This is a genomic window from Collinsella aerofaciens, assembly GCF_019131995.1.
In the GTDB taxonomy this organism is placed as follows: Bacteria; Actinomycetota; Coriobacteriia; order Coriobacteriales; family Coriobacteriaceae; genus Collinsella; species Collinsella aerofaciens_S.
The window spans coordinates 1-54,329 of record NZ_JAHONA010000012.1; the positions used below are offsets into that span (position 1 = coordinate 1).

The 54,329-nt window shown below is 61.1% G+C and carries 49 protein-coding genes and 1 tRNA gene; 20 read left to right on the forward strand and 30 right to left on the reverse strand.

Going from position 1 to position 54,329, the window contains the following annotated elements; all coding sequences use genetic code 11:
- The coding region (locus tag KSY82_RS05355) for a PTS sugar transporter subunit IIA domain-containing protein (protein WP_217750471.1) at positions 1-2,730 on the reverse strand (2,730 nt) is incomplete at its 3' end.
- A gap of 114 nt (positions 2,731-2,844) precedes the next feature.
- On the opposite strand from KSY82_RS05355, the gene KSY82_RS05360 reads away from it, so the two are divergent.
- Positions 2,845-3,132 carry a hypothetical protein gene (locus KSY82_RS05360; protein WP_217752370.1) on the forward strand — a complete coding sequence of 96 codons (288 nt, stop codon included), beginning with the start codon at positions 2,845-2,847 and terminating at the stop codon, positions 3,130-3,132.
- Positions 3,133-3,278: 146 nt separating this feature from the next.
- Here the strand turns inward: KSY82_RS05360 and KSY82_RS05365 are convergent, their stop codons facing one another.
- From KSY82_RS05365 to KSY82_RS05385, 5 genes are read right to left on the reverse strand one after another with little or no spacing between them, the layout of a single operon-like run.
- Positions 3,279-4,715, reverse strand: coding sequence for a family 43 glycosylhydrolase (locus tag KSY82_RS05365; protein ID WP_118080243.1), 1,437 nt, complete (start codon positions 4,713-4,715; stop codon positions 3,279-3,281).
- Between the two features lie 29 nt (positions 4,716-4,744).
- Positions 4,745-5,149: a PTS sugar transporter subunit IIA gene (locus KSY82_RS05370; protein ID WP_217750473.1), complete on the reverse strand. Its 405-nt coding sequence runs from the start codon at positions 5,147-5,149 to the stop codon at positions 4,745-4,747.
- 33 nt (positions 5,150-5,182) lie between these two features.
- Positions 5,183-6,043 carry a PTS system mannose/fructose/sorbose family transporter subunit IID gene (locus KSY82_RS05375; protein ID WP_118080239.1) on the reverse strand — a complete coding sequence of 287 codons (861 nt, stop codon included), beginning with the start codon at positions 6,041-6,043 and terminating at the stop codon, positions 5,183-5,185.
- Positions 6,036-6,809, reverse strand: coding sequence for a PTS mannose/fructose/sorbose/N-acetylgalactosamine transporter subunit IIC (locus KSY82_RS05380; protein ID WP_118080237.1), 774 nt, complete (start codon positions 6,807-6,809; stop codon positions 6,036-6,038). The genes KSY82_RS05375 and KSY82_RS05380 overlap by 8 nt, the downstream gene beginning before the upstream one ends.
- A 15-nt stretch (positions 6,810-6,824) precedes the next feature.
- On the reverse strand, positions 6,825-7,313 hold the full coding sequence (locus KSY82_RS05385; protein WP_118080235.1) for a PTS sugar transporter subunit IIB: 489 nt from the start codon (positions 7,311-7,313) through the stop codon (positions 6,825-6,827).
- Positions 7,314-7,860: 547 nt separating this feature from the next.
- Between KSY82_RS05385 and KSY82_RS05390 the strand changes: the two genes are divergently transcribed.
- The 3 genes from KSY82_RS05390 (at position 7,861) to KSY82_RS05395 (ending at position 9,835) form a co-directional block, all read left to right on the forward strand.
- The gene (locus KSY82_RS05390) at positions 7,861-8,223 is read left to right on the forward strand and encodes a hypothetical protein (protein WP_217750474.1); all 363 of its coding nucleotides are present in this window, start codon (positions 7,861-7,863) and stop codon (positions 8,221-8,223) included.
- Between the two features lie 176 nt (positions 8,224-8,399).
- A complete protein-coding gene (locus KSY82_RS10540; RefSeq protein ID WP_368042035.1) occupies positions 8,400-8,660 on the forward strand; it encodes an iron-containing alcohol dehydrogenase in 261 nt (86 codons plus the stop codon).
- The gene (locus tag KSY82_RS05395) at positions 8,654-9,835 is read left to right on the forward strand and encodes an iron-containing alcohol dehydrogenase (protein WP_438265357.1); all 1,182 of its coding nucleotides are present in this window, start codon (positions 8,654-8,656) and stop codon (positions 9,833-9,835) included. The genes KSY82_RS10540 and KSY82_RS05395 overlap by 7 nt, the downstream gene beginning before the upstream one ends.
- Here the strand turns inward: KSY82_RS05395 and KSY82_RS05400 are convergent.
- The 7 genes from KSY82_RS05400 to KSY82_RS05430 form a co-directional block, all read right to left on the reverse strand.
- Positions 9,794-9,869, reverse strand: a tRNA-Arg gene (locus KSY82_RS05400). The two genes, KSY82_RS05395 and KSY82_RS05400, sit on opposite strands and share 42 nt — an antisense overlap.
- Positions 9,870-10,098: 229 nt before the next feature.
- Positions 10,099-10,497, reverse strand: a complete 399-nt coding sequence (locus tag KSY82_RS05405; RefSeq protein ID WP_217750475.1) for a DUF956 family protein — start codon at positions 10,495-10,497, stop codon at positions 10,099-10,101.
- Positions 10,498-10,617: 120 nt separating this feature from the next.
- Positions 10,618-11,538: a PTS system mannose/fructose/sorbose family transporter subunit IID gene (locus KSY82_RS05410; RefSeq protein ID WP_217750476.1), complete on the reverse strand. Its 921-nt coding sequence runs from the start codon at positions 11,536-11,538 to the stop codon at positions 10,618-10,620.
- 16 nt (positions 11,539-11,554) lie between these two features.
- Complete coding sequence (locus KSY82_RS05415) at positions 11,555-12,373, reverse strand: PTS mannose/fructose/sorbose transporter subunit IIC (RefSeq protein WP_055285302.1); 819 nt, start codon at positions 12,371-12,373, stop codon at positions 11,555-11,557.
- 18 nt (positions 12,374-12,391) lie between these two features.
- Positions 12,392-13,381: a PTS sugar transporter subunit IIB gene (locus tag KSY82_RS05420; RefSeq protein WP_217750477.1), complete on the reverse strand. Its 990-nt coding sequence runs from the start codon at positions 13,379-13,381 to the stop codon at positions 12,392-12,394.
- A gap of 405 nt (positions 13,382-13,786) precedes the next feature.
- Positions 13,787-14,215: a hydrogenase maturation nickel metallochaperone HypA/HybF gene (locus KSY82_RS05425; RefSeq protein ID WP_217750478.1), complete on the reverse strand. Its 429-nt coding sequence runs from the start codon at positions 14,213-14,215 to the stop codon at positions 13,787-13,789.
- A gap of 194 nt (positions 14,216-14,409) precedes the next feature.
- Positions 14,410-17,187 (reverse strand): FAD-dependent oxidoreductase, encoded by a 2,778-nt coding sequence (locus KSY82_RS05430; RefSeq protein WP_217750479.1) that lies wholly within the window; start codon positions 17,185-17,187, stop codon positions 14,410-14,412.
- 188 nt (positions 17,188-17,375) lie between these two features.
- On the opposite strand from KSY82_RS05430, the gene KSY82_RS05435 reads away from it, so the two are divergent.
- The 3 genes from KSY82_RS05435 (at position 17,376) to KSY82_RS05445 (ending at position 20,869) form a co-directional block, all read left to right on the forward strand.
- Complete coding sequence (locus KSY82_RS05435) at positions 17,376-18,038, forward strand: TetR/AcrR family transcriptional regulator (protein WP_217750480.1); 663 nt, start codon at positions 17,376-17,378, stop codon at positions 18,036-18,038.
- Between the two features lie 63 nt (positions 18,039-18,101).
- Complete coding sequence (locus KSY82_RS05440; RefSeq protein ID WP_195233828.1) at positions 18,102-19,109, forward strand: DUF5692 family protein; 1,008 nt, start codon at positions 18,102-18,104, stop codon at positions 19,107-19,109.
- Between the two features lie 257 nt (positions 19,110-19,366).
- The gene (locus KSY82_RS05445) at positions 19,367-20,869 is read left to right on the forward strand and encodes a hypothetical protein (RefSeq protein WP_217750481.1); all 1,503 of its coding nucleotides are present in this window, start codon (positions 19,367-19,369) and stop codon (positions 20,867-20,869) included.
- A 73-nt stretch (positions 20,870-20,942) separates the two neighbouring features.
- Here KSY82_RS05445 and KSY82_RS05450 read toward each other — a convergent pair whose 3' ends face one another.
- The 4 genes from KSY82_RS05450 to KSY82_RS05465 form a co-directional block, all read right to left on the reverse strand.
- On the reverse strand, positions 20,943-22,295 hold the full coding sequence (locus tag KSY82_RS05450; protein ID WP_217750482.1) for an ATP-binding protein: 1,353 nt from the start codon (positions 22,293-22,295) through the stop codon (positions 20,943-20,945).
- 245 nt (positions 22,296-22,540) lie between these two features.
- Positions 22,541-22,735, reverse strand: a complete 195-nt coding sequence (locus KSY82_RS05455) for a hypothetical protein (protein ID WP_254881735.1) — start codon at positions 22,733-22,735, stop codon at positions 22,541-22,543.
- Positions 22,736-22,868: 133 nt separating this feature from the next.
- A complete protein-coding gene (clpB, locus tag KSY82_RS05460) occupies positions 22,869-25,496 on the reverse strand; it encodes an ATP-dependent chaperone ClpB (RefSeq protein WP_217750484.1) in 2,628 nt (875 codons plus the stop codon).
- 447 nt (positions 25,497-25,943) lie between these two features.
- Positions 25,944-26,615, reverse strand: coding sequence for a hypothetical protein (locus KSY82_RS05465; RefSeq protein WP_217750485.1), 672 nt, complete (start codon positions 26,613-26,615; stop codon positions 25,944-25,946).
- 234 nt (positions 26,616-26,849) lie between these two features.
- On the opposite strand from KSY82_RS05465, the gene KSY82_RS05470 reads away from it, so the two are divergent.
- Positions 26,850-27,518, forward strand: a complete 669-nt coding sequence (locus KSY82_RS05470; protein WP_195544654.1) for a hypothetical protein — start codon at positions 26,850-26,852, stop codon at positions 27,516-27,518.
- Between the two features lie 375 nt (positions 27,519-27,893).
- Here KSY82_RS05470 and KSY82_RS05475 read toward each other — a convergent pair whose 3' ends face one another.
- The 6 genes from KSY82_RS05475 to dnaK all read right to left on the reverse strand — a co-directional run bounded on the left by KSY82_RS05475 (position 27,894) and on the right by dnaK (position 35,876).
- The gene (locus tag KSY82_RS05475; protein WP_195502996.1) at positions 27,894-28,583 is read right to left on the reverse strand and encodes a hypothetical protein; all 690 of its coding nucleotides are present in this window, start codon (positions 28,581-28,583) and stop codon (positions 27,894-27,896) included.
- Between the two features lie 249 nt (positions 28,584-28,832).
- Positions 28,833-31,133 carry a hydratase gene (locus tag KSY82_RS05480; protein ID WP_217750486.1) on the reverse strand — a complete coding sequence of 767 codons (2,301 nt, stop codon included), beginning with the start codon at positions 31,131-31,133 and terminating at the stop codon, positions 28,833-28,835.
- A gap of 442 nt (positions 31,134-31,575) precedes the next feature.
- Positions 31,576-31,992: a heat shock protein transcriptional repressor HspR gene (locus KSY82_RS05485; RefSeq protein ID WP_006235210.1), complete on the reverse strand. Its 417-nt coding sequence runs from the start codon at positions 31,990-31,992 to the stop codon at positions 31,576-31,578.
- A gap of 73 nt (positions 31,993-32,065) precedes the next feature.
- Positions 32,066-33,031: a DnaJ C-terminal domain-containing protein gene (locus KSY82_RS05490; RefSeq protein WP_217750487.1), complete on the reverse strand. Its 966-nt coding sequence runs from the start codon at positions 33,029-33,031 to the stop codon at positions 32,066-32,068.
- Positions 33,032-33,138: 107 nt separating this feature from the next.
- Positions 33,139-33,981, reverse strand: coding sequence for a nucleotide exchange factor GrpE (locus KSY82_RS05495; RefSeq protein WP_217750488.1), 843 nt, complete (start codon positions 33,979-33,981; stop codon positions 33,139-33,141).
- A 2-nt stretch (positions 33,982-33,983) separates the two neighbouring features.
- Positions 33,984-35,876, reverse strand: a complete 1,893-nt coding sequence (gene dnaK, locus KSY82_RS05500) for a molecular chaperone DnaK (protein ID WP_055310046.1) — start codon at positions 35,874-35,876, stop codon at positions 33,984-33,986.
- 443 nt (positions 35,877-36,319) lie between these two features.
- On the opposite strand from dnaK, the gene KSY82_RS05505 reads away from it, so the two are divergent.
- A complete protein-coding gene (locus KSY82_RS05505) occupies positions 36,320-36,571 on the forward strand; it encodes a ferredoxin family protein (protein WP_158564522.1) in 252 nt (83 codons plus the stop codon).
- A gap of 89 nt (positions 36,572-36,660) precedes the next feature.
- Here KSY82_RS05505 and KSY82_RS05510 read toward each other — a convergent pair whose 3' ends face one another.
- The 4 genes from KSY82_RS05510 to nadA are packed head-to-tail and all read right to left on the reverse strand — an operon-like array spanning position 36,661 to position 40,528.
- Entirely contained in the window at positions 36,661-37,206 is a 546-nt protein-coding gene (locus KSY82_RS05510; protein ID WP_217750489.1) for a transcription repressor NadR, read from the reverse strand.
- Positions 37,206-38,066 (reverse strand): carboxylating nicotinate-nucleotide diphosphorylase, encoded by an 861-nt coding sequence (nadC, locus tag KSY82_RS05515; protein WP_217750490.1) that lies wholly within the window; start codon positions 38,064-38,066, stop codon positions 37,206-37,208. The genes KSY82_RS05510 and nadC overlap by 1 nt, the downstream gene beginning before the upstream one ends.
- 3 nt (positions 38,067-38,069) lie before the next feature.
- Entirely contained in the window at positions 38,070-39,446 is a 1,377-nt protein-coding gene (locus KSY82_RS05520; protein ID WP_368042036.1) for an L-aspartate oxidase, read from the reverse strand.
- Positions 39,447-39,502: 56 nt separating this feature from the next.
- A complete protein-coding gene (nadA, locus tag KSY82_RS05525; protein ID WP_217750491.1) occupies positions 39,503-40,528 on the reverse strand; it encodes a quinolinate synthase NadA in 1,026 nt (341 codons plus the stop codon).
- A gap of 292 nt (positions 40,529-40,820) precedes the next feature.
- On the opposite strand from nadA, the gene KSY82_RS05530 reads away from it, so the two are divergent.
- Entirely contained in the window at positions 40,821-41,543 is a 723-nt protein-coding gene (locus KSY82_RS05530; RefSeq protein ID WP_217750492.1) for a LytR/AlgR family response regulator transcription factor, read from the forward strand.
- Positions 41,543-42,820, forward strand: a complete 1,278-nt coding sequence (locus tag KSY82_RS05535; protein WP_217750493.1) for a sensor histidine kinase — start codon at positions 41,543-41,545, stop codon at positions 42,818-42,820. Before KSY82_RS05530 ends, KSY82_RS05535 begins: the two co-directional genes overlap by 1 nt.
- A gap of 18 nt (positions 42,821-42,838) precedes the next feature.
- On the opposite strand, the gene KSY82_RS05540 is transcribed toward KSY82_RS05535, so the two are convergent.
- A complete protein-coding gene (locus KSY82_RS05540) occupies positions 42,839-43,414 on the reverse strand; it encodes a hypothetical protein (protein WP_161115202.1) in 576 nt (191 codons plus the stop codon).
- Between the two features lie 136 nt (positions 43,415-43,550).
- Between KSY82_RS05540 and trxA the strand changes: the two genes are divergently transcribed.
- From trxA to KSY82_RS05580, 8 genes are all read left to right on the forward strand, one after another.
- Complete coding sequence (trxA, locus tag KSY82_RS05545; RefSeq protein WP_217750494.1) at positions 43,551-43,871, forward strand: thioredoxin; 321 nt, start codon at positions 43,551-43,553, stop codon at positions 43,869-43,871.
- A gap of 221 nt (positions 43,872-44,092) precedes the next feature.
- Entirely contained in the window at positions 44,093-44,341 is a 249-nt protein-coding gene (locus KSY82_RS05550) for a hypothetical protein (RefSeq protein WP_006235225.1), read from the forward strand.
- A gap of 1 nt (position 44,342) precedes the next feature.
- Positions 44,343-44,855 carry a nickel-responsive transcriptional regulator NikR gene (gene nikR, locus KSY82_RS05555; RefSeq protein ID WP_217750495.1) on the forward strand — a complete coding sequence of 171 codons (513 nt, stop codon included), beginning with the start codon at positions 44,343-44,345 and terminating at the stop codon, positions 44,853-44,855.
- A 117-nt stretch (positions 44,856-44,972) separates the two neighbouring features.
- Positions 44,973-47,444, forward strand: coding sequence for a carbamoyltransferase HypF (gene hypF, locus KSY82_RS05560; protein ID WP_217750496.1), 2,472 nt, complete (start codon positions 44,973-44,975; stop codon positions 47,442-47,444).
- Positions 47,445-47,578: 134 nt separating this feature from the next.
- On the forward strand, positions 47,579-47,839 hold the full coding sequence (locus tag KSY82_RS05565) for a HypC/HybG/HupF family hydrogenase formation chaperone (protein WP_217750497.1): 261 nt from the start codon (positions 47,579-47,581) through the stop codon (positions 47,837-47,839).
- The gene (gene hypD, locus KSY82_RS05570) at positions 47,839-48,951 is read left to right on the forward strand and encodes a hydrogenase formation protein HypD (protein WP_368042037.1); all 1,113 of its coding nucleotides are present in this window, start codon (positions 47,839-47,841) and stop codon (positions 48,949-48,951) included. Before KSY82_RS05565 ends, hypD begins: the two co-directional genes overlap by 1 nt.
- An 84-nt stretch (positions 48,952-49,035) precedes the next feature.
- Complete coding sequence (hypE, locus tag KSY82_RS05575) at positions 49,036-50,070, forward strand: hydrogenase expression/formation protein HypE (RefSeq protein WP_217750498.1); 1,035 nt, start codon at positions 49,036-49,038, stop codon at positions 50,068-50,070.
- A gap of 105 nt (positions 50,071-50,175) precedes the next feature.
- Positions 50,176-50,844: an HAD family hydrolase gene (locus KSY82_RS05580; RefSeq protein WP_217750499.1), complete on the forward strand. Its 669-nt coding sequence runs from the start codon at positions 50,176-50,178 to the stop codon at positions 50,842-50,844.
- Between the two features lie 490 nt (positions 50,845-51,334).
- On the opposite strand, the gene KSY82_RS05585 is transcribed toward KSY82_RS05580, so the two are convergent.
- Both KSY82_RS05585 and KSY82_RS05590 read right to left on the reverse strand, forming a co-directional pair.
- Positions 51,335-51,892, reverse strand: coding sequence for a hypothetical protein (locus tag KSY82_RS05585; protein WP_217750500.1), 558 nt, complete (start codon positions 51,890-51,892; stop codon positions 51,335-51,337).
- Positions 51,893-52,128: 236 nt separating this feature from the next.
- Complete coding sequence (locus tag KSY82_RS05590) at positions 52,129-52,665, reverse strand: PTS sugar transporter subunit IIA (RefSeq protein ID WP_217750501.1); 537 nt, start codon at positions 52,663-52,665, stop codon at positions 52,129-52,131.
- A 326-nt stretch (positions 52,666-52,991) separates the two neighbouring features.
- On the opposite strand from KSY82_RS05590, the gene KSY82_RS05595 reads away from it, so the two are divergent.
- On the forward strand, positions 52,992-53,846 hold the full coding sequence (locus tag KSY82_RS05595) for a MurR/RpiR family transcriptional regulator (protein WP_217750502.1): 855 nt from the start codon (positions 52,992-52,994) through the stop codon (positions 53,844-53,846).
- Positions 53,847-54,329: the final 483 nt, after the last annotated feature.

Genomic DNA, 54,329 nt, shown 5'->3' on the forward strand with positions numbered 1-54,329 from the left:
CCCATCGTTCGGCGTGGCCTGCCTGCGCGGGGCATGCCGGGAATTGATGTAGTCGTATGCGTAGGCGATCTCCGTGACGGGGACCTCCACGTGGTAATGGGCGGAAATGTCAGAGAAGCTCGTGCGGAATGCCTCGACGAAATCGTTGTGTTCATTGGCGAAGCGCTGCTCGTCTGCGTAGTTCTCGATGGGGCTTCTGGTCACGAGGCGCTCCACGAGACAACACAGGTGCACGTAGAGCCCCATGCTCACACGAGCGCCAATCACGTCTCCGGTGAGCTGCTGGAGCCGCTCTGCGGCACTCTCGATTTCGCCGAAGAGCTTGTTGGGGTTAAGGATTGTGATGGACTCGACCACGTTCCTGAGGGTCATGTTCTTGACGAGATTCTGGTGGAACGTGCGCAAGCTGTCAGCGTCGAGCAAGCGTGCGAAGGCGCGGTCTATCTGGGCCGTTCCTTCGCCGGCGATGAGTTCCTCGAGCGAAATGAACGGGACTCCGTCGGCGTGCGGATTGTCCGTGCCGATGACCGAGCGCACGTTGTACTGGGAGAAGGCGGCATCCTCAGATCCGTTATTGGCGAGCTGCCGCCAGTCAACGGCGACAAGCCGCGCGGGGGACTCGCCAGGCAGGCTCTGCGCCACGAGATCGCGGATCCGCGCAGCTGCGTCAAGTCCGCCTTCGGAGCAGAAGACAATCGCGTCCGGTCGGGCGTTGCGCGCCACGATGTGATAATTACAGGTGCAAGCTGCCGCAGCATCGTCGAGAACCTCTCGCACGGAGCGACCCGCGATAAGTCCGGCGCCAACCTCCACCGCAAGGCCGGTAGAGGCGTTGTTGATGATGCCGAGCGTCATGCCGGAGGTGGATTCCAGACTCTTATAAATATCCTGGAGCGATCCCATGTCCACGAGGATGACGACCTCGTCTGCGTAGGAGAAGCGGTCGATGATTTGCTGAAGAGGAACAGCGACGTCCGTAACCTTCTGGTCGTAGGGCATGTCGATGGCCTCGAAGACCCTCGTGTCAAGAATCCGATTGGCGGCGTCGGCGATGCTCGTGGCGGTCGAGTAGCCATGACTGAGGACGATACCGACGCTCCGACGACGCTTAGACGGGTCGAGTGCGAGTGCCGCATGCGCAAGGACGAGCAGACACGTGAGATCGTCGAGTGCGATGCCGAGCGTGGCCTTGAGTTCATCAGCGATGCAGGCGCAGACAGTAACGGCAAAGCGGTTGCGCTGGGCCACGACGCCGCGCATGCCGGAAAGCTCGCTTGCATGGGAGCTCTTCCAACGCGAGAGGCTTGCGGGCGGCCACAGCTGGAGGCAGATGCCCTGGGCGATTAGATGCGAGCTCTTTCGGGACAAATCGATCGAGTAGAGTTCGTTCACGGAAGTGACGACGCTGTCGGCGATCTGCTCGTATGCGTCGGACTTCGAGCGGCCCGGGTTTTGCCCGAACGCCAGGTAGTCCTCGAGGTCGCGGGCTCGCTCCACCAGCTGAGCGCTGCACGCGCCCCCATCAAGCGTGCCTTCGCGATAGCTCTCGTATGGCTCCAGCATGGCGTCGAGTACATGCCGTGCGCGGTCGTCCGCCTGGCTTTGGATGCTCCGGGTGGTGTCGATGAGCTGCATGTCGTTCTCGCTGCGCTCGAGTGCGGAGCCGGCAAGGATTGCGGAGGGAAGCTGGTAGGTGCGAATCTCCAGGCTGTCACCCTTCGTGTCTAGATAGGCCTCGGCGCAACAGTTGGTGATGCAGTCGCGCAGGCCGCGTACGTTCTCCTCGAAGTTGGTGCCGGCGAGGGCTCGGAAGGCTCCGCGACTTATGAGGATGTCGCGTCCTATGCGTCGGCCCTCCTCCTTGAGGAAGTGGAGAGTCAGTTCCTCACGCTCCTCCTGGGTGCGCTCGCGCAGAGACGGCACCTGGGCGGACATGGGGATGCGACGCGTGAGGCTGCGGCACTCGGTACTGTCTGCCTCGTTTGAGGTGGCAAAGATAAGGCGCACAGCAGGGGCTGGCACAATGGCGCCCGCCTGTGCGGAGGCCCACTCCAAGAGCGCGTCCTGGGCAGCGGGTGAGAGGGCGTCGACGTCCTTGAGATAAACGATGCCGCCGCTCGCCCGATCTGCAGGCCCGCCATCTGCGCACAGGTCGTGAGTGAGCGCGCGGGCATCGTCTGCGTAATGCGAGCAGTCGATGCTCACAAGCTTGGCTTCCTGCTGCAGGACGCCGACGTTCTTGCCGTATTCGAGGGCAAGTTCGGCGAGTAGACCCTTGCCGGTTCCCGAGGCGCCACAGAGCAGGATGGGCAGGCCAGCTGGCGGGTACTTGAGCGCGGCGCAGAGCTGGCTGATGCAGGGCGCAAGGCTCAGCTCGTGACCGATTGCGCGGTCGAAGTCGAGTCGCTCGCCGTTTCCGAGCGTGGCGAAGAGCTGCTCGACCGAAGGGTAGGTGCTACGCTCAATGCGAGACTGGAAGAAGCGTTCGAGGGAGCGGCGGTGGAAGTAGCACACCGGTCGTGCCCCTGCTTTCACCACGAGGCCAGCGCGCACGAGCTCGTTGAGATACTGACTTGCCAGGCTGCGCGAGATGGCGAGCGAGTCGGTTATAGATGCCGTGGTGAAGTGGTCGAGACGGTTCTGGATGCGCCCGCCCCGCGTGCTGCCAAGCTCGCGCGTGATGCGATCGAGGTAGGCAAGCAGGTCTTTCTGTGTCTCGGGGATGTTCATGCGGCTGGTCCTCCTTTCGTCCCACACCTTACGGGCGGGGTGGTGCTCGGGACGGGTTGGCGCCCGCGTTTTGTCACGGGCACGTGAACTTCGGCACTCCATGATACATCTGTAGTGACATATGGCGACTTTTCGACACCTGCGCTCGACACAGCGAGCGGCAACAGCGCTGTCCGCCGAGCGCCTCACGGGCGTATCCCAACCGTAGGAGTGCGCTTTGCCACCTTTGACTGCCTCCCTGTCGGCAAGCGGCTCGCCGTTCGCTCCGTCTCTGACCACATCGCTCGAATCGACTCTGCCGCCGGCGCTGTGGTGGCCGTCGTGCCCGCAAAGGTCATCAAGCAGGCCGACGAGGTCACCGCGGGCAAGGTCTCCCTCGTCGACGCACTCAGGAATCTGTAGGCGAGGCCCCTAAGGCCGCCTCGCTGTCGGCAGCCCGGGGCCATGTGCCATCAGGGCACAGGACGAGTCCGGTCGCCGGAATGCGGCCGGACCCGTTGTTCGCGTGTTTTGCTGGGGGAGTCGCTGTGGCGACGAGGTTCACTGGCTTACTTTTCCTGTTCGCGCAGCCCCTTCGCCAAGGCTATGTTGGACAGTTTGAGTTCGCCATTCGTTACCGTAACAGCAAGCGAGTGGCCGAACTTCTCGCAGACGCGTGTCGTGAGTGCGGTACCGTCGAGGTAGAGGACGAGGATGTTGTCGTCAACGATGAGCTGCAGGTGGTAAGAACGCCCGGACTCGAGCCAGACTGGCCTCCAAAGCCCCTTATCCATTACGCGGAACCACTTGTAACAGGGGCTCTTGTCGAACGAGAGCCGATTCGCGTCGAGGTCGAAGCGGTATTCGTACGACTCGTCGGTCTCGAGATTCTTGTAGGCTCGAATTGAGAAGTCGCAAGCGTCCCTGAACGTCACGTCTGCCTCGAAGCAGAAGATCTCGCCTGCGTTTTCGGTGATTACGCACTCCGTTCGTTCGTGGTCTCCGCGAAGCTCGATATCCGGGACGGCATCAGGGCACTCGAACGCATCCTTTATGCTTTGGGGAGGGCGAACGCCGAGGGTGCCATTGGGGCGCTGGTACACCTCATGGGGCATAAACGAGCCACCCCAAAGCCAGTTGGCCCGGTCATCGTCGTTCTCGCGCGTGGGGACCCAGCCGGACAGAATCCTGCGCGATCCGTCGAAGGCGGTCCGTCCGGCGTAATACGCCCTCCCGTCGAAGGCGTCATCTCTCGGCTTCTCCCACGGACCGTAGAGATCGCGGCTCATGCGGTAGACGATCTTGTTCTCGTCGCTGTACTCAGAGTAGACCAGGTACCACCAATCGCCAATTTTAAAAATGTCTGGCATTTCGAACATGGTGTAGAGGCCGGGGGCCCAGAAGTCACCCTTGAACTGCCAGTGCTCGAGGTCCTTCGACGTAAAGTGAACGAGCCTGCCAGTTTGGAGGGTTTTGGAGGGGTCGTCTCCCTTACGCGTGCCCAGTACGAGGAGGTATTCCTTCCGGTCGTCATCCCATATTACGAAAGGGTCGCGCCAGTTGCGCCCATCGTATCCTGGCTGAGGCGTGAGCTCTACTGCAACGCCCGTCTTTTTCCACGTCGCATAATCATCCGAGCAGGCCTTCGCCTGCATGAGCACCTGGGACGTTTTGCCTTCTCGCAGGTAGTTGCGGTTGAACCCGGTATAGAAAGCGCGTACCTCCCCTTTTGCCTCGTAAACGGTTCCGGCGTAGATGAACTGGTCTTGGTCGTCTTCTCCGCCGTGGGGGATCGCCGTTCCGTGTTCCTGGTACGTCACGAAGTCCTGGGTGGTCGCGAGCGACCACCCAAAGGGCTGTCCTTCGGCAAGCGGAGCGGGGTCGCGCGTGTCACGCTGGTGGTATAGATAGAACGTGCCGTCCTTGCCGAAGGGCATGACGTCTCCCACCCACACGTCCTTCGGTTGGTAGAACAGGTGCTGGTTATTGGTCGGGACTTTGCGCATGTCTCGTCCTCCTTACTGTCGCGTCTTTCCTATTCGTCTTCTTCGTCAACGTCCGAAGTAAGATCTCCGAGGTAGACGAGCTGCTCTTTGGCTTGGGTGACGACATGCCTCACCACATCGGGAGTAAGCTGTCCGGCGTGGAGCGAGAGCTCGAGGGCCACGGGAAGGTTTACGCCGGTCACTATGAACGCGCCTCGCGGAGCCGAGCAGGCTACGAGCTGGTTTACGCTGCCCTGAAGGATGTCGGTGAGAACGAGGGTCTCGTCATCTTCGGCGATGCCCTCGAATGCGCTGGCGAGCTTCTCCTCGAGCGGGGTTTCGTCTGTAAACGCGCAGACAACCCTGATGTCGTGCCCCGGTCCTATGATGGCCTTGAGCGTGTCTCCGAGTCCGGCTGCCAGGCCGTAGTGCGATGCAATGATGATGTGCCTCATAATGCGTCCTTTGTGGGTTGGTCTAGCCCTAGGCTAGGCAGCAAGAATGCCGAAAGCCGCGCACACCCACGAGATGATGAGGATGCCGAGGACAATCTTGTTGATGCTGACCTTGCGCTTGACGAGGGCGTAGACGATGGCTGTGGCTATTACGGGCAGCATGCCGACCATGATTTGGTCGAGGATGCCCGTCTGGACGTCGAGCGTGACGTCACCCATGGTGAACGTGAGACCACACGAGACCTTGATGACGGTGGGGATGAGCGCACCGACGACCATCATGCCAAGTGCCGACGTCGACTCGGTGAAAACGGACATCTTCTCGGCAAGGGTCGTGAAGAGCTTGTCGCCGAACTTATAGCCTATGCGCCAGTCAAAGAGCTTCCATACGAAGATGGCGATGGCGACGGCGAGCCAGAGAAGCACGCCGACGGGGTTTCCCGCCTGTCCCATGTAGGCGGCGATGGAGCCGAAGATGGTGGGAATGAGGATGGCGAAGATCGTATCGCCGACTCCTGAGAGGGAGCCCATGAGGCCAATCTTAAGGTCTTGGACCGCGTCGATGGCGTCATTGTGCCCCTTGTCCTCCAAGGCTAGGCCGGCGCCGAGGAGCAGGCCGCTTACCTGGGGAGTCGCATTGTAATAGCGATAGGTGCTCAGAAGTGACCTGCGGTAGCCCTCCTCGTCTCCTGCATAGATCTTGCGCAGGGCGGGTTCGGTTGCGAACATGACCGCCGGGGCACACTGGGACTCATAGTTATAGATGGACGCGCCGAGCATCCAGCGGCGGCCGCAACGGTCGAGATCGGAAACGGTGAGGACTGGCTGGTACGTTCCGTCTGCCAGGCGGGTTGGCGCTTCGTTTGCCTTGGTGGCGTTAACTTCGTTACTCATCTTCCAGACCTCCAGCGTCGAGGGCGTTTACGGACGGATTGCTGTGCGACTTGTAGTACTCGATGGCCGCGGCGGCACCGAGCAGGGCAATGGGGAGAATGCTTATCTGCAGGTAGGCGGCCAGAACGAAGCCAACGATGGCGTAGGCGATGAATTTCTTCATTGGCATGAAGGACAGAAGCATCGCAAGGCCGACGACGGGGAGGATACCGGCGGCGATGGAGAGGCCGGTCGTGAACCAGGAGGGCATGACGGAGAGGAAAGCGTTGACGGCATCGGCGCCAAAGAGCAGTACGGCAAACGTGGGGATGGCCGCCGTAAGGCCATAGAAGACCGGACCGAGGAAAAGTACGCTCTTCATCTGCGAGTACTTGCCCTCTTCGGCAAAGCGCTGCGAGGTACGCCCGAGGAAGCCGTTTGCCGTCTTGGCGATGACGTCGAGCTGAAGGCCGAGCATGCCGACTGCGATTCCGGCGGCAACGCCGACGCTCGCCTCCTGACCCGAGGTGATGGCAACGACGGCGCCAATGATGGCGGCAGTGGGATAGTCGGGGACGGAGGCTCCTCCCATGGCCGCCACGCCCAGGCTCATGAGTTGGACGATGGCGCCGACGGCGAGGCCGGTTACGGGGTCGCCGAGCGCAAGTCCGACGAACCATGCTGGCGTGACGGACATGTTCGTGAGAATTTGTCCCGCGTTCTTCTCGGCTCCGTAGATGAAGGCAATGAGTGTAACGACGGCTATCTGGATGATGGATGGTGTCATAAGTTCACTCCCTTGCTAAAGCGTGATGATGCTGGAGAGCTCTACGGGCTTGTCGGCCGGCACATAGCGAACGGTGATGTCGCAGCCGGTGCCAGCAATCGCTCGATATGCGGGCAGCTCGTCTTTGGTGACGTAGGCGCGACTGCTCACCTGGACGGCGTCTGACCCCTCTTCGGGAAAGACTGTGCCTCCGACCACGAGTGTGGGAACAACCTGGCCCGTCTGTATGACGTCGAGGATGGTCTGGGGGTCTCGCGCCACGATGAAGACCGTGTGGTCGTCGTACTTGCCCGCCCGATAGTTCGTGAGAGCCGTCTCCTTGTTGATAATGGAGAGGGCGACTCCCGAGGGCTTTGCCATCCGCATGGCGGCCTTCTTGGTCGGGTCGTTGGCGACGATGTCATCGATGACCATGAGACGCTGCGGACGGAACTCGGGTACCCACTGGGTTGCCACTATGCCGTGTAGCAGGCGGTTGTCGATGCGTGCTGCGATGATGCTCATGTGATGTTGGCTTCCTTCCTTTGCTTGCGTGACGCGTTTCGGCATGGCCTGTGCCGAAGCGCGTCATTCGTCCTGCCGGGCCGCGGACCCATCGTTCGGCGTGGCCTGCCTGCGCGGGGCATGCCGGGAATTGATGTAGTCGTATGCGTAGGCGATCTCCGCGACGGGGACCTCCACGTGGTAATGGGCGGAAATGTCAGAGAAGCTCGTGCGGAATGCGATCGAGGTAGGCTCTGTGTCTCGGGGATGTTCATGCGGCTGGTCCTCCTTTCGCCACACACCTTACGGGCGGGGTGGTGCGCGGAACGGGTTGGCGCCAGTGTTTCGTCACGGGCGCGTGCGCTTCGGCACTCCATGCTACATCTGAGTGGCATATGGCGACTTCTCGACACTCGCGCTCGACACAGCGAGCGGAAATGGCGCTGCCTGCCGAGCGCCTCGCGGGCGCATCCCGACCGCAGAAGTGAGCGCGAAGGCTCGTCGAAGTGCTGGGTGGGGGACCGGCGGTCTGGATACGCGGTTTCGTTCGGCGAAGGCGGCGAGGCGAATGGCATGGCGAACGTACGGGTTTGACGTGAACGGGTTGCCCGTGGCGGCGTGGTATCGGGAGGAGACGGTCGAGCAGGTGCTCGCGCCGCTGCTCGCCCGTCTCGCGCGCTCGCATCAGGAGAAGGGGTCGCAGGCCCATCTCGGCAACCCGGTGCGCATACGCTATTGCGACCGGGACGGCCACGTGTCGCGAACGGATATCGTCCGCCAGGTGGACGTCGCGCCGCGAAATGCAGACTCGCCTCAATCGTCGGTAAGGGGTGCCGCGGGCGATACGATGGAATCCACGGACCGCACCGCGCCGCCGAGATTGCGACGCGAACGCAGGCGATGCGCCCGAAAAACTCCTCCGCGCATGTAGGGCGAAACGCCAGATTGGAGCTCCATGAACGATTTCTCCTTCTACTCCCCCACCCGCTTTGTCTTTGGGCGAAAAGCGACCGACAAGGTTGGGGGACTCTGTCCGCCTCCGGCTACCGCTGAGCGCTCATTGTCTACGGCAGGGGTTCCGCAGTTCGCTGCGGAACGCTCGTCCGCGTGAGGGCATCGCTCGATGCCGCGGGCGTGGAGCACATCGGGCTTGGAGGGGTGCGTCCAAACCCCGAAATAGGCTTGGCACGAGAAGGCGTCATGCTCGCACGGGCAAACGACGCCGACATCATCCTGCCCGTGGGCGGCGGCTCCGTCATGGACTGCGCGAAGGCCATCGCACTGGGGCGGTATACGACGGCGACGTATGGGACTTCTTCCGCAAGCGCGCCGTTCCCGCCGACCGCATCGACGTCGCCTGCGTGGTGACCATCCCCGCATCCGGTTCCGAGGCCTCTAACTCCTGCGTTATCAGCAACGACGAGGAGCACCTCAAATGCAGCATTAACACGGACCTCAACCGCCCGGCCATCGCCTTCCTCGACCCGGAGCTGACCTTCAGCCTGCCCGCCTGCCAGACCGCCGCGGGAGTGACCGACATGATCGCCCATATCATGGAGCGACTCTTCTCCGGCGAGCCCGCCGTGGGCGTAACCGACAACATCGCCTGCGGGCTAGTGCGCGCCGCGAGGGAGGCGGCGCCCAAGGTGATGGAGAACCCCGATGACTACGACGCCCGCGCCGAGATCATGTGGGTGGGTACGCTCGCCCGTAACGCCCTGCGCGACGGCGATTGGACCTGCCGCGGCCTTGAGCACGAGCTATCCGCACTGGACACCAAGATCACGCACGGCGCCGGCCTCGCCGTCATCTTCCCCGCCTGGATGCGCTACGTATGGCGAGAGCACCCTGAGCGCTTCCTGGAGTTCAGCGCCCAGGCCCTTGGCATCGAACCCATCGATTCGGACGCGGACGAGCTCGATGTGGAGGTAACCCCCGAGCAGGCAATCGAGTACGCGGTCGAACCGACCATCGACGAGCTGCAGGATTTCTTCGTCTCGCTGGGAATGCCGCGCGCTATCGGAGTTCGGAGTCACCGAGGACGATATCGAAAAGATGATTCCGGGCCTCAAGATCAACCGCGGAGAGCTCTTCGGCAGCTTCAGGAAGCTCACGCTGGACAACGCGAGAAAGATTTACCGCAGCGCACTCTAGGAAACAGATGCCAGTCCCCCACGGGCGAGCAGCACGGCGGCCCCCGCAAACCAGAAACGGCGCCGCTCCCGCGACGCCGTCATATTCCCTGGTGCCCCCGGGCGGATTCGAAAACTCCCCCGCGGGGAAATTGGTGGCGCGGGTGTCGACGGCCCGCATCCGCCGGCGGCCCCCGCAAACCAGAAACGGCGCCGCTCCCGCGACGCCGTCATATTCCCTGGTGCCCCCGGGCGGATTCGAAAACTCCCCCGCGGGGAAATTGGTGGCGCGGGTGTCGACGGCCCGCATCCGCCGGCGGCCCCCGCAAACCAGAAACGGCGCCGCTCCCGCGACGCCGTCATATTCCCTGGTGCCCCCGGGCGGATTCGAACCGTCGACACCCGCTTTAGGAGAGCGGTGCTCTATCCCCTGAGCTACGGAGGCATGTTGTACTAGTGTAGCAGATTTACCCCTTTGCCATGTAGCGCATGGCCACTCATCGAGAAGGCTCTATAGCGAATAGTTTCCGAGGGCAATCCTCAATATCGGAAAGAATAACCCGGAATAACGCGAAATAATGGGACAAGCTTTCCCAACTGGCCCTCAAAAGGAAAATGCATCCCGGAATGAGAACAAATTCCGGGATGCATTTTCCGCCATCTATCGCCAACGATTAGCTGTCTCTGTGGAAAAGGCTCTTGATGGCAGCGGGGATGCTCTTGGCGCCCTTGGCCGTCACATCGATAAAGTCGGGCGAACGCACAAGCTTATCCTCGTCGACGTACTTGCGGACAGCACGAAGCGTCTCTTTGTCGTCGCGCGTCGAAAACGTAAAGTGACCGTTGTCCTTGGTGAAGATGGCAAAACGCGTAATCTTCTTGGTGCCGCGCAAAACCTCGGCGGCAATATAGTCGACCTCGTCCCACGGGATTTGAATATAATCCTCGGGATTGCGCTCGTTATAGTACTCGAACGCCTTATTGCCCACCATCACGTTACCGTGGCTGGTAAGCCCCATCAGGCAGGTTGCCGGCGTTGCCAGATCGACCGTGCTGTTCTGAGATTGCGCCATGCGCGCCTCGCCCTCCAAATAAAACAATCGGACCGCATCCAGTGTACCCACCGGGTGCGGTCCGTTTCAATGGCTCAAAAGCCCTTGCCTAGCAATTCTCGGTCTTAAGCCGAAACGTGCTTACATGAAGCCGCAGACGCGACCGATGATGCCGATGGCGAAGAGAGCCAGGATGATGACGATCGGGCTGACCTTCTTCTTGAGGAGCTTGCAGACCAGCAGGGTCAGGCACACGGCGGCAAGGCCGGGGATGAGCTGATCGAGGTTGGCCTGAAGCGTGGTGACCTTCACCTGATCAAGGGCGTTAGCACCGATGGAGTTATACATCGTCAGTGCTTCCTTGACACCCTCAGAACCGGAGGGCAGGTTAGCCCAGTCGATAAAGGCGCCAGCAGACTGCGTGACCTTGGAGACGACCGGGGTGAAGGAGATGGACACCCAGCGCTCGACCAGGGCGCCGATGATGAACATACCCAGGATGGATGCACCCTCGGTGACCTTGCCCATCAGACCGCCGGAGAGGTCCTTGGCGATGGAGGAGCCGACCTTGTAGCCAAACTCCTGCGTGTACCACAGGAAGGCGTAACGAATGATGTTCCACGCGAAGAAGAACAGCAGCGGACCGGCGATGCTGCCGGACAGGGCCAGGGAAGCGCCCAGAGCGCCCAGAATCGGGCGAAGGGTGAACCAGAAGGCGGGGTCGCCGACGCCGGCGAGCGGGCCCATCATACCGACCTTGACGCCCTGAATGGCGACGTCGTCAATCGGAGCACCGTTGGCGCGTTCCTCCTCGAGAGCGAGGGTAACGCCAATGACGGGGGCGGAAACATAGGGGTGGGTGTTATAGAACTCCAGGTGGCGCTTAAGAGCGACAATCTGGTCATCCTTGCTGGTGTAGAGCTTCTTGATCGCAGGGATCATTGCGAAGCACCAGCCGCCGTTCTGCATACGCTCGTAGTTCCACGAGCCCTGAAGGAACTGATGACGGAAGCAAACCTTCTTGCGGTCAGCCTTGGTGAGCTGAATCTTGTTCTCTGCCATATGTATCACTCCCCTCCTACTCGTAATCGTTCAGAATGTCGCCGAGCGGGTCGCCGGAGCCACCGCCCATGCCGCCACCCTGCTTGGCCAGATCCTTAAGGCCAAGGTAGATGAGGGCAAGGGAGATGCCGATGAGGCCAAGGGCGATCAGCGTGAGCTGAGGGATGGCAGCAAGGACAAAGCCGAGGATGAAGAACGGCCAGGTCTCCTTGGTGGCCATCATGTTGATGACCATGGCGTAACCGACGGAAGCGACCATGCCGCCGCCGACAGCCATGCCGCCGGACAGCCAGTCGGGCATAGCGTTAAGCGCGTTGGTAACAGCCTCGGCCGGGATGATGCACAGAAGTACTGCCGGGATGGCGATACGAAGGCCCTGCATGAGGATGGCAGCGTACTGCCAGCGCTCGATGCCGGAGAAGTCGCCCTTCTCGGCGCAACCGTCCATGGCGTGAGCGATAGCGGTAGCCAGGGTACGGCAGATCATGGTCAGGAACAGACCAGCGACCGACAGCGGGACGGCGACGGCGATGGCGGCGGTAACGGCCTTGGCCGAATCGGTGGCGCCGCCGTTGAGGGCGAGCACCATGATGATCGAAGAAGCGACCGAAGCCAGAGCGGCATCAGGCGCGACGGCGGCGCCAACGTTAGCCCAGCCAAGGGCCATCATCTGGAGCGAACCGCCCAGGAGGATGCCCTCCTGAAGGTGACCGGTTACGAGACCGATAAGCGTGCATGCCACGAGCGGCTGATGGAACTGGAACTCATCCAGAATGCCTTCCATACCGGCAAGCAACGCGACAATCGCAACAAGCAGAATAGTGATTGCAGACATGTATCGGACCCTCCTTTACTATGCTTGAGCGGCCAGTTCGGCCTTAGCTTTCTTCAACATGGCGTCGAGATCCTCGGAGGAATCCGAAGGAACCTTGCGAACCTCGAACTTGACGCCCTTGGCCTTGAGAGCCTCGAGAGTCTTAACGTCGTCATCGCCCATAGCGACGGCGTTGGTGACGACGACCTTGCCCTTGGAGTGAGCCATGGAACCGATGTTGACTTCCTTGATGTCGACGCCGGCCTCGATGGCCTTGAGCAGATCCTGCGGGTTCTCGAAGAGCAGCATGGCCTTGGTGTCACCAAAGCGCGTGTCCTTGACGACCTCGGCCATCTTCTTGATGGGAACGACGTTGGCATGGACTCCCGGAGGGGCAGCCTGCTCGATCATGGTCTTGCGGAGCTCGTCGTGAGCAACGCCGTCGGAAACCACGATGATGCGGTTGGGGTTGATCTGCTTGGTCCACGTGGTGACCACCTGACCATGCAGCAGACGGGTGTCGATACGGACGTGGGCAATCTTGATGCGCCCGTCGCCGATGACCGTTCCCGGAGGGATGGCGCCTGCAGGAGCAGCAGCGGCCGCAGCCGGCTTCTTCTCCTCGGGCTCCAGAGACTCGGGCTTGACGCGCACGCCAGCCTTAGCCTCAGTCACGAGATGTTTTGCGATCGCATGTGCAGTGTTCTTTGCGTCAAAGCGCTGCGAATATGCCTCGATGAGCATAGGCAGGTTGACACCGGTGACGATAGCCCAGGAATCGTGGCCCTCGATGAGCCCGCTGATCTGGTTGAACGGCGTGCCGCCCCACAGATCAACGAGGAAGAGCACCTGCTCCTGGTCCTCGAAGGAAGCGACTGCTTCCTCGACCTTGGCACGGAAATCGTCGGGGCCCATGCTCGGCTCGAGCGAGACCACGGCAACAGACGGTTGATCGCCAAAGACCATCGAGCCCGTCTGCTTGATTCCAGCAGCCAAGTCCCCGTGGCTAGCAAGAACAATACTTACCATCACATAACCTCCTTTTTGTCTACGTAATTCCTACACGACATGAAAGGAGTATACCTGTTTGCTTTGTGGAATTATAGCTAAAACTGCAAAAGGTTGGATTATTTGTTTAAACGTCAAGGTTTGTTACAAGTTGATTACGTTACTGCTTTTTGACTCATTACACGACAAGGCGTCGCTCATCAAGCCATGCCTTTTACAGATACAAGCAGGCTGTTCATTAATATCGATTTTAGGCAAGCGCGAATGCGCTTGTACTGCCGCCATTTTGTTTAAACAGACATGGCTTGACTATTAGCGTGACTTATGCACTAGCGCAAGTAGTCATTGGGGACGTTCTTAAACGACTAGTCGTTGGGGACGTCCTTGATTGACTGGTCATGTAAGAGCGTCCTCAACGACTAGGGGCTAGACGATGTGGAGAGGGTTGGCGGCGTCGACGGCGTCGGGGGCGTCGGAGGGGTCATCGGGAACAGTGTCTGCCGGGTCCTCGTCGGGGGTCTCGATCTGTTTGATCATGACCTCTTGGCCCTGCAGCAAATAGGTCTCGCCGCTACCGCAATGGGGACAGGTCTTGCCGTGCTCGACTGTCGAATAGTCGCGGCCGCACGTCTCGCAATGTGTCACGGCCTCAACGGGCTCCACGATAAGCTCTGCACCCTCGGTGATGGGCTTTTTATCTGCCGCCCAGCGCCAAGCGTCGAGTAGCAAGTCGGGAACGACGCCCGAGACCTCGCCCAGCAGCAGCGTGACGCTCGAAACGCGACGCACGCCATTGGCGCGCGCCACGTTCTCGACATCGCGAATGATGTGATAGACGATCCCCAGCTCGTGCACTTTTAATTCCTTCCGCCGTTCTAACGAACGGCGGTCGGCTTGACGCTGCGCGAGTCCCAGACGGGCGATCTGCCTTTCAATCGTCGGGCATGGGCAAAAGCCCTATGCCCTCCTCTTTCAAGGCACCTCGCCACGCCTGGGACCCGCTCGCTGTCCAACCGCCCTCTGCGCCGTTCACTTACTTGTTAGGTCTCTTACTTCTTCCCAAATTTGATCTTAATTGCACGCTTCAATGCGTACTTGCCCAGGCTTGGGAGCTTTTGCTCGTATTTGACCATCGTGGAGCACTCGGGGCGATCGCGATCAAGATGGATGGCGTCAAACGCGCACTTGGTGGTGCACAGGCCGCAGCCGATGCACTTGTTAGGGTCGACGATCGAGGCGCCGCAGCCCAGGCAGCGGGCGGTCTCGGCGCGCACCTGCTCCTCGGTAAAGGTCTCAACATACTCGCTAAACGGCGCAGCCTTCTCGCGTTCGCGGTCCACATGCGCAACCTCGCGGCTCGCGTTGTCGTAGCTCTCGAGCACAACGTCGTTGCGGTCGAGCGCGGTGTAGCGGCGCTGGTTGCGGCCGATGGTGAGCGTGGAGCCCGGCTGCACGAAGCGATGGATGGACACGGCGGCCTCGTGACCGGCGGCGATGGCATCGATGGCAAAGCTCGGACCGGTATAGACGTCGCCGCCCACAAAGATGTCTGGCTCGGCGGTCTGATAGGTCTGGGGATCGGCAAGGGCACCCTGGCCGCGGCCAAGCTCCACCTTGGAGCCAGCCAGCAGGTCGCCCCACACAATGGACTGGCCAATCGACATGACTACGCGGTCGGCATCGACACGACGCAGGTCGTTCTCGTCGTACTCGGGCGCAAAACGGCCCTCGTCGTCAAAGACACGCGTGCAGCGCTTGAAGGTGATACCGCACACACGACCGGCCTCGTCCAGGTGAATCTCCTTGGGGCCCCAGCCGCAGCTGATGTGAGCGCCGTCCTCAACGGCCTCGCGACGCTCCTCCTCGCTGGCGGGCATCTGGGCCTCGCTCTCCAAGCAGAACATCTCAACGTACTCGGAACCCAGACGGCAGGCGTTGCGCGCGACATCGATAGCCACGTTGCCACCGCCCACCACGATGGTGCGGCCGGGCAGCGCGTCAATCTTGCCACTGTTGACCTCGCGCAAAAAGTCGACGGCCACGGTCACGTCCTCGGCATCCTCACCCGGAATACCGGCAAGGCGGCCACCCTGGCAGCCGATGGCCACATAAAAGGCCTTAAAGCCCTGCGCGCGCAGCTCGTCGAGCGTCACATCGCGACCGACCTCCACGCCATAGCGGAACTCGGCGCCCATCAGGCGAATGATCTCGACCTCGGCCTCGATAACGTCCTTTTGCAGCTTAAAGCTGGGGATGCCGTAGGTGAGCATGCCACCCGGGCGCTCGTTCTTTTCGAACACGACGGGCTTGTAGCCCTTCTCGGCCAGATAGAAGGCGCAGGACAGACCGGCCGGGCCGGCACCGATGATGGCGATCTTCTGATCGAAGCCGCCGGCACGCGTCGGCGTCACCACGGGCGGGACATAGCGGGTCGCGGCATCAAGATCGCGCTGGGCGATAAACTTCTTGACCTCGTCGATAGCCACGGCGGCGTCCACACGGCCGCGGGTGCAGGCATCCTCGCAGCGGCGGTTGCACACGCGGCCGCAGATAGCGGGCAGCGGGTTCTCGCGCTTGATGAGCGCCAGCGCCTCGTCATAGCGCCCCTGTGCCGCAAGCTTCAGATAGCCCTGAACGGCAACGTGCGCGGGGCAAGCCGTCTTGCAGGGCGCGGTGCCGGACTCGTGCGTCTCGATACGGTTATCGTTGCGGTAGTTGGGCGACCACTTGGTGTGGTCCCACTTGGTGGCATCGGGCAGCTCCTGGCGCGGATACTCGGGCACCTGTCCGCCGGCCTTTTTGCTGCAGAGCTTCTGGCCGAGCTTGGCGGCACCGGCGGGGCACACCTCAACGCAGCGACCGCAGGCAACGCACTTGTCCTTCTCGACCTTGGCGACATAGGCCGAGCGCGACAGGTTGGGCGTGTTGAACAGCTGAGAGGTGCGCAGGGCATAGCACACGTTGACGTTGCAGTTGCAGATGGCGAAGATCTTGTTCTCGCCGTCGATATTGGTGATCTGGTGCACAAAGCCGTTGTCCTCGGCCTGGCGCAGGATGTCGTAGACCTCGTCGCGCGTTACATAATGGCCGCGGTCGGTCTCAACCACATAGTCGGCCATATCGCCCACGGCAATGCACCAGTCGGCGGGGTCGTCGGCGCAGCCCTCGCCCATCACGCGACGGCTCGCGCGGCAGCTGCAGGTGCTGGCGGCATATTTGCCATCGTATTTGTCGAGCCAATGCTCGATATGCTCGATCGGCACCGAGGTGCTCGAAGCATCGATAGCCTTCTCGACCGGAATGACGTGCATGCCGATACCGGCGCCTCCGGGCGGCACCATCGGCGTGGCCTTGGACAGTGGTCCCTTGGACGCCTGCTCAAAGAACTTGGCATAGACCGGGTGCTCCTCGAGCTGGCTCACGCGCATGTTGAGGAACTCGGCGGAACCCGGCACCAGCATGGGCAGCACCCACTGCTTGGCGCGCTCGGGGTTTTCCCAGTTGTACTCGAGCAGACCCGTGTAGCTCATGTCGTCGAGCATCTTCTCGATATCGGCTTCGGGCATGCTGGTGAGCTTGACCATCTCGGGCAGCGTATAGGGACGGCGCATCTTCATCTTGCAGAGCACTTCGGCCTGCTCGTCGGTTGCGGCCTCGGCAAACGACCAGTACTCGTAGCCCAGCAGCTCATCGCGATGCAGCAGACGGTTGGTGCAGTGCTCGCACAGCTTGACGATGGCCTCACGCGGATGCTCCGGCAGCGGCGGCACAAACTCCGCGCCGATATCGGGCTCGGTGTAGCTAATTCCCGGTCCGTTGAGAATCATGGTTGTCCCTTCTCTTGCCACAGCCCGGCGAGACCGCGGCGCCCCTCTTTTTTGCAGGCCGGGCATGCCCCATGCCGTTCACCCGCCATTGTTGACATTGTGTCAAAAATAGTATTGACGAACCGTCAACAATATTCAAGACTGTTAGGCGAACGGTCAGGCAAAAGAGGATGAAAGGCGGCAAAAACATGGGCAACAACACAGCAGATACCTCTGTGGTCGATGCCGTCCCCGCATCCGATAGCGCGGCAAAGCGCCTGACGGGCGACGAGCGCCGTCGCGAGATCCTCGATGCCGTACGCACCGTAAGCTCCGAGCTGGGCGTGTCCCACCTATCGGTATCGGCCGTGACCAAGCGAGCCGGCTGCACGCGTTCATTGTTCTACCACTACTTCGCCGACATGGACGCCGCCGTCACCGCCGTCATGGACGAGGCAATCGACGGTTTTATCTCCGAGCTCGAGCAGTGGAATGCCAACCGCACCGTCGGCGATATCGAGGGCGCGCTCGACACCGTCGCCCCGCTCTTTAAGCGCCTGGTCGCCAGCGGCCACGAGCTGCCGAGCACGCTCACCTCGAGCAGCGGCGCGCTCTACGGCGGCTTTTTGCACAACGTGGTCCAGCGCGTGGCGCAGTATATCTGCGACACCACCGTGGTGGATTTTGTCGCCCATCATGAGCTACGCATCGACCATGTCTACGAGACGTTCTACACCCTCATCATGGGGTTGTTGATGTATATCCGCACGCACCCCGATGTGCCCGACGAGACGGTCAAGGAAATCATCGCCTCGACGCTCCACATCGAGGGCTATACCGCCAAGTATCCGGAGCGCAAGCCCCAGAACTGACGACATTTGGCCAAACTGCCCGCGATCAGAAGAGGGGCCGCGGGCGTGTGAAAGGAGAGCAGCATGCTGTTCGATGTTTGGGGTAGCGATACCCTTATCCACTGGGCCGGCTGGGCCATGGTCTTTATTGGCCTGATCGTGCTCAACGAGGTCGGCCGCCGCACCAAGCTGGGCGCGGCCATCATCTTTGGCGTGGCTCCGCTGGCCATGACCATCTACTGCGTCGCCATCGCCGTCGGCGTTTCGCAGGGCGCCGAGTGGGCGCTCACCAACCCCACCCATGTGTACCAGAACAGCTGGTTCCACTACGCCAAGGTATACGCGGCGCTTGCCGGTTGCTGGGGCTTCATCGCCATTAAGTATCAGTGGGGCAAGATCGGCAAGGCGCACTGGTTCCGCGCATGGCCGTTTGTGATCGTCGCCATCAACATCATGATCGCCGTCGTGTCCGACTTCGAGAGCGCCTATCACTTCTTTGTCCTGGGCCAGTCCACTTGGGTCACCTCCGAGGGCGCCACGCAGCTCGCCGGTTGGAATAACGTGTTCAACGGCATCGCCGGAATCATCAACATCTTCTGCATGACCGGTTGGTGGAGCGTCTACGCCTCCGAGGACAAGACCGACATGCTGTGGCCCGACATGACCTGGGTCTACATCATCGCCTACGACATCTGGAACTTCTGCTACACCTACAACTGCCTGCCCACCCACTCCTGGTTCTGCGGCTTTGCGCTGCTGCTGGCGCCCACCGTCGCCGCCTTTATCTGGAACAAGGGCGGCTGGATCCAGAACCGCGCCTTTACGCTTGCTATTTGGTGCATGTTTGCCCAGGTGTTCCCCTACTTCCAGGAGGAGTCCATCTTTGTGACCCACTCCACACTCGACCCCGGCGCCGCCACCGCGGTCTCCATCGCCGCGCTGATCACCAACGTCGCCGCGATCATCTACATCGCCTACCGCGCCAAGAAGCTCGGCCGCAATCCCTACAAGCAGGATGTCTTTGAGGGCACCAGCGATTGGGAGAAGGCTACCGCTCGCCGCGCCAAGGTTGATTACGCTCACGCCGAGTAACATGCCCGGCGCGCATGCCGCTTGAATGTGAAGTCGCCCGGCCGATTCCGCGCAATGCAACGTATTGCATGCCCCCGGAAAGCGATTCGCCCGCTTTCCGGGGCTTTTTGTTGTTGCGCGCATTCACGCGCATATTCCATTCGCGCACACATTCAAAACCTCTCGCACAGATAAAATCAGATTTCCAACCGCCTGACAGCCCTATGTGACCCCAATTTTGGGTACATTGTTGTCCCGATATTGAGCTTGGGGGATATATGAATGATGAGACGATGGGCCAAGAGGATGCGGCCCAAGATGCAGAAGCATGCGCCGAGGCCCTGGAGAGCCTAGACCAGATCGCGCTGGCCGAGATTGCGTTTGACGATTCGAGCGTTGATGTGCAGGATGAGCCGGAAATCGAGGCGCAGCCCGATGATCAGGATGCAAAAGACGATGGCGCCGCGCCCACCGAAGACGAGGCGAGGCACGAGGAATCCGAATGCGAGGCCGACGACCAGCCCAAATCCGACACGAGCGAGGAAACCATCTTGCTCGACAGCTTGCCGGCCGAAGATTCGCTGACCCGCGAGCTCCCTGGCTTAGGCTCCGCGCCTGCCGTGGACGAGACCATCGCCATGGGCGATATTCCCCTGCCGTCCGTTCCCTCGGCACGCGAGGCCGAGGTTCGTCATCGCAAGATGTCGCCCAAGCGCCGCAATCTGATGGTCGCTGGCGTTGTGGCCGTCGCGCTCGTCGCCGGCGGCGCAGGCTATGCTGCCTGGAACGGATATCAGCAAGAGCAGGCTGCCGCTGTCGCCGCCAGTGCACACACGATGATGTCGGTGCAGATTGGCGTGCATGCCACGGGCCTCGACTGCTCAACTGGTTCCAAGATTCCCGTACAGGTGAGCGGGCAGGATTCCGACGGTTCTTCTGTGAGCGAAACGCTCTATGTTGACGAGCACGGCCGTGGCATCAAACTGCTACCCGGCGATTACACGCTCTCCATTGCCGCCTCCCCCATCGCGTCCGACGGCACCGTCTATACCGTGCCGACCACCAAGGCGCAGGTCACGATCAAGAGCGACGGACAGGATCTGAGTGCCCAGGCCACCTTTAAGCTCAAGGTGCCTTCGGCCGACACGGTGACTGACGACCAGATCGATGCCGCCGCCAAGTACGCCGAGGAGGGCGGGGTGAGCTCCGCCGCAGTCGCAAAGGTACTCCAGCAGGCGGCAACCGCGCGCCGTGACGCCGCCGTCAACGCCGTGAGCTCCCGCAAGGCGCAGGCCGCGCGCGATGCCGATGCTCGGCATAAGGCGACGGATCTGTATCAGCTCGATATCCCCGTCGAGTGGTACGGCAAAGTCGCGACTTGGCAAAACGGCAGCACGCTGTGCATCTATCTGGCCGGCGACAGCAATACGCCGATCGTGACGATCGTCGCAGTGCGCGACGGCGAAAGCTTTACGCCCGATGAGGGTGATACGGTTTTGGGTGCGGCAAACCTTGGCAACGGCTACACGGTCTACGCCAGCGGCCCCGTCTATCCGTATGTGGTGCCCCAGACCATCAACGGGCGCATGCAAGACCCCGTGTCGACCTACCCCATGGACACGGCCATTGAGCTTGTCGAGCTGACGACCGGCAACCGCTACACCTATAGTCAGATCAAGAACGACCTGGTTGGCAAACACGGCAACGCAGACGCCGCGACCAAACTCGAGACCGACTACCTCGCGCAGATCCTGCTGCCGAGCATCAAAGCCCAGGACTAGCCTGGCGCAGCAAGGTGCTCCCCAACTGTGATGAAGGAGCCAGGAGGTCCTGACCCCACAGGTCCATAGATGATTAGGCAAGGAGCCACTTCCATGCGGGCATAACGTGTACCACACCGTGCTCGCATGGAATATCGGTCTGTTCATCCATGGTAACGATTGCCGACTCGCCAAGATCGAACTGGGCCATCGAGGCATCAAGCGCGGCAATTTCGCGCTCGCGCGTTTTCTCACTTGCCATATCCGCACTCACCTGAATCAGGCTATAAGCCCGCATGAGAAGCGCGTCCCCAGCCACAAAGTCCACCTCATGGCTTTTGCTCTTCTCTTTGATTAGCAGGCGGCAGACCGAGCCGGTCCTCACCGCGGGAGTCCTTCTTCTTAGCGCATTGAACACTGCGGTCTCGAGCCTCTGGCCCTGGTCCAATGCCGATGCGGGAGAGAATGCTCCAAACATCGCAGGGTCGACAGCGTAGACCTTAGACGCAGACCGCATGTTATTTGCCAGTGAACGCGTGAACTCCGGCACAGAAAATAACAGGTAGGCGTCCTCATAATACTCAAGTAAGTCACTGAGCGAATTACGACTGACGGGTATCTGTCTGCTCTTGAACTCGTTGTACACTTTGTTCACTGACAGCTCTCGTCCCGAAGATGCCATACACCGCGTCAAGAACAGCGATGCCAGGCGAGGGTTCTTGACGTCGTAACGTTCAACGACGTCCATGGCGACCGTTCGCGAAGCATATTCCTGTAGCAGCTGAATCGCGTCTGCAGGCGTCTGCTCAAGTGTCGCAATGAATCCCCCTCGTTCAAGATACCCGATCAGATGATGCCGAAGCAGCGCTGCATCGCTCGGGGAAAAGGTCGCATCTGGCTCGGGAACGCTCCCCGTCTTATATCGAACGTATTCCGAAAAACTCAACGGAAAAAGCTCTCGCACAAGAGAACGACCCCTGAACTCGCTCTTAAGTTCTGAGGACAGCATCTTGGAAGAAGATCCCGTCACATAGACGGTCGCTTTCTCCGTATCGACTACACGCCGCAGAAACGCACCCCATTCGGGAATTTCCTGGATCTCGTCAAAGAAAATGTAAGCGCCCTCGGTTCGAGCAGCAGGATACAGCGCATAGAACGTGTCGATCACGTCCGCCAGCAGCGATGGCTCATACGGGCGCAAGCGCTCATCCTCAAAATTGAAGTAAAGCATCCGGTCAAGCTCGACGCCCCGGCTCTGAAGCCGCCGCATCTCCTGATACAGGCGATACGTCTTTCCACAACGGCGGGCCCCCACAATCACATTTACGATGTTGTCGCGCTTTGGCTCCTGTGGGTTTCCTAGATCAAGGTCTCGCTCAAAGACCTGCGGAACCCCCTGCTGTTCAAAGTCCTTTATTTTCTGGGCGATCAAGTCGTTGAATGCCATGATTCTCCAATCTTGCTCTCTATCTAATCAAGATTATACTGCCTCTTGATTAGCAAGAGAGCAAGATTGCGTGTAACTTGATTAGTAGATAATCAAGTTTTTCTGCTGCAAAGCATCAAGGCCCAGAGCTAGTCGCCCGCGACACCCAGGACAGTCTTTTGGGACGGGGCTCTTTTAGCTACTTTGAGGATGGGCAGGCAAGACGGCAAAAGTAGTTAAAAAAGCCCCGTCCTAAATTAGCTACTTTAGCGCCAGGGATCGGCTTCGAACATCGGCTCGCGCTCGGGGCGGCGATCGCTGTAGGGATCGTAGCCGTCGTCGTCCTCGTTCTCGGCACGAATGAAAGGGTCGCGCGGCTTGGGTGCCGGCTTAGGCGCAGGCTTGGGTGCGGCGGGCGCAACATCGGTCGTCGGCACGTTCGTCTCGTTCTCGTTTTTCATCTGCATATCTCCTTGCCATGTGCTCATGTTCAACATCATCGATTGTCGCACGAAAAAGGGCGGCGGACCCGATTGGATCCACCGCCCTTGGCGTTTAGAGACGACTGGCAGATTTTAAGGCATTGCCCAAAATCTACTCGGCGTCGGGAACCTCGTAGGTGGCCGCCGGCGTGTTATCGCACACGACGGTAAAGCCGCCGTCCTTGTCGACATCGACCGTCACCTGATCGCCCTCGCGCACCGTGCCGTCGATGATGGCCGCTGCGATGGCATCGACAACCTCACGCTGCACCAGACGCTTGAGCGGACGGGCACCAAAGACCGGGTCCAAGCCGCCCACGGCGAGCAGCTGCTTGGCCGCCGGGGTGATGGCAAGCGTCATGCGTTCCTTGGCCAGACGCGCGCGGACGTCGGCGAGCTGAATGTCGACGATCTTCTCGATCTGCGCCATGCCAAGCGGATGGAACACCACGATATCATCGATACGGTTGAGGAACTCGGGGCGGAAGGTCTGAGCCATGGCCGCGTCGACCTGATGGCGCATCTCCTCCTCGTCCTTGCCGGAAAGCTCAGCGATAGCCTTGGAGCCCACGTTAGACGTCATGATGATGATCGTGTTCTTGAAGGACACCTGACGACCCTGGCCATCGGTCAGACGGCCGTCGTCGAGCACCTGCAACAGCACGTTGAAGACATCAGGATGAGCCTTCTCCATCTCGTCGAGCAAGATTACGGAGTACGGGCGACGGCGCACGGCCTCGGTGAGCTGGCCGCCCTCGTCGTAGCCCACGTATCCCGGGGGCGCACCGATCAGACGCTGGACGCTGAACTTCTCCATGTATTCGGACATGTCGATACGCACGAGCGCGCGCTCGTCATCGAACAGGCACTCGGCCAGCGCCTTGGCGAGCTCGGTCTTGCCTACACCGGTGGGGCCCAGGAAGAAGAAGCTGCCGATGGGCTTGTCCGGATCGGAGAGACCCGCACGGCTGCGGCGCACGGCCGCGGCAACGGCGGAGACGGCCTCATCCTGACCGATGACGCGCTTATGCAGCTCGCCCTCCAGGCCCTTCAACTTGTCGAGCTCGCCCTGCATCATCTTGGACACGGGCACGCCGGTCCAGGCGCTCACGACCTCGGCGATCTCGTCGGAGGTCACCTGCTCGTTGAGGCCCTCGCCGTCCTGCTGCTTTTGTGCCTCGAGCGCGGCCTCGGAATCCTGAATCTGCTGCTGCAGGCCCGGAATCACGGAGTAGCGCAGCTCGGACGCACGACCCAAATCGCCGTTGCGCGTCGCGCGCTCCTCCTCGCTCTTGGCCTCGTCAAGCTGGCTCTTAAGCTCCTGCACGTGGTCAATGGCGTTCTTCTGGTTGAGCCAGCCGGCCTTTTGCACGTTGAGTTTTTCCTGGACCTCGGCAATCTCCTGGCGCAGGGCCTCCAGACGCTCCTTGGAGGCGTCATCGGTCTCTTTCATGAGCGCCTGTTCCTCGATCTGCAGCTGAGTGAGCTGACGCGTGGTGGCGTCGATCTCGACCGGCATGCTGTCGAGTTCCATGCGCAGGCGGCTTGCCGCCTCATCGACCAAATCGATGGCCTTGTCGGGCAGGAAGCGGTCGGCGATGTAGCGATCGGAGAGGTCGGCAGCTGCCACGAGCGCGCTATCGGTGATATGCACACCGTGGAAGATCTCGTACTTCTCCTTGAGGCCACGCAGGATCGAAATGGTGTCCTCGACGGTAGGCTCGGAGACCATCACGGTCTGGAAACGACGGGCGAGCGCCGCGTCCTTCTCGATGTACTTGCGGTATTCGTCGAGCGTGGTCGCGCCAATCGCGTGCAGGTCGCCACGGGCGAGCGCCGGCTTGAGGATGTTGCCGGCGTCCATGGAGCCCTCGGTGGCACCCGCGCCCACGATGGTGTGGAGCTCATCGATGAACAGGATGACCTTGCCTTCGGACTTCTGTACCTCCTTGAGCACAGCCTTCAAGCGGTCCTCGAACTCGCCGCGGTACTTAGCGCCGGCGACCAGCGCGCTCATGTCGAGCTCGATAAGGTCGCGGTCGCGCAGGGTACTCGGCACGTCGCCGGCCACGATACGCTGGGCGATGCCCTCGACGATGGCCGTCTTGCCGACACCCGGCTCGCCGATGAGCACGGGGTTGTTCTTGGTGCGGCGGGACAGGACCTGAATGGTGCGACGGATCTCGTCGGTACGGCCAATGACCGGGTCGAGCTTGCCGGCGCGGGCAAGGTCGCAGATATTGCGGCCGTACTGTTCCAGCGCCTCAAACTGGGTCTTGTCCTCGGCGGACGTCACGCGGTCATCGCCACGCAGCTCCTCGTAGACCTGCTCGATACGCTCCTTGGTGACGCCGGCGTCGCGCAGCACGCGGCCCGCCTCGCCCTTGTCCTCGGCAAGCGCCATCAGCAGATGCTCGGTCACCACAAAGCTGTCGCCCATCTTGGTGGCCTTCTTCTCGGCCTTTTCGATGACGCGGACGAGCTCGTTGGACAGGCCCATCTGCTGACCCTCGCCCGAAACCTTGGGCGCGCGGTCGATGGCATCTTGTGTGGAGCGTGCGAGCTGGGCCGGGTCGGCACCGATACGCTCGATGATCACGGAGATATTGCGCTCGCCGGCACCGAGCAGGGCAGACAGCAGGTGAATCGGCTCCACCGCGCCGGCCTGTGCATCGGCAGCCGTGCTCATGGCGGTCTGCAGCGCCTCGCGCGACGTCATAGCTAGTTTATCGATTCTCATGGAATCACCTCTCTTGGGGCGGCCGCCCTACGGGGCGGCTTCACGTTGTTCGAGAAGTATTGTTGCCAGCTTTGCACGATCTTATACACAAATCTAAGTCTCTATATATAAGATTTTCTGAGTGATTGATGGATAGGGTACTGAGATGTCAGCCCGCCGCCGCCCAGGCGCACCACCATCTCGATCTGTAACATCTAGCAGCCATTTTTGATCCTAGATGTTACAGATCGAGATGAAATGCTCAGCGGCGCCCGTTTATCTAAATCTGTAACAACTACTCGGCAAATAGGGCCCTATCTGTTACAGATTGAGACAAACAGAAGACGCCCGAATCGAAAATCTAAATCTGTAACACCAGGCCCACTTTTAGCGGCCAAGATGTTACAGATCGAGACAAACCGAGAACTACTACAAAGGGGACGGGTACCTTTGTAGTGGTTGCAGTCTCTATTTACTTACCGAACCCGTGCTTCCCGATTCGCCGCTCCAGGGCATCTCATCCTCGAATAGCCATGTACGAGCAGACCCACTATCGCGTGCAGTCTGCGGGTCGGGCAAGCAGGTCTGTTCATAGGCATCTTGGATACACTGACCCATAAAATCGTTGAGCTCGGCCTGGTCGCCCTCCATGACATAGGCTGCATCGCCGGCCATGATGTAAATACCCGGACCCTCATTGCCCTCGTAACCCGGATCGTACGAGACATCACATAACTTTGCGCCGTTTGCAGTGTCCAGCTCGATGGAAGAGTGACATCCGCCAACCATGTCGTTCGCTTTTGCCCGATAGGACGCATATCCGTACCAACGCTTAAATGTTTTGCCCTTGAGTAGCTCGGACGCCCTATCGATCAGGCTTGTATCCGTGGTATAGCGCATGGCCCCAAGCTGAATACTCGGATAATTGCTAATACCCAGCACAGCCGGCTGCTCATCAAAATCAACAGTAATGGTCTCGGGTTTTTCGTCGCCGGTCAGAAGTTCGACTGATTGAGTCACAGGCTTAACCACCGGCTCCGTCACCGCAGCAGGCAGAAATGCCATACCGACAACGCCCACACCAACCACGGCGATCGCAAGCGCCAGAGCAATCAATCCAATACGGGCAGAGCGACTCACAGCAAAACACCTCGCAATGCAGATCTGCGTCATTTGCCCTAATGATACCGTCAGCTAACACTATCACCAAAAGAAGCCGCTCGCTCCCCACCACCACAAAGGAGACAGGCACCTTTGTGGTGGGTTTCGACGCTAACGGTCGACCATCTCACGCCATGAGATTAAACTTAATTTGTTATCTGAATTTATCTATTTCTATCTATCCTCAACAGCTTTTTGTTTCGGGGAGATCATATGAAGCCGTCTCATTCCACCGGTCGCAACGTCATCGCCATTCTCGCCGTACCCATCGTGATGCTCTTCCTTATCGTCATCACGCCCTTTTCTCTCGGTATCGCCTCGCCCTTCGATTTGTGCGGGATGGTCGACGCCGGCTCGCGTGCCACCTCGCTCTCCTTTATCTGCCGCGGCGTGTTTTACGAAGATAGAATTCCCACCGGATTTTGGCAGTCAAAGTTGCCACTGCTCGGTCAGATCGACGGATGCTCCCCCCATTTCTGCCTTGAACCTCAGGCGCTAAACTATCTGATCGACGACCAGCCACTCGACTCCATCACCCTCGCCTACGACTACGCACCAAACACCGATGAGCGCCACATGAACCAAGTCCTCGACAAGATGCTTGGACAGTGCGGGCTCACCGAGGAGGACGGTCGAACCATCTATAGCAACCAGAAATTAAAGCGAACAGAACTCCGCCGTGTCGGAAAAATCGAAGGGCGAAGTGGGGCCGCCTACTGGCAGGCCTGGGCAACACGCGACAAGAGCGAATTCGGACACAGCACCTATATGGTCACCGTCTACACCAAAGACGGAATTAAGGACAATGTTGACGATTTCGCGTCGTCCAAACTCGGCATCCCCAAAACAACCAAACCCGCCACCCCAGATGAAATCCTGTAGAGACATTCATTAAAATGCTGCCCAGCGATCACAATAACATCGAGCCCGCCCCCCACCACCACAAAGGGGACAGGCACCTTTGTGGTGATTTTCGACTCCGGCGCTCATCTGTCTCGATCTGTAACATCTAGCGGCCGTTTTTGACCCCAGATGTTACAGATTGAGATGAAATGATCGGCAGCGCCCGTTTGTCTAAATCTGTAACAACTACTCGGCAAATAAGGGTCCACCTGTTACAGATCGAGATAAACAGAAGACACCCGAATCGATAATCTAAATCTGCAACACCAAGCCCACTTTTAACGGCCCAGATGTTACAGATCGAGACAGACTGAAAACCACCGCAAAGGGGCACCTTTGTGGTGGTCGCGTTCTCTACTCTTTTGCCGAGCCCGTGCTTCCCGATTCGGCGGTCCAGGGCATCTCATCCTCGAATAGCCATGTACGAGCAGATCCACCATCGCGTGCAGTCTGCGGGTCGGGCAGGCAGGTCTGGTCGTACGCGTCCATCACGCAACGATCCAAAAAATCGATCACCTGCTGCTGGTCGCCTTCAAGAATGTAGGTCACGCCGCCATCTTGGATATAGACGCCGTCCCCACCTCCGGCTTTTGCGTATTCCGGATTGTAGTTAACGGTGCGCATCAGTTTGCCATCAGATGAATACAACTTCAGCGTTGTATAGTAGCCACCGTTCACAGAACCACGTCGGCGCTCATAGGCATCCCAACCGTCCCAGCGTTTGAACGAACGCCCGTTTAGCAAGTCCAGCGCCTGTCGGGACAACTTCTCGTCCTTGGTATAGCGAGACGAGCCAAGTTCAATCATGGGGTAGTTGCTTATGCTTAGAATGCCCGGCGTTTCCTCGATATCGAGCGTTATCTCATCGGGCTTTGTAACGTCCGAAATCATTTGCCCGGGCATCGATGCAACAAGGGACGCCATCTCAACCGTCTGCTCAACCCCACTCGGCCCATAGAAGATAAGCGAGCCAAATAGGACCACGCCCGCAGCAGCGACGACGCAAGCCACCAACAGCAACAAAACAGAAGTGCAACGCTTCATCTTCAACTCCACAAACGAGAGTGTTTTGAGCTCACTTTAAAGCGCCAACTTCATACTGTCAATTCTAGATAGCATATGAACAAAGGCGCACTCCCCCATAGAGGAGAGTTGCAACCTCGATTTTAGCGCCCTCAAGACCCAACGAGCAGCACTTAACAAGTAGCCCCGGTTATACCTTTCTCTGACGCGACCCTCGCGAAGCGCGTGAGCGGCAGGGAAAGGTATAACCGGGGCGGACAAGTATGTGCGTTACTCGGCAGCGGCCTTGAACTTGTTGTAGTTGATCAGGCAGCCGGACTTGACGATGGCGCGCTCCTCGGCCGTCATATCGGCGATGTAGAGCTCAATCTGCTCGACCACACCGTCGGCGCGCACCACGTAGGCGGCGATGTCCTTCAGGTCGCCGTCGAGCGCGGCGCGGATACCCGGCACAAAGACGTAGTCGCCCACCTCAAAGTTGGGCTCGGCCTCCATCTGGAAGGGCACCATGCCCCAGTTCATCACGTTGGAGCGATAGCGCTTGGTGGCGTACTCGTGGACGATGTTGGCCAGGCCGCCGATCACGCGCTGGCAGCTCGCGGCCTGCTCGCGGGCAGAACCGTCACCGGGCTTCTTGGCATAGAGCATGGAGCCGTACTCAGTCGCCTTGGCATCGGCCGCGACGCCCGCACCGGCCAGTGCCTCAAACACGCTGGCAAGCTCAGCATCGAGTGCCGCCAGGTCACCCGCGGACTCGCCGGCCACGCGACGCTTCTCCACCGCGTCGACCTCCTTGGAGCGACCCACGTAGGCCGGATCGCGGCGGCTGAGCGTAAACTCGGCCAGACCCAGCGGGTTGGAGCGGAAGGAGCTCGTCTCGCCCGAAGGAATGAGCTCGTCGGTTGTGGTGACCGGATCCATGATCTTGGAGCACACCTTGAGCAGGATGTCGTCGCCGAGAGGCTCCATCGCGGGCCACGGCTTGATGTTGGGACCCTCGACCAGCTCGTCGGCCGGCTCAGCCTTGCCAAAGCCCCAGTACACGCGCTTTTTGTACGGCGCGTCGTCAAAGGTGTACTCGCAGGCCTCATCCCAAGTCTCCTTGGGCAGATCGGTCGCCGGCGTCAGGATGCCGCCGTTGGCAGCCGTCGCCGCAATGGAGCGGGCGTCCATCAGGGCCACGGCGCTCAGCTGGCCATTACCCGGCTTGGAACCCTCGCGGTTGGGGAAGTTGCGCGTGGTGTGGCGTATGGACAGGCCGTTGTTGGCAGGCGTGTCGCCGGCGCCGAAGCACGGGCCGCAGAACGCCGTGCGCACAATCGCGCCGGCCTCCATAAGGTCGTAGATATAGCCGCGGCGTGTAAGCTCGAGTGCCACGGGCTGGCTCGTGGGGTAGACCGACAGCGAGAACTCGCCGCAGCCGGTGTTGGCGCCCTTGAGCACGCGGGCAGCCTGGACCACGGAGTCGTAGTTGCCGCCCGAGCAGCCGGCGATAACGCCCTGCTGCACGTGCAGCTTGCCGTCGACGATCTTGTCGAGCAGGGTAAAGTGCGTCTTGCCCTCGCCAATCTTGGCGGCCTCAAACTCCACCTCATGCAGGATGTCCTCGAGGTTCTCGTTGAGCTCGTCAATCTCAAAGCCGTTGGAAGGATGGAACGGCAGCGCGATCATGGGCTTGATGCTCGACAGATCGACCTCGACGCAGCCGTCGTAGTAGGCAACATCGGCGGGCTTGAGCTCGCGGTAGTCGTCGCCGCGGCCGTGCATGGTCAAAAACGCGTGCGTGTCCTCGTCGGTGGCCCAAATGCTCGACAGGCAGGTGGTCTCGGTGGTCATAACGTCGACGCCGCTGCGGTAGTCGGTCGTCATGCTCGCGATGCCGGGGCCCACGAACTCCATTACCTTGTTCTTGACGTAGCCCTTGGCAAAGACGGCGCGGATGATGGCGAGCGCTACGTCGTGCGGGCCGACGCCGGGACGTGGGGCACCCGTGAGGTAGATGGCTACAACGCCGGGATAGGCAACGTCGTAGGTGTCGCGCAGCAGTTGCTTCGCCAGCTCGCCGCCGCCCTCGCCCACGGCCATGGTGCCCAGGGCGCCATAGCGGGTGTGCGAGTCGGAACCCAGGATCATCTTGCCGCAACCGGCGAAGTTCTCACGCATAAAGGAGTGGATGACGGCGATGTGCGGCGGGACGAAGATGCCGCCGTACTTCTTAGCAGCCGAGAGACCAAAGACGTGGTCGTCCTCGTTGATGGTGCCGCCCACGGCGCACAGCGAGTTATGGCAGTTGGTGAGCACGTAGGGCAGCGGGAACTGCTCCATGCCCGAGGCGCGCGCCGTCTGGATGATGCCGACAAAGGTGATGTCGTGGCTCGCCATGGCGTCGAAGCGAATCTTGAGCGCCTCGGGGTCGCCGGACGTGTTGTGTGCCTGAAGGATCGAATACGCGATGGTGCCACGCTTGGCATCCTCGGGCGCCTGCGTAATACCGCGCTCGGCAGCCTCGGCCGCAGGCACAACTTCGCTGCCGCCGCGCAGGTAGATGCCGTCCTCGTACAGCTTGACCATACTGTCTCCCACTCTGCCCAAAAGATTTGGGCGCATAGCATACATTCGTTCAATATCGTGCCATAGAACAGTTGCGAGTGGGTTGCGAATCTACACGTTCACTTTATCTCAGTAAAGTAAAGGATAAGCCCCCCTTGCATCACTCTCTTGACAAGGAGTGTCCCAAAGTGCCGGCACAAAAGGAACGTCCCCAAGTGCCAAGTGCCGCAAGAGTGTCCCCCTTGACCACTCATTTAAGAACGTCCCCAATGACTACCGCATCCGGAGCAAGGCAACGCCGCAGGTAGAGGACGGACAGCGAGCGACGTCCAGGGCGAACAAGTTGGCATGAAAAAGGCGAGGCATTGACCTTCTGGTCATGCCTCGCCTTTTGAATGACAAATTGTCGCCCTGGGCGGCGCGCAGCGTCGGCCGGTTACGGCGTTTGGTAAAACGCCGTAACCTAGAGATCCCCGCCGGCGCCCAAAAGTTTGCGCATGACTTGCTCGGGGTTGACTGAGCCGTCGCGCGGGGCCAGGGCGGTGATCTTCTTCTGCATCTTGTATTCGTGCAGCTCGTCCTCGAGCTGACGCACGCGGGCACGGAGCTTTTCGTTCTCGCGCTCGCGCTCTTCGGCACGCTCCTTCATATCGAGGATACGCACCACGCCGGCAAGGTTGATACCCTCGTCGGTAAGCTGGTTGATGAGTTCCAGGCGCTCGATATCGGCACGCGAGTACAGACGCGTGTTGCCTCCCGAGCGCTGGGGGTTCACCAAGCCCTTGGACTCGTAGACGCGCAGGGTCTGCGGGTGCATACCGGTCAGCTCGGCCGCCACGCTAATCATGTACAGCGGTTTGTTCCTATTGTCCTCGGCCATACTACCCGGCCCCCTTTACGTCTCGTCCTCATCCATCATAAGCCCGCGGCCGCCCGCGGGCCATGCGACCAAACTAGTACGTCGCCTTGTAACGGTTGACCTTCTCGCGATAGTCGCGCGTGTCGGTCTCGCGCAGCTTGGTCATGGCATCGCGCTCGTCATCGGACAGGTTCGTGGGGACCTGCACCTTAATCTCGACGAGCAGCGCGCCTGTGCGGCCACGGTGCTTAACGTCGGGCGCCCCCATTTCCTTAAAGCGGAACTTCTTGCCCGTCTGGGTACCCGCGGGCACCTTCAGGCGAACCGTCGCACCGCCGGGCGTCGGCACGTCCACCGTGCAGCCGAGCGCCGCCTCATAGACCGAGACCGGTACCTCCATGGTCACGTCGGCACCTTTACGTTTAAACAGCGGATGCTCCTCCACATGCGTGGTCACGACCAGGTCGCCGCGCTCGCCGCCGGCAACGCCATACTCGCCGCGACGTTTGTAACGCAGCTTGCCGCCGTCGACCGCGCCTGCAGGCACCGAGACCGTAATGGTCTGCTGCTCGCCTGTCGAAGGAATGCGATAGGTAACCTTGTGCGTCACGCCGCGAAACGCGTCCTCGGCCGTTACATCGACGGTCAGCGACAGGTCGCCGCCCTTGCGAGCGCGGCTGCGACCCGCGCCGGCACCGGCAGCGCCCGCAGCCCCGGCAAAGCCCGAGCCCCAATCGCCGCCCCAGGCGCCGTTGCCGCTAAAGATGCTGTCGAAGATGTCGCCCCAGCCGCTGGCACCCGCGCCGGCACCGTAGCCGCCGCCATACGCGCCGCCTGCGCCCGGCATACCGCCAAACATGAGCATCTGGTCGTACTCTTTGCGCTTCTTCTCGTCCGAAAGCGTCTCGTAGGCCTCGCTGATCTCCTTGAACTTGGCCTCGTCGCCGCCGGCATCGGGGTGATATTTTTGCGCGAGCTTGCGAAACGCGCTCTTGATCTCTTTGTCGGAGGCGCTCTTGGATACGCCCAGGATGTCATAGAAGGTTTTGCCTGCAGCCATCGTAGCTCCTCTCCTGTTTCATCCGTCGCCCAGCGGGCGGCGGCTCATACTTTCATATGGCACTAGGCCAGAAAGGGCCCCGGGTGTTGCCCCGGGGCCCTTCTCAATTACTCCTCGGTGCTCTCGGCCGTATCGGCCGCAGCATCCTCGGGCGCCGCTTCGGGCTCCGGTGCGGGGCGCTTCTCGCCACCGTAGGTCACCGTCACCATCGCGGAACGCAGGATGCGGTCCGCCATGCGGTAGCCCTTCTGGTACACGTCGTTGACGGTCTCGTCGTACTGCGACGCGTCCTCGACGCGACCCACGGCCTGGTGCTCGAGCGGATCGAACGCCTCGCCCTTGGGGTCGATGGGCTCAACGCCCTCGTGCGCAAACACATCGAGCAGCTTGGCATGCACCGCGTCGACGCCGTCGACGAACTGCTTAAAGTCGTCGGCAAGCTCCTGGCTACGGGCATGGTCGATCGCACGCTCGATATCGTCGACCACCGGCAACAGCGCGGTGACGAGCTTCTCGGTCGCGCGCTCGCGCTCGGCGATACGCTCGCTGGCGGTGCGGCGACGGAAGTTCTCCCAGTCGGCCTGCAGACGGGCGGTGCGCTCGGTAGCGTCCTTCGCCTTGTCCTCGGCGGCCTTCTGGGCCTCTGCCGCAGCATCGAGCTCGTTGCGCACGTCGGCAAGCTCTTTCTGAGCCTGCTCGAACTTGAGCTTAAAGTCGTTGTCGGCGGCTTCCTCACCGGCGCGGATAGCAGCTTCCACCATCTCGTCCTCGGTCATCGTCGCCTCCTTGTTGGAATCCTCTACCTGGTTCTCGACAGCCTCGGCGGCCGCGGCCTCGTTGGCCTCGGTATCGTCTGCGGCCTCTACGGGAATCTTCACGTCCTTCTCCTCAGAGTCAACGGGGGCGGCGCCAGCGGCAGCCGCCTCCGTGCGAGCTTTACGGGCGGACATGATTACTTGTCCTCGTCGTCCACAACCTCGTAGTCGGCGTCGACGACGTCATCGTCGGCAGGCTGGGCACCGGCGGCACCGTCGGTCTGCTGCTGAGCGTCGGCGTAGACAACCTGGGCCAGCTCGTAGGCCACAGACTGCAGGGACTCGCCGGCGGCCTTGATGGCCTCGACGTCAGAGCCCTCGAGCGCCTTCTTGGCGTCGGCGATAGCGGCCTCGGCCTTGGACTTCACGTCGGCGGAAACCTTGTCGCCCAGCTCGTTGAGGGTCTGCTCGGTGGAGTAGCACAGGCTGTCGGTCTGGTTGCGGACCTCGACCTCTTCCTTCTGCTTCTTATCCTCCTCGGCATGAGCCTCGGCGTCCTTGACCATACGATCGACTTCGTCGTCGGACAGAGCGGTGGAGCCGGAAATGGTGATCTGCTGCTCCTTGCCGGTGCCCTTGTCCTTAGCGGAGACCTTGACGATGCCGTTGGCGTCGATGTCGAAGGTGACCTCGATCTGCGGCACGCCGCGGCGGGCAGCCGGGATGCCGGTCAGCTGGAACTTACCGAGCGACTTGTTGTCGCGAGCAAGCTCGCGCTCGCCCTGGAGCACGTTGATCTCGACGCTGGTCTGGTTGTCGGCAGCGGTGGAGTAGACCTCGGTCTTGGAGGTCGGGATCGTGGTGTTGCGGTCGATCATCTTGGTCATGATGCCGCCCATGGTCTCGACGCCCAGCGACAGCGGGGTAACGTCGAGCAGCAGGATGCCCTCGACGTCGCCGGTGAGCACGCCGCCCTGGACGGCAGCGCCGTCGGCAACGACCTCGTCGGGGTTCACGGACATGTTGGGCTGCTTGCCGGTCATGGTCTTGACGAGCTCCTGAACGGCGGGCATACGGGTGGAGCCGCCGACGAGGATGACCTCGGTCAGATCGGAGAGCTTAAGCTTGGCGTCGCGCAGGGCGTTGGTGACAGGCTGCTTGCAGCGCTCGAGCAGGTCGCGGGTGATCTTCTCGAACTCGGCGCGGGTCAGCGTGTAGTTGAGGTGCAGCGGGCCGGACTGGTTCATGGTAATGAACGGCAGGTTGATGGTGGTCTGCTGGGCGGCAGAGAGCTCCTTCTTGGCGTTCTCGGCGGCCTCCTTCAGACGCTGCAGGGCCATGGGGTCCTGACGCAGATCGACACCGTTCTCCTGCTGGAACTTATCGGCCATCCAATCGATGACGCGCTGATCCCAGTCGTCGCCGCCCAGGTGGTTGTCGCCCGAGGTGGACAGAACCTCAAACACGCCGTCGGCGAGGTCGAGGATGGAGACGTCGAAGGTGCCGCCGCCCAGGTCGAAGACCAGGATGCGCTGGTCGGTGCCCTGCTTGTCCAGGCCATAGGCCAGAGCAGCAGCGGTCGGCTCGTTGACGATACGCTTGACGTTGAGGCCAGCGATCTTACCGGCGTCCTTGGTGGCCTGACGCTGGGCGTCGTTGAAGTAGGCCGGGACGGTGATGACGGCGTCGGTGACGGTCTCGCCCAGATACTTCTCGGCGTCGGCCTTCATCTTTGCGAGCGTCATGGCGCTCACCTGCTCGGCGGTGTAATCCTTGCCCTCGATGTCGACGACGGCACGGCCACCCTGGCCCTCCTTGACCTCATACGGCACGGTCTTGATCTCGGAGGTGCACTCGGAGTACTTGCGGCCCATGAAGCGCTTGATGGAGAACACGGTGTTCTTGGGGTTGGTGACAGCCTGGTTCTTAGCGGCCTTACCCACGACGCGGTCGCCGTCGGCACGGAAGCCCACGACGGACGGGGTGGTGCGGTCGCCCTCGGCGTTCACGATAATGGTCGGAGAACCGCCCTCGAGAACGGCCATTGCGGAGTTAGTAGTACCAAGGTCGATACCAAGAATCTTGCTCATTAGAAATTCCCTCTCTCTTGTGCGTTTGCACCGACTCGACGATATGTCGCGCGGCGCTTCGGCTTGTCTTTCAGGATGTAGTGTATCCCCTTATGGGCCGGAATATACAAAATCTAAGTCAATTCATATAAGATTTCTTATTGCTGAGAGTTTAGGTTCTTAAATGCGCAGGTAGATGCGTTGTTTGAATTCTCGGCAGATCTATTGAGATCTATGTAGAGTTGGCTGAGGTGCGGGTCTGAAGCCGTGTCCCGTTTTGGACGTGGATTACGGGATGCGGTTTCCGCAAGCACGCTCAATCGCCCTATATTTCAAGTCACCTATAGCTAACATTTGCGCAGCTCAACGGCCTCACCTGCATGTTTTTTAGTAAGCCGTGGCATACTCGGCGAACGGTATGAAGATGCCGGCCAGAGGGTATTGCAAACGGTCGCTCCCGTGGTATGTTTTTGCCCGAATCAAACCGACGCGCATCGCCTGTAGCGTCGGTCAACAGAGAGGAAACTACCATGGCTCATCCCGTAATTGATGCCGACGAGTGCATCGCTTGTGGCGTTTGCGTCGACTCCTGCCCCGCTGGCGTTCTGGAGCTCCAGGACGTCGCTACCGTCGCTGACGAGGATTCCTGCGTCGCCTGTGGCGCTTGCCAGGACGCTTGCCCCGCCGGCGCGATCACCGAGATCGTCGAGGAGTAACAACTCCCCCACTTGCACACTCACAAGTACACCGTGCACAAATAAAGGAGGCCTCCGCATCGCCGCGGAGGCCTCCTTTTGCATGTGTGCTAGGACAAATCATCCTCGTAGGGCATTAAATCGGCAAGGTAGCCTTTCTCTTTGAGCATGGTCTCGATCTCGTCGAGAGTTTGCTCGTCTTCTGCCGCAATGCGGTGGAAGTGATAGCCGCTGGTTACCGTCAGCAGCGGAAAGCTCTTACCGCTCTCGATATCGTGCAGGTAGCGCTCAACATCGCGACGATTGCGGATGTCCAGGTCGGCCGTAATCTTGCCGTACACGCGGTGGTTGACGATCACGTTGAGCACGGCGCCGCCCGCGTCGACGATGCTCGTAAGCTCATCGCCCGCTTGCTCCACGCCGTGGCGAACCTTGACCAGACGCGTGGGCACAGCCGGGCTGCTCGCCGCCTCCTGTAGTACATAGCCGCGATTGGTGGCGACGATATCGTGCCCGTCGGCGCGCAGCAGGGCGATGTCCTGCACCACGACCTGACGGCTCACGCCCACCTCGCGGGCAAGCGCACTGCCCGAGACAGGATCTTTGGCGCTCTCGAGCACGGCCATGATGGCACGGCGACGCTCGCGGGCGTCCATTATTTACCGTCCAGCAGACGCAGGTGCTTGAGCGAGAGGTCGAGAATCGGCGCAGAGTGCGTCAGGGCGCCCGAGCTAATAAAGTCAACGCCTAGGTCGGCAAGCGCGCGGATATTGCTGGCATCCACGTTGCCCGAGCACTCGGTCTTGGCACGGCCGGCGATAAGCTCAATCGCGGCAGCCATGTCGTCGTGGGTCATGTTGTCGAACATGATGATATCGGCGCCGGCCTCCACGGCCTCGCGCACCATGTCCAGGTTCTCGCACTCGATCTCGACCGTCGTGGTAAACGATGCATGGGCGCGCGCCATCTCGATCGCACGCGTCACACCACCGGCGGCGTCGATGTGGTTGTCCTTGAGCATGACAGCCGTCGACAGGTTGTAACGGTGGTTGCTGCCGCCGCCGATCTCGACCGCGGCCTTCTCGAAGACGCGCATGCCCGGCGTGGTCTTGCGCGTGTCGACAAGCACGGTCTTGGTACCCTCGAGCGCCGCCGCCATGTTGTGCGTGTAGGTGGCGATACCGCTCATACGCTGCAGATAGTTGAGCGCCACGCGCTCGCCCGAAAGCAACACGCGCGCGTCGCCGCGCACCTGGCCCACGTGGTCGCCGGCGTGCACCTCGTCGCCGTCGACGACATCAAACAGCACCGAGCTCTGCGAATCCAGCAGCTCAAAGGTGCGAGCGAACACATCCAGGCCGGCGATGATGCCGTCGGCCTTGGCGATGAGCTCCACCGTGGCGGGGCGCGCCGTGGGGCACACGCTCGCCGTGCTCACGTCCTCAAAGGTAATGTCCTCGCGCAGGGCCTGCAAAATCAGATCATCGACGACGAGCTTCATGGTAATGGGATTCATGGTCTACTCCTCCACGGCCTGCGTGCTGGCGGCACGGGCCAAATCATCGATTGCCAGGGTGTCGGCGCTCAGGGCGCGATGACGGCCATCGAGCGCGGGCTCGCCCGCCTGCTCCACGGCCAGCGACTCGCCGGTGCGCATACGCCAAGCAGCGCGACGACCCCAGACTAGGGACTCGAGCAGGCTGTTGGAAGCTAGGCGGTTCTTGCCGTGAACGCCGTTGCAAGCCGTCTCGCCCGCGGCATAGAGCTCGGGCATCGAGGTGCGGCCATCCTTGTCGACCCACACGCCGCCCATAAAGTAGTGCTGCGTGGGCGTAACGGGAATGGGCTCATCCAGGATGTCGCGACCGTCCTCAAGGCAGCGCGCGCGGATGTTGGCGAAATGCCCGGTCACCACGTCGCGCTCGACGGGGGCAAAGCTCAGCCACTCGTGCTCGGTGCCGTCCTGCTTCATCTGCTCGCGAATAGCGGCGGCGACTACGTCGCGCGGCTGCAGCTCGTCGGTAAAGCGCTCGCCGGCAGCGTTGAGCAGAATCGCGCCCTCGCCGCGGCAGCTCTCGCTGATCAGGAAGGTGCGGCCCGGCTGCGGCGAGAACAGTCCCGTGGGGTGGATCTGCACGTAGTCCAGGTGCTCCATCTTAATGCCATGCTCCTGAGCGATGTAGCAGGCATCGCCCGTGAGCTGCGGATAGTTGGTCGAGTGGTCGTATACGCCGCCGATGCCGCCCGTTGCCCACAGCGTGTGGCGGGCATGGATCTTAAACAGCTCGCCGGCATGCACGCCCTCGGCGACATTTGCCAGCTCGTCGGCGGGACGAAGCGAGTTGTCCTCGTCCACGGGAACGGCGACGACGCCGGTGCACACCGTGGCGCCGTCACGCTCGCCCGTTAGAATGTCGGTCATGGCCACGTGCTCCAAAATCTGCACGTTATCCAGCTTGCGAACGGCCTGGAGCAGCTTGGTCGTGATCTCCTTGCCCGTAATGTCGGCATGGAAGGCAATTCGCGGACGGCTGTGCGCGCCCTCGCGGGTAAAGTCGAGGCTACCGTCGGCCTTGCGCTCAAAGTCCACGCCCATGGCCAGCAGGTCGTTGATGACCGAGCGGCTCGAGCGGATCATGATGTCGACGCTCTCGCGGCGGTTCTCGTAGTGGCCGGCGTGCATGGTGTCCTCAAAGAAGGCATCGTAGTCCGAGCCCTCGGGCAGCACGCAGATGCCGCCCTGCGCGAGCATCGAATCGCACTCGTCGACCGCGCCCTTGGAAAGCATGATCACGCGCGTGCTCGTCGGCAGATTGAGGGCCGCGTACAGGCCCGCCACGCCGCAGCCGGCAATGACGACGTCGCACTCCATATCGGGGTATTGCTTGGTTTCCACAGGAATCCTCTCCCTTGTAATGTGACATAAGGGACCGTCCCTCATGCAACATTGTTCTAGCGCGCTGCGTACTCGAGCATACGGTCGAGCGTGAGCTTGGCCTGGTCTGCCGCCTCGTCCGAGACGCCGATCTGCACCTCGCCCTCGCCCGTCTCCAGGCAGCGCACGAGCTTCTCGAGCGTGATGAGATCCATGTTGACGCAGGTGGGCTGCACCGCGGGGAAATAGAACTTCTTGCCGGTGCCCTGGCAGCGGCGCTCGAGCTCGTAGAGCACGCCGCGGACCGTCACGATGATGAACTCGCTCGCGTCCGACTCCTCGGCATACTTGATGATGCCGGCGGTGGAGCCGATGTAGTCGGCCTCGGCCAGAACGTCGGCCTTGCACTCGGGGTGCGCCAGCACGAGCGCGTCGGGGTGGGCCTCCGTCGCGTCGACGATCTGCTCGACGGTGATGATGTGATGGCGCGGGCAGTAGCCGTTGTTGAGGATGACGTGCTTTTGCGGCACCTGCTCGGCTACGAAGCGGCCCAGGTTTTGGTCGGGAATGAACAGGATATGCTGCTGCGGCAGCTCGGACACAATCTTGACGGCGTTGGAGCTGGTGACGCACACGTCACTCCAGCTCTTGATCTCGACCGTCGAGTTGACGTAGCAGACCACGGCAAGGTCGTCACCGTACTCGGCGCGGGCGGCGTCGACCGTCTCGCGCTTGACCATGTGAGCCATGGGGCAGTCCGCGCCCGGCTCGGGCAGCAGCACGGTCTTAGTGGGATTGAGCAGTTTGGCGCTCTCGCCCATAAACTCCACGCCGCACAGCACGATGGTCTGCTGCGGCAGGCTTTTAGCGAGCTTAGCCAGGTAGAAGCTGTCGCCGACGTAATCGGCAACGGCTTGGACCTCGGGCGCCACGTAATAGTGCGCCAGAATCACCGCGTCGCGTTGGATTTTTAGTTGCTGAATGGCCTCGACGAGCTCTGCGGGCACCAGCGCCGCGCGCTCCGTTGCCGTCGTTGCCGATGCCAGGCCGGCCGCAATATCGCGTGCAAGCTCCGATGCATCCATGTTCGCGCTCTGTGCCATCAAGGCCCCTCTCTTTTGGCGAATCTTGGGGCTTTAGTATGACACCTAGGTTTACAGCTGACAAGACAGCTGTAAACCTAGGTGTAAAGTTGAAATAAAGATTCAATCATGCGGCAGGTCCATTTTCGAACTGGCAAGCTGAGGATAGCTAAGCTCTCGATGGCGCAGGAGGCATCTTTCGCCACCGCAACACCGCTTGGCGCGAGCTGCACGCCGTGGGGCGCAAACGGTCCGCACCCCCGCAAGCGGCGCGTGCCCGATGTGGCAAAATCGAACTACTTAAGGGGGCCGAATGCTCAAGATTATTGCCTGCGACGATGATGTCGCTTTTCTAGATAGACTGCACCGGATGATCGACCGTTGGTCGACCGAGACGGGCACGGCGGTCGATGTTGCGCTCGTCACGCGCGGCGAGGACCTGCTGGCCCGCCATGCCGCATCGCGCGCCGACATCATCTTGCTCGATATGATCATGCCGCTCGTCAACGGCATGGACACCGCACGCGAACTGCGCCAGGCCGACACCGCCGTGCGCCTGGTGTTCCTCACCTCGTCGCCCGAGTTCGCGCTGGAATCCTACGAGGTCCGCGCCTTCGACTATCTGCTCAAGCCCGTGACTTACGAACGCCTGGCGCGATTACTCGACGAGCTTTCGAGCATGCGCCCGGCGGCAACCGACGAGCTCGTGATCAAAACTTCCTTTGGCTACCACGCCCTGCGCCTGTCCGACATCGAATATGCCGAGGCGCGCAACAAGCACGTGGTCTTCCACCTGCGCGACGGACGCGATATCGAGGCACTCGAGTCGTTCCGCAGCGTCGAGGACCGCTTGGAGCAAAACGCGGTCTTCTTTAAATGCCACCGCAGCTACCAGGTCAACCTGCGCAATATCGATCACTTTGACCGCACGGACATCGTCATGCGCTCGGGCGCGTGCATCCCGCTTTCGCGCAGCTGCAAGCAGGGATTCCAAGACGCCTACTTTGCGGTGCGCTTTGGGGGTGGGAGACACTGATGGTCTCCTCGGTCGAAATGGTCCTTTGGGCAATCCACCACGCCACGACGCTGCTCTTTGGCGTCTTTGCCTCGGCGGCGCTGTGCGGTGTCGAGATCAACCGGCGTCATGCGCTTGAGCTGCTGGGGGTCGGCGTCGTGACCGGTGCCGCCTTCTCGATCGCCAATGCCGTCGGCGGCGAGCTTTTTGCCCGCCAGGTATATCCACTCGTCGTGCATCTGCCGCTCGTCATCTATTTGTGCGCGCGCTACCGCCTGAGCCCGCTGCTTGCCGTGCTCGGCATTACGAGTGCCTATCTGAGCTGCCAGTTCAGCAATTGGATGGGCATCGCCGCATTTGCCGCAACCGATTCTCAGATCGCGTACTATCTGGCGCGCATCGCGACCACACTCGCCGTCTTTGCCGTCCTGTTGCATTGGGCCGGCGACATCGGTCCACGCTTGGCGATTAAAAGCACCACCGAGCTGGGCATCCTTTTAATCCTGCCGCTCGTCTATTACGTCTTTGACTATGCCACCAACGTCTACACCACGCTGTTCCACTCGGGCTCGGTGGTAACGGTTGAGTTTTTGGCATTTGCGCTCTGTGCCTTCTATCTTATGTTTCTTGCCGTTTACCTGCGCGAATACGAAGAAAAGGAAACCGCCGAGCGAGAGCGCTGGATGCTCGAAACCCGCGACAGCGCCGCCATCAAAGAGCTCGAGGCTTGGCGTCAATCTGGGCGCGAGCTGTCGATTCTTCGCCACGATATGCGCCACTTCCTACGCGGCCTGGCCGCTTTAATTGAGGAGGGCCACACCGACGAGGCGCTCAAACGCATCGATGAACTCTGCGAAGCCGGCGATCGCACCGCCGTACGCCGCTTCTGCGCCAACGAGACCGTAAACATCGCGCTTTCGTCATTTAACTCGGATATCAATAGAAACGGCATTACCGCCAACCTGCGCGCCGCCGTACCCGAAACCATCCACGTAGGTGACGCCGACCTGTTTAGCGTGCTCTCAAATGCCTTGGAAAACGCTATCACCGCTGCAAGCGCCACACCCCAAGGAAAGCGATTCGTCGACTTTGACCTGCGATTAGAGGACGGCCAGCTGCTGCTGTTAGTTTCCAACACGTTTGACCGCGCGCCGCGCATGGTCGACGGCACGCCCGTAGCCGGGCACACCGGACACGGCTTTGGAACCAAGAGCATTAAGCTTGCCGTCGAACGCATGAATGGTAACTGCCAGTTCCGCATTAACGGCGATCGGTTTGAGCTGCGCGCTGTGATGTAGGGGCTGCCGCCAGCCTCGCTACAGCGGAGCGGCTGCCGGGGTCAGCTGCTTGATGTATGCCCACATGCGCTGCTTGGCGGCTTTGTCAGTGAGCGCCGCCTCAAAGCCGTCGAGCGCGAGCACGCGGCGGCCCTGCACATGGGCGACCAGGCCGGGCTTGAGCATGGCGGTGTCGAAGTCATCGATCGCCACGAGCATATCGGCGTAGGTCTCGCGCATGGCATCGGCCGCGTTGTTGTCGAGCAGTAGCACCGCCTCGGGGTCCAAGGCCTCGAGCGCCTCGCGGAACAGCTCGCACGGCAGAGTCTCGCCCACCGCGACCGCTCCGTCACCCACGCCGGCGACGCTTGCCAGCACGCAAAAATCCTCGGGCGCGTAGCCGATGGCCCCAAGCGCCTTGCGCAACGCCGCGCCATCCGGGCCGGCGGCAAGCTCGCCACCCGAACGCTCGGCCTCGTCCAAATCGCCTTTGACCAGCACGATCGGCGAGCACGCGTTGCCCGCGATACGCACGCCACGGACCGCAAGCGATGTGAGCTCCTGCTCGGCCGCCTGGGCGATGGCTTCTTTTTTCTGGCTTTGTGACGTGGACATGCGCTCTCCAATCGTTTGCGTGCCCACCATTATATAAAAGAGCTGCCCGCGAGTGGTTGCTTTGCGGGCGGCTGGGTATAAGCACGGTCGTACTGAGTTTTACGCGGCTGAGCCGCGTCACATTATGGAGGTCACCATGGCTGACATTAAGCAGATTACCCCCGAGAACTTCGATTCCGTCGTTAACGACAGCCTGCCCGTGCTGGTCGATTTTTGGGCACCGTGGTGCGGTCCCTGCCGCTCCCTCTCGCCCATCGTTGACGAGGTTGCCGATGAGCTGGCGGGCAAGCTTGCCGTTGCCAAATGCAACGTCGACGACAACCAGGACCTGGCCATGAAGTATGGCGTCATGAGCATCCCCACGCTGATTGTGTTTAAGAACGGCGAGGAGATTGACCGCTCGGTTGGCGCTCTGCCCAAGACGAGGCTGCAGGCGCTGCTGGAGAAGCATCTGTAATACGCTTGTTACTTACCCGCCGTCCATGAGCGCTTTTGCACCGCTCGCCGGACTTCTGGATGCACCGAGTGCAACCACGGATAGTATGGTAGTCACAAACAGCCCCCAGTGAACGGGTGCGGGTCGCACAGACTCGTACCCGTTTTCTTATGCAGCTGCGCGCAGAGCGGGCGTAGTAAAATCTGAACCACTGAACTGCCCCATACAAAAGGAGATTTTCCATGCATGATGTTGGAATGAACATGAGCCAGCTTGCCATGAGCGTCAAACAGGTCGACGACACCATCGAGCTCGCTCATGAGTGGAGCCATCAGCTGCTGCATGCGACCGAGAATTTTGACATGGAGCGCATCGGCGCCAAGCTCGAGGCCGCCATGGCCGCGCTGCACGAGGCGCATGACGCGCTCGAGGGCTACGAGGAAGCCATCGAGGCCGACCACAACTCCGTCGGCTCCGTGAAGCTGGTGTAACGTGGCCGAACACGAGCATGGCAGCGGGTACGAGCACGAGCATCCGCACGGGGCGGATGGTGACGCGGGCTGCCACTGTAGTGGCTCCGGCTCCGAGCTGGTCCGCTTTTCGGTTACCGCACCCGACGACCTGCTGCGCCGTTTTGACGAGCAGATCGCGCGCCGCGGCGACGTGGCCAACCGCTCCGAGGCCGTGCGCGACCTGATTCGCGCCTCGATCGCCAAGGAGCAGATGCGCACGCCCGATGAGCATGTTATCGGGTCGCTCACCATGATTTACGACCACCATACCGGCGACCTGACGCGCCGTCTGGACGAAGTGCAGCACGACTACACCGACGAGATCGTATCGACCATGCATGTGCATCTGGATCACCACAACTGCTTGGAGATTCTGGCGCTCAAGGGTCGCGGCGAGCGCGTCTACGAACTGGCCGACCGCCTGCTGGGCCTGCGCGGCGTTAAGCACGGCGAGCTCACCTGCGCCGCCACCAAGCAAAGCCTGGGGCTATAGCGGGATTTCCCGCAGCGCACCTGCCAAAAAGGGACAGGTTTGTTTTGGCAGGTTTAGAAGTTTTACCTACCAAAATAGACCTGTCCCTTTTTGGTCGGTTTTGATGAGGGGTGTCGCATGCGGCATGTGCATATTCATGTGACGGGCATTGTGCAGGGCGTTGGCATGCGACCGTTTGTGTATCGCGAGGCCATGGCGCATGGCATTTGCGGCTGGGTGCTCAATGCAGGCGACGGCGTGCACATCGAGGCGCACGCTCCGGCCGATGCGCTCGATACTTTTGTTGCCGCGCTTTCTGAGCATGCGCCTGCGGCAGCCCGCGTTGAGCGAGTCGATATTGCGGATTTGGAGCCTGGCGGCTGGAGCGCTGCCGATGAGCAGGGCTTTCACATTGTGGCGTCGCAGGACCAGACCGCGCACACGACGCTCGTCTCGCCCGATATCGCCACCTGCGACGATTGTCTGCGCGAGTTGTTCGATCCCGCCGACCGACGCTATCACTACCCCTTTATCAACTGCACCAACTGCGGCCCACGCTTTACCATCATCCGGTCGCTGCCTTATGACCGAGCGGCCACGTCGATGGATTGCTTTCCCATGTGTCCCAAGTGCGCCGCGGAGTATGCCGACCCACTCGACCGGCGTTTTCACGCGCAGCCCGATGCCTGCTTTGATTGCGGGCCGCATATTACGTGGCGCGAGGCTGTGAACGGCGATGCGTGCGGGAATTCGTCCGCGACACCGGCCGTCGGCACCACACGCGAGGCCAGCGACGCTATCATCGAGCGCTGCGTTGAGCTGCTGGCCAGCGGTGGCATCGTCGCCATCAAGGGCCTGGGCGGATTCCATCTAGCCTGTGACGCTGCCAACGAGCAGGCGGTGGCCGAGTTGCGCCGTCGCAAACGCCGCAGCAATAAGCCGCTTGCCGTCATGGTGCGCAGTCTTGCCGATGCCGGGCGCCTGTGTCATATCGACGATGCTGAACGCGAGCTTCTCGCCGGCAGTATCCGCCCCATTGTGCTGCTGCGCCGGCGCACTGTTGGCGAGGGCAACGGCGGTTCCCCCGACATCCTCGCCCTCGCGCCATCTGTCGCGCACGACTTGCCCGAGCTCGGCGTCATGCTCCCCTATACGCCGCTTCAGCATCTGTTGCTTGCCGCGGCAGAAGCCCGCGGTATGTACGCGCTCGTCATGACCAGCGGAAACCTGAGCGAAGAGCCCATCGAGACCGATGACGATCTTGCCTGGGAGCGCCTCGTTGCCGCCGGCATTGCCGACGCGTTGCTCGGTAACGACCGCGCGATCCTCTCGCGCTACGACGACTCTGTAGTGCGCGTGGTCGACGGCGCCGTTATGCCCGTGCGCCGTGCCCGCGGATATGCACCCCAGCCGCTGCCGTTGCCGGCGCTCGACGGCGCTCCGTCCTGCATGCTCGCCTGCGGGCCACAACAAAAGGCCACGATTGCGCTCACGCGTGAAGGGGCGAACGGCGAGGCAACCTGTTTTGTGTCGCAGCATATCGGCGATGTTGAAAACGGCGGGGCCTTCGATGCCTGGAACGCCGCGCGCACGCGCTTGGAAGATCTCTTTGACTTGGCGCCCACTGCCTTGGCCTGCGATTTACACCCCAGCTATCTATCGGGCCAGTGGGCGCGCGAGCAGGCGCGAAAATGCAATCTGCCGCTCGTCGAGGTGCAGCACCATCATGCGCATATCGCGAGCGTAATGGCCGAGGCCATCGCCGCGGGCCAGCTTACAACCGACGCGCGCGTCCTTGGCATCGCCTTTGACGGCACCGGCGCCGGCACCGATGGGACCATTTGGGGCGGCGAGTTTCTTGTCGCCGGCCTTGGCGGCTTTGAGCGCGCCGCGCATTTGCGCACCTGGGCGCTCCCCGGCGGGGCGGCCTCCGTGCGCGACGCCCGCCGCAACGCCTTCGCCCTGCTCAGTGAGCTCGGCCTGCTCGAGCACCCAGGTGCCGCTCGGCTTTTGGACAGCCTCGACGAGCAAACGCGCAGCGTGACAGCCACCATGATCGAGCGCGGCATCAACAGCCCGCGTACCAGCAGTATGGGACGTCTCTTTGATGGCGCGGCAGCAATTCTGGGCATCTGCGACAAGGCAACCTACGAGGGCGAACCCGCCATCGAGCTTGAGGCCGCCGCCTGGCGCGCGCTCAGCAGTGAAAGTGCCTGCCCCACCGGAAATATAGCGGGCTTTTCCGTAACCGAATCATCCCGTCCGGACGCCTGCCATGTTCTAAACTCCAGATCGCTTATTGAGGCGCTTTTGGAGGGAATCAGGGCCGGCGTACCCGCCGGCAGGCTCGCGCTCGACTTCCATATCGCCATCGCGCGCTCTTCGGCACGAATCGCACGCGAAATCTGTGCGCGCGAAGGCGTCGATACCGTCGCGCTCTCGGGCGGCGTGTTCATGAACCGACTTTTGCTCCAGCTCCTCACCCGCGAGCTCAAAAGCGCGGGCCTTGCTATCTTGGTCCCCCACACCGTACCCGTCAACGACGGCTGCATCGCCTACGGTCAGACGGCGGTCGCGCGCGCTCGTCTTGCGCAGATTGCGTCGCAGTAGCTCGCCCTCGCACGCCGCCGCGCCCAGTCGTCTCACAGGCGTAACGCGTTTGCCCGCGAACCCCGCGAGCGCTACCATCAACTGATGGATTATTGAGCGCCTATCCAGCGCAAAGCGTCTAAAAGGGGAACATTATGTGCCTTGCCGTTCCCGGTAAAGTAGTCAAACGCAACGATGGCCTCAAGGCCACCGTCAACATGATGGGCATCGAGCGCCCTGTTTCGCTGAGACTCGTGCCGACGGCGCAGGTAGGAGACTATGTTCTCGTGCACGCCGGCTTTGGCATCCAGATTGTCGACGAGCAGGAAGCGCAAGAGACGCTCGAGCTTGTTAATGCCATGTCCGAGCTGGTCGAAGAAGACCAGCTTGCCACCAACCCGGCCGAGGCATACTAGTGGCGGCCGAGCAGCCGGCGCGCTCCGGTATCGATTTCTCGGCATTCCGCGATCCCAAGCTGGCTCGCGAGCTCATCGAGCGCATTCATGAGCTTGTCGGCGACCGCGCCATCAACCTTATGGAAGTCTGCGGCACGCATACTGTGAGCATCGGGCGCTATGGCTTTCGCTCCATTATGCCGGCGGGGCTCAAGCTGCTGAGCGGCCCGGGTTGCCCCGTCTGCGTTACCGCCAACCGCGATATCGACCATGCGATCGCGCTCGCCAACATAGACGGCGCCATCATCACCACCTTTGGCGACATGATGCGCGTGCCCGGATCATCCACCTCGCTCGCTGCGCAAAAGGCGGCGGGGCACGATATTCGCATCGTCTACTCCCCGCTCGATGCACTCGATATCGCCGAGCAAAACCCTGATCGCCCGGTCATTTTTATGGGCGTGGGCTTTGAGACTACGACGCCCACCATCGCCGCCGCCATCTTGGAGGCCGAGGCGCGCGGGCTTTTGAACTTCTCGGTCTATTGCGCCCACAAGACCACGCCGCCGGCGTTGCGTGCCATCGCCAACGACCCCGAGACCGCCATCGACGGCTTTATCCTGCCGGGCCACGTCGCCACCATCACGGGCTTGGCGCCCTTTAGCTTTTTGGTCGACGAGTTCGATACCCCGGGCGTGGTCACGGGATTTGAGCCGGTCGATATCCTGCAGGGCATCTGCATGCTGGTCCAGATGGTTGTCGAGGGCAGGCCCGCGATTGGCAACGCCTACCGCCGTGGCGTCAACGCAGACGGCAACCCCGTGGCGCGCCAGCTGGTCGAGCAGGTGTTTGAGCCATGCGGCACCACGTGGCGCGGGCTGGGGCCGATTGCGGCTTCGGGACTCGCCATTCGTCCCGAGTTTTCGCACTTTGATGCCAGCATGCGCTTTGACGTGCCCATCGAGCCGACGGTTGAGCCGCGCGGATGCCGCTGCGGCGACGTGCTGCGCGGAGCCATTACGCCAAGCGACTGCCCCCTGTTCGGCCACGCTTGTACGCCCGAGCATCCCGTCGGCCCCTGCATGGTGAGCTCCGAGGGCAGCTGCGCAGCATATTTCCGCTACCGAGGCTAATGGGTTCCGCCGTTCTAACGAACGGCGGACCGGTCGACGCTGCGCCTCACCCATATAATTCCACCCACGATTGGAGTTTTCGATATGTCCCATAGCGTTACCGATAGCACCGTCCTGCTGGGTCACGGCTCCGGCGGCCAGATGATGAAACGCATCATCGACGAAGTCTTTTTAGATGCCTTTGGGTCGCCCGAGCTGCTCGAGGGCAACGACGCCGGCGTCGCTACGCTGCCCGCGGGCGGGCGCATCGCCATGTCGACCGACAGCTTTGTAGTCTCGCCGCAGTTCTTCCCCGGTGGCAACATCGGCCGCCTCGCTGTATGCGGAACCGTCAACGACGTCGCGACCTCGGGCGCCAACGTGCGCTACCTATCGTGCGGCTTTATCCTCGAAGAGGGCTATCCCATGGATAGGCTCCGCCAGATTGTGCAGACGATGGCCGAGACGGCGCGCGAAGCGGGCGTGTCCATAATCACGGGCGACACCAAGGTGGTCGAGCGCGGCGGGGCCGACGGCGTCTACATCAATACCGCCGGCGTGGGCGAGGTGCCTGCGGGCGTGGCGCTCAGCGGCGCAAACTGCCAGCCCGGCGATGTCATCCTGGTATCGGGTACGCTGGGCGACCACGGCATCGCCATCATGAGCCAACGCGAGGGTCTGGCGTTTTCGAGCACCATCGAAAGCGATGCCGCGCCGCTCAACCACCTGATTGCCGATGTGCTTGCCGCAGCACCCGACACACGCTGCTTCCGCGACCCCACGCGCGGTGGCTTGGCGTCCACACTCAACGAGTTTGCCCAGGCCAGCGGCGTTGCCATGGAGATCGACGAGGAAGCTGTGCCCGTGCGCCCCGACGTGCAGGCAGCCTGCGAGATGCTCGGCTACGATGTGTTGCAGGTGGCAAACGAGGGCAAGATGGTCGCCGTCGTGCCGGCCGAGCAGGCCGATGCCGCGCTGGCCGCCATGCGCGCCGCCCGCTACGGCGAGAATGCCGCCGTCATCGGTCGCGTGCTGCCACTTGCCAAGGGCGCCCGTCCCGCCGTGCGCGTACGCACCGGCTGGGGCTCGACCCGCATCCTCGACATGCTCGTGGGAGAGCAGCTGCCGAGGATTTGCTAACGACAAAGGCTCAGGGCTATTAAAGATATTCAGATTCCAAACATGCCCGGCACGCATGCCCAGTATTATGAGGTGCGTTTTACAACTCAAGCGGCAGGAGCACCCATGGCAGCAGCTTTTTCCCATGTGATCTTTGATCTGGACGGCACCATCCTCAACACGCTCGAGGACCTGGCGGCCGCCGGCAACCATACCTGCGAGATGCACGGCTGGCCCACGTTCGCCGTAGACGAGTACCGCTACAAGGTGGGAAACGGCATGCTCAAGCTGGTCGAACGCTTTATGCCTGCCGAGTATGCGGGCGACAGCCGTATGTTTGAGCAAACGCTTGCCGAGTTTAGGGCTTACTACGGCGAGCACAAGGAGGACCACACCGCCCCCTATGCCGGTACGATCGAGATGCTCGACCGCCTGCGCGCCGCGGGCGTGCAGCTTGCCGTGCTCACTAACAAGGACCACGTCTCGGCGGCTCCGCTTATCGAGAAGTATTTTGGTTCCGAGCGCTTTGCGCTGGTGCAGGGCCGCGTCGATGCGTTTCCGCCCAAGCCCGAAGCGCCCGTCACACTGCATGTGATGGAAGAGCTAGGCGCCGATCCGTCGACCACGCTCTATGTGGGCGATTCCAATGTCGATATCCTGACCGGTCACAACGCCGGCCTTAAGAGTGCGGGCGTCAGCTGGGGCTTCCGCGGCCGCGCAGAGCTGGAAGCCGCCGGCGCCGACTACGTGGTGGACACCCAGGACGAGCTCGCAGCGCTGATCCTGAGCGAGTAACGAGCGACACTGCTTAACGCAGCTGCGACAATTCTTCCGCGCAGAAAGCGCATCCCGTTTTGGAGCTCCGGAATGGGATGCGCTTTCCGTTTGAGGCGCATCAGGGAAACCGCATCCCGTTTCAGAGCAATATTCCGGGTCGCACTTTCCGCAATCCACCCCATCCGGAAAATGCGACCCACTATTCGGCCAAAAACCGGGTCGCGGTTTCCCAAGCACTCGATGCAACGCTAGCACAAGGAATGTCCCCAACTGCCGGCAGAAAAGGAACGTCCCCAAGTGCCGCCCCAATGACCACCATGGCAACGCCGCAGGTAGAGAACGGACAGCGAAAACGCCCCTAAGCGAGCAAGGTGACGTGAAATGAAAGGGCGCTGACCTTCTGGTCGCGCCCTTGAAATTGAACGTCAGATTGCCGCTTAGGGGCGTTTGCAGCGTCGAGCAGTTACGGCGTTTGGTAAAACGCCGTAACGAACTACCGCGTAACCCCCTAGTTCAGCATTGCATCCATCATCTCGGAGTTGACGGAGTCGTCGGCAGACCACTCGCCATCGTCGTTGCAGGTGTACTTGAAGATAACCGTGGTCTTCCTGGGCTCGGTGGCCTTGGTCACATCGACCATAACCTGACCGGCCATCTTGTACAGCTCGTCATCGGAAGGAACCGTGTCAAGCGCAGCGACCTTCTCCTGATACTGGGTGGAGAAGTCCTCGACGATCTTGTTCATAGATTTGCATGTAATAGAGACCTCGGCGGTCGCGACACCCTTGTCCTCGTCGACCGTCACGTCGCCGATCTTGTAGTCAAAGCCCTCAAGATAGGTCTTGGCGTACTCCTTGGGATCGATACCCAGCTGCTCGAACTCGTCGCCCGAAGCCTCCTCCAGACCAGAGAGGAAGTCGTCGCCACCGTTCTTGACCTCGTCAAACTGCGTCGTAAGATCCTCGGTGATGAGCTCCTCAACCGAAGGACCTCCACAGCCGGAAAGCACGACCACGCATGCAACCAAGACGGCCATGAGGGGCGCAAGCAGCAGCTTCTTTTTCATGTTGTTCCTCCCAATGAGCGGCACCGCGCTTCCCGGACGCGGCACACGTTGTAATAAGTAAGCCCATACTATCCACTTATGAACACCCTCGGCAACGCGAAGGCGTGGTCGGTTCGTTTTAGCGTCCGAACGGTTTGCAAGCCCGCCCAACGTACAATAAAACGCTTCCCCGCGATGCAATAAAAAAGGTGGCCGGAAAACCCGACCACCCTTGCACATCCTTTGGATGCCGCAGTTTACTTGCGAACGACCTTAACGATGGCGTCACCAGCAGCAACGGCAGACTCAGCCTCGACGGCGAGCTCGACGTCGGCGAACTCGGCGGTATTGGACACGGCCACGACGACGCAGTCCTTGTAGCCGGCAGCGGCGATCTTGGCGCGGTCGATCTTGAGCATGGGCTGGCCAGCCTTAACGACATCGTCAGCCTTGACGAAGCCCTCGAAGCCGTCGCCGTTCATGTTGACGGTATCGACGCCAACGTGCACCAAAACCTCGATGCCGCTATCAGACTGCAGGCCCACGGCGTGACCCATGGTGACGGTCACCTTGCCGTCGCAGGGAGCGTAGACCAGATCGTCCTCGGGCCACACGGCACAGCCCTTGCCCAGCACCTCGCCGCTAAAGACGGGATCGGGCACGTCGGCCATCTTGATGACCTTGCCCTTGACGGGCGAGCACAGCACGTCGGCGCCGGCAGAAGTAGAGATGGAGGCAGGAGCAGCGGCAGCCGCGGGCTCAGCCTTCTTCTTGAACATGTCAAACAGACCCATACGTTTTCTCCTCTTGATTAAGCGCAACGTTATGCGCATGCCTATGGTGATTATAGTGCCAAATGGCCAAATTGCTAAGGTGGGGACTCGAATCGCGAGCCCTTCCCGGTAGTGCTCGTGGGACGAGCATCTCCTTTGCATCGCTGGTCGATAAGCCGAGTATCGCCTGCGCACGGGACGGGCAGAAGCGGGTGCACCAAACCCGATACTTCTTTTCGCTCTCGAGTCCTGCCGCCGCCTTGTCCCTAACACTTCCTGACACCGACCGAAACGTGCCAGAATAAGCCTGTCCCCTTTTAGCCGGTTTAGCGAATGCGGGAGTTCGCATGGATATCAAACGCAAGATTACCGAGGCGCAGGGCCTCACCCCCACCGAGCAACAACTCGGCATTGCAGCCCTTGCCATCGGCGAGGACATCCGCGGGCTTTCTATTAAGGAATTTGCCGCGCGCACCAACGTTTCTGTTGCGAGCGTGCACCGTTTTTGCAAAAAGCTCGGCCTCGAGGGATTCAAAGATCTCAAGGTCGAGCTCATCCGCCTGGCGACCGAGGCAGGAAACCGCCGCGACGTGGACATCAACTTTCCCTTCGACGCTACGTCCACCCCTGCGCAGGTCGTGGAGCGCATGGAGGGGCTCTACCAGACCACGCTGGCCGAAACGCAGGAGCTGCTCGACCCCACGCAACTTGACCATGCCGCCAAGCTCATCGCGAACGCCCGACAGGTCGACATCTACACGGGCTCGCACAACCTCTATCCAGCGGGAATGTTCCGCGACCGCCTGCTCTCGGCCGGCAAGAGCGCCACATGCTACGGCAACATCGAGGCACAGGTGCGCACGGCGCTTACCTCGGATTCAGACCGCGCGGCGATCGTTATCTCCTACAGCGGCCTTGCGCCCAACCTCAAGGAAATCTTGCCGATCCTCAGCAGCCGGAACGTCCCAGTCATCGTCATCGGCACGCCCTACTGCGCGCGCATTCACCCCGGCTTTGCCGCCTACCTTACGGTGAGCGATCACGAGAGCATGACGCATCGTATCACGCAGTTCGCAAGCCACATCGCCGTGCAATACGTACTCGATTCGCTCTACAGCAGCTACTTCGCCAAAGACTACGCCCACTGCTCCGAATTCCTGGAGCGCTCGTTCCCCCACACCCGCCTCCCGGGACTCAAGTAGTCATTTAAGAACATCCCCAATGACTAACGGCCGACCTAATAACAACTTCTCGTCATTAGGTCGGCCGTTTCAACTCTAATAACTATTTATTCCGGAAACTCGTTATTAGAATCTGACACAGGAGGCCAGGCTCACGTGTGGCACCATGGCGAAAAGCAGCTTGCCCCTGCGCTAACCGAATGAGCGTGGATTTTCGGACGTCTATCTAACGAGCGCGGATAATCTCCCACTTTGAGCCCGCACACAGGCCAAAAACGGGAGATTATCCACGCTCATTCCTGAGTAGTCATTTATGAACGTCCCCAATGACTAGTCCGGCAACGCCGATGTTTCGGCAACGACAGCGAGCGAGCCGCATTCGGAGCAAGACGACGCCGCAGGTAGAGAACGGACAGCGAGCGGGTCGCATTTGAGACAAGGTGACGTGAAATCAGAACCACCCTTAAAAAGGGTGGTTTGCTCTTAGGGTATAACCCACGGGCC

Excerpts from the sequence above, each read along its gene's own strand:
- KSY82_RS05490 (WP_217750487.1), bottom strand. The coding sequence starts at position 33,031 with ATGGCTGCAGGCAAAACCTTCTATGACATCCTGGGCGTATCCAAGAGC.
- KSY82_RS05565 (WP_217750497.1), top strand. The coding sequence starts at position 47,579 with ATGTGCCTTGCCGTTCCCGGTAAAGTAGTCAAACGCAACGATGGCCTC.
- KSY82_RS05420 (WP_217750477.1), bottom strand. The coding sequence starts at position 13,381 with ATGGTAAGTATTGTTCTTGCTAGCCACGGGGACTTGGCTGCTGGAATC.
- KSY82_RS05430 (WP_217750479.1), bottom strand. The coding sequence starts at position 17,187 with ATGATTCTCAACGGACCGGGAATTAGCTACACCGAGCCCGATATCGGC.
- clpB (WP_217750484.1), bottom strand. The coding sequence starts at position 25,496 with ATGAGAATCGATAAACTAGCTATGACGTCGCGCGAGGCGCTGCAGACC.
- KSY82_RS05435 (WP_217750480.1), top strand. The coding sequence starts at position 17,376 with ATGGGCAACAACACAGCAGATACCTCTGTGGTCGATGCCGTCCCCGCA.
- trxA (WP_217750494.1), top strand. The coding sequence starts at position 43,551 with ATGGCTGACATTAAGCAGATTACCCCCGAGAACTTCGATTCCGTCGTT.
- nadC (WP_217750490.1), bottom strand. The coding sequence starts at position 38,066 with ATGAATCCCATTACCATGAAGCTCGTCGTCGATGATCTGATTTTGCAG.
- KSY82_RS05410 (WP_217750476.1), bottom strand. The coding sequence starts at position 11,538 with ATGGCAGAGAACAAGATTCAGCTCACCAAGGCTGACCGCAAGAAGGTT.
- KSY82_RS05505 (WP_158564522.1), top strand. The coding sequence starts at position 36,320 with ATGTTTTTGCCCGAATCAAACCGACGCGCATCGCCTGTAGCGTCGGTC.
- KSY82_RS05485 (WP_006235210.1), bottom strand. The coding sequence starts at position 31,992 with ATGGCCGAGGACAATAGGAACAAACCGCTGTACATGATTAGCGTGGCG.
- dnaK (WP_055310046.1), bottom strand. The coding sequence starts at position 35,876 with ATGAGCAAGATTCTTGGTATCGACCTTGGTACTACTAACTCCGCAATG.
- KSY82_RS05595 (WP_217750502.1), top strand. The coding sequence starts at position 52,992 with ATGGATATCAAACGCAAGATTACCGAGGCGCAGGGCCTCACCCCCACC.
- KSY82_RS05580 (WP_217750499.1), top strand. The coding sequence starts at position 50,176 with ATGGCAGCAGCTTTTTCCCATGTGATCTTTGATCTGGACGGCACCATC.
- KSY82_RS05590 (WP_217750501.1), bottom strand. The coding sequence starts at position 52,665 with ATGGGTCTGTTTGACATGTTCAAGAAGAAGGCTGAGCCCGCGGCTGCC.
- KSY82_RS05370 (WP_217750473.1), bottom strand. The coding sequence starts at position 5,149 with ATGAGGCACATCATCATTGCATCGCACTACGGCCTGGCAGCCGGACTC.
- KSY82_RS05585 (WP_217750500.1), bottom strand. The coding sequence starts at position 51,892 with ATGAAAAAGAAGCTGCTGCTTGCGCCCCTCATGGCCGTCTTGGTTGCA.
- KSY82_RS05440 (WP_195233828.1), top strand. The coding sequence starts at position 18,102 with ATGCTGTTCGATGTTTGGGGTAGCGATACCCTTATCCACTGGGCCGGC.
- KSY82_RS05510 (WP_217750489.1), bottom strand. The coding sequence starts at position 37,206 with ATGGACGCCCGCGAGCGTCGCCGTGCCATCATGGCCGTGCTCGAGAGC.
- KSY82_RS05375 (WP_118080239.1), bottom strand. The coding sequence starts at position 6,043 with ATGAGTAACGAAGTTAACGCCACCAAGGCAAACGAAGCGCCAACCCGC.
- KSY82_RS05535 (WP_217750493.1), top strand. The coding sequence starts at position 41,543 with ATGGTCTCCTCGGTCGAAATGGTCCTTTGGGCAATCCACCACGCCACG.
- KSY82_RS05365 (WP_118080243.1), bottom strand. The coding sequence starts at position 4,715 with ATGCGCAAAGTCCCGACCAATAACCAGCACCTGTTCTACCAACCGAAG.
- KSY82_RS05385 (WP_118080235.1), bottom strand. The coding sequence starts at position 7,313 with ATGAGCATCATCGCAGCACGCATCGACAACCGCCTGCTACACGGCATA.
- KSY82_RS05495 (WP_217750488.1), bottom strand. The coding sequence starts at position 33,981 with ATGTCCGCCCGTAAAGCTCGCACGGAGGCGGCTGCCGCTGGCGCCGCC.
- KSY82_RS05550 (WP_006235225.1), top strand. The coding sequence starts at position 44,093 with ATGCATGATGTTGGAATGAACATGAGCCAGCTTGCCATGAGCGTCAAA.
- KSY82_RS05445 (WP_217750481.1), top strand. The coding sequence starts at position 19,367 with ATGAATGATGAGACGATGGGCCAAGAGGATGCGGCCCAAGATGCAGAA.
- KSY82_RS05530 (WP_217750492.1), top strand. The coding sequence starts at position 40,821 with ATGCTCAAGATTATTGCCTGCGACGATGATGTCGCTTTTCTAGATAGA.
- hypF (WP_217750496.1), top strand. The coding sequence starts at position 44,973 with ATGCGGCATGTGCATATTCATGTGACGGGCATTGTGCAGGGCGTTGGC.
- KSY82_RS05480 (WP_217750486.1), bottom strand. The coding sequence starts at position 31,133 with ATGGTCAAGCTGTACGAGGACGGCATCTACCTGCGCGGCGGCAGCGAA.
- nadA (WP_217750491.1), bottom strand. The coding sequence starts at position 40,528 with ATGGCACAGAGCGCGAACATGGATGCATCGGAGCTTGCACGCGATATT.
- KSY82_RS05450 (WP_217750482.1), bottom strand. The coding sequence starts at position 22,295 with ATGGCATTCAACGACTTGATCGCCCAGAAAATAAAGGACTTTGAACAG.
- KSY82_RS05470 (WP_195544654.1), top strand. The coding sequence starts at position 26,850 with ATGAAGCCGTCTCATTCCACCGGTCGCAACGTCATCGCCATTCTCGCC.
- KSY82_RS05390 (WP_217750474.1), top strand. The coding sequence starts at position 7,861 with ATGGCATGGCGAACGTACGGGTTTGACGTGAACGGGTTGCCCGTGGCG.
- KSY82_RS05540 (WP_161115202.1), bottom strand. The coding sequence starts at position 43,414 with ATGTCCACGTCACAAAGCCAGAAAAAAGAAGCCATCGCCCAGGCGGCC.
- KSY82_RS05405 (WP_217750475.1), bottom strand. The coding sequence starts at position 10,497 with ATGGCGCAATCTCAGAACAGCACGGTCGATCTGGCAACGCCGGCAACC.
- hypE (WP_217750498.1), top strand. The coding sequence starts at position 49,036 with ATGTCCCATAGCGTTACCGATAGCACCGTCCTGCTGGGTCACGGCTCC.
- KSY82_RS05455 (WP_254881735.1), bottom strand. The coding sequence starts at position 22,735 with ATGAAAAACGAGAACGAGACGAACGTGCCGACGACCGATGTTGCGCCC.
- KSY82_RS05380 (WP_118080237.1), bottom strand. The coding sequence starts at position 6,809 with ATGACACCATCCATCATCCAGATAGCCGTCGTTACACTCATTGCCTTC.
- KSY82_RS05415 (WP_055285302.1), bottom strand. The coding sequence starts at position 12,373 with ATGTCTGCAATCACTATTCTGCTTGTTGCGATTGTCGCGTTGCTTGCC.
- KSY82_RS05475 (WP_195502996.1), bottom strand. The coding sequence starts at position 28,583 with ATGAAGCGTTGCACTTCTGTTTTGTTGCTGTTGGTGGCTTGCGTCGTC.